Genomic DNA, 57,671 nt, shown 5'->3' with positions numbered 1-57,671 from the left:
GAGCCCGCCGAGACCCTTGCGGTTCAGCACGATCTGAGTGCTCGGAACGAACGAATCGAATCGCGCGTCACGGACGTACGCGGGATCGACCTCGAACGGGACCGCCACGTAGTCCGCGAGGCGCTGAGCCTCCCACGCTCGCGCCTGGGTCAGACTCTTGGCATTGCCGACCATCCGAGGTTCGGTCTGGTAGTTGCCGAAGTCGAGGCCCGAGGTATCCGGCGCCTCCCGCGTGGCCGAGCCGGACACCTGTCCGCCGCACCCGGCGACAGTGGCGGTGATGACGCCGGCGACTGCCACCTGAACTGCGAAACGGGTTATCGATGCGCCACGACAGAACCTCACGCCTCCCCCTCCAACTAACTCTTTCGATCCGATGTGAGCTCGATGGCCCACCTCGTCCCCGGTGATCTGGTTCGCGGGCATAGTAGCGCACCGACGGTTATGACTTCCTTGTCAGACGCTGGGCTCACTGGTACCCGGCAAGAAGCTTGTACTGAGCGGCGAGGCGCTGATGAGCGTCCTGTGGATTCGCTCCGACCGACCCGATAACGTATCGGCCCACTGTGGTCAGACAAGTCGGCGGCAGAGCAATGGCCATCGCTTTACCAGGTTTGGCTTTGTAACACCGCGCGCCGGGCATTTCGGCAGGTGCGTCCATCGGTTCGTACCTGGGGTCGATGTCGGCGGCCTCAGCCGCCAGGTACCGGACCGCTGCGGCCGCGTCACGTGTGCGATACACCGAGCCGCCTGCGGCCGCGGCGTAGTCGACGCCGGCGTCATCGAAGGCAGGCATCATTCTGTCGGGTCGATTTGCCAGGTGCAGCAGGGCCTGCCTGGGATATACGCGGCCGACTGCGAGTCCTTCGTCGGCGGGCAGGGTACGGGTCAGCAAACCGTCCACGTCCAAGGGGGCCTTGTCGATCTCGGCCACGGGAGTGGGGGAGTAGGACTCGAGCATGGCCAATTGCTTGTCGAAGAAGCGTTTGACGATGTCGGCGTTGGCTGCCGCGTCGAAGGGCACACTGACCGGGTCGCTCAGGGCAGCGTGGATGAGCAGATCGCCGCGAACCAGCCACGCGCGCATGTATTGCGTAGTGAACGAGTCCTTCGTGATCGCGACCCGTACCTGCGCATCCGGGTAACCGGGCACTTCTCCCGGGACACCGTTTGTGCGCTTGGCCAATTCCTCGTAGGCGAACCGTGCGTGGTTGTCGTCGGTGTACCGGATCACCATTGTGTCGATTTCGCGGCCGGTATAGATGTGGGCACGGCGGGCAGCGGCGGTCTGCCAGCCCGCTACCACGCCGGGGATGGCGTCGAGTGTTTCCTTGGCGTCCTTGAAGTCGGTCCCCGGGTACCACGGTGGTTTGCCTGTGGTGATTTCGCGGCTCACCCGCAGCCGGTTGTAGACGAATCGATGGTCGTAGTCGTATGGCATCGGCGACGCGGCACCGATCATGACGGATTCTCGAACAGCCCCTGAAAGTGGCCGTCTCGTCGCTTCGACATCGACCGGCGTCGTCGGATAGTTCCCGGAGTTCAGCTTGCTGATATCCACTTCGGGTGCGGTCGGAGCAGGGGGCTCCGATGAGCTTCCACAGGCGCTCGAGAGGATAATCAGGACCGAAAAGGCGGCGTAGGCGCGGAGCTTTCGCATATTCATCACTCACTCTTCGCCAGAATCGCGTACTGCGCGGCTGTGCGTTCCTGCAATGTCGGATCTGACGGCTGCGTGCTGTTCAACTGGGACGCCTGAGACATCACCACGGCGACATACCGTTCGTACACCAGGACGCAGAAACCGTTGTAGTTGCGATTCTTGTCCGGTTCGGCCAAGCGCACGCAGTGAGCATCGGCGATGCCAGGCGGCGGCTCGAGAACGGTGTCGTGCTTGCCGCGCCGAGCGAGCGCGGTTTGCAGCAAGAAGGCGGATTCGACATCCCTGGTTCGGTAGACCGTGCTGTAGCGGCGTCCGATGAGATCGACCCCCGCGTCTTCCAGCGCTTTGCGGGTTTCGCGAGGGTTGCGCTCGTAGTGCAGGATCCCGGACGGGAGGAATATGCCGAAATCCTCGTTGTGGAAGCCCATCTGAAAAGGGTCTCCCACCGGGGACTTGCTCATCGTGCGCCGAACCATGCCATCCTGGTCGAGTGGCAGATCGAGCAGGTCGTCCGCAGCGACGGCCTGGAACTTGTCCAGCGCCTCGATCTGCTTGTCGAGCACGTTCTTGATCATGTCGGCCGATGAGTTGCGGTCTGCTACCGGCTGCATCGCGGTGACGATCACGAATCGGCCGTGCGGCTGGAAAGCGTTGACGCTGCTGTCCGAAGCAGAGCCGTGCGCGCCCGGGTAGCTCGGAATCGCCACCGGCTGCCGAGAGTCCTCCTGCGTGAGTCCAACGGCGTACATCGCGGCGGCGGCCGCGACGGCGTTCTGCTCTGTGCCGAATTCCAGGATCCCGACGAACAGGGATTCGAAGTCACGGCTGCTGCCGTTCGTTCGTGTTGTGCAGACGCCGGCGACCAGATCATTGGTGGTGACAGCATCTTCGAACTTCTCTGGAAGTCCACCGGTCTTGGTCATCTCTTCGGCGTCGGCGAAGATCTTGGTGTAGCTCAACTCGGTCAGGGTCGGCACGAAGTCGGTCGGGTGGACCAGGACGTCGAGGAGCCGCCGCCCTTCGATCAGCCTGACCCGCTGTGCGGCGTGCGAGCTGAAGTTCAGTTCGAAGTCGGTCGGTTCGGTGACCATCGCGCCCGTTTGCAGGGCCGCGAGGTCGACCGGTGTCGTCCTCGGCGTGGCTTGGCCGGATACTGTTGCAGCGCAACCGGATCCGAGCACCAGGACCGCCGTCAACGCAGCGAATCGCTCGAGCCGCATGTTCCCCCTCCCACCGATCACCGCGTATCGCGGCGTTCAACCGATCGACAGGCTACCGCGTCTGCGACCGACGGCTACTTCACCCGGTTTTTCAGGATGGGGACGAGGCGGGAGAGGAGGGTTTGTTCGGAGGTGGTGGTCCAAGAGCGGATGGCGGTGACGGTGAGGGGGTCGTCGATGGGGATGACGGTGGCTCGGGAGCCGGTGAGTTGGTAGGGGAGGCCGAGGAGGCCGCCGCCGCCTGCTTTTTCGTCGCTGCGGACCGCGAGGATGTAGCTGTCGTCGGGGGTGTCGAAGCGGGTGGTGGTGCTGGTGACGGGGCGGGGGGAGGGTTCCTCTCCGGTTTTCGTGTAGTTGAAGTTGTAGACGAAGCCGAGGTCTTCGAAGAATTTCGTGGGGAGGGTGCCGCCGAGGTAGGTGGCGAGTTTGCCGTCGGCGGCCACGTCGACCATGAGGACGGTTTTGCCCGCGAAGGTGGGGTTGTCCTTGCGGGCCTGTTCCAGCGGGGTCAGGGCGGCGGTGGTGCTGGTCGAGGGGCCGGGTGGGGTGGAATCGCCGCTCGAGGCCCAGATGCCGATGCCCGCGGCGACCGCGACCACCGCCACTACGGCCGCACCCGCGAGGAGCAGCTTGTTCCTCGGCTTCTCGGGTGCCGGGGCGGCGGCTGCGGGAGGAGTGGGTGGTGACCACTGCTGCGGCACCTGGACGGGGTAGGTGGGGGCGGTGTGGTGGCCGGTGGGGTGGGAACCAGGCACGAGGGCGGCGGTCGCGGCGTCGGTGAATTCGCGGCAGGTGCCGAACCGCTCGTTCGGGTTCTTGGCCATGGCGCGGGCGATGACGTGGTCGATCGCGGGCGGCAGGCCGGGGCGCACCGCGGTCGGCCGGGGTGGCGGTTCGTGCAGGTGACCCATCATCACCATGGCCGGTTGCGTTGCGGGAAAAGGGTTTTGGTTGGTGAGAAGCTTGTAGAACGAGCAGGCGAGGCTGTAGATGTCGGCTCGGTGGTCGAGGTGGGCGCCGGAGAGTTGTTCCGGTGGGGCGTAGGCGATGGTGGCGAGGAAGTTGCCGGTCTGGGTGAGCTCGGTGGCGTCGTCGGTGGACTTCGCGACACCGAAATCGGTGAGCAGGACCCGTTCTTCGTCGCCGTAGCTGCTCGACAGCAAGAAGTTCGCCGGCTTCACGTCACGGTGGAGCAGGCCGCGCCGGTGCGCGAAGTCCAGGCCCTTGCCGACCTCGGTGGTGATGCGCAGGGCCCGCAGCGGTGTCATGGCCTGCGGGTCGCGGGCGAGTTCGGCGGCGGCGTCGGTGCCCTCGACGAACTGCATGGCGATCCACAGCTGGCCGTGTTCCTCGCCGCGGTTGAAGACCGAGACGATATTCGGATGATCCAGTCCGGCAGCCAGATTCGCCTCCCGCTCGAAGCGGGCACGGAACTCGGGATCGTTGCTGAGTTCGGCGCTGAGAATCTTCAACGCGTCGGTGCGGGGCAGGCTGGGGTGGGCCGCGAGATAGACCGAGCCCATCCCGCCCGCGCCGAGCTTCCGGATGATCCGGTACCCGCCGACGATGGTGCCGGGGCTCATCGCCATATCTCACGATCTCCTGACTCGGTGCATCCTGTCCCGTTCGGGCCGGAGCATAGCGAAACCGGCGTGGGCGGGGCGGTCATCGGGTATTGGCGAACAGCGCGTATTGCGCTGCCGCACGCTGGTGCGCGTCGAGCAACTGGTTGCCGCCGACGACACCCACGTACTGCTTGTACGCCACCACACAGCTGAAACGCTTGGCCCCGTCCAGGGTTCGGTTCTCGGTACAGGCGGCGTGGGGCAGATTGGGTGGTGGCGCCGCGTCGGCTTTGAGGTGGTGGGGAAGGAGTTTGTCGGTGACCGCGCGCAGGGCCGAGGCATGGTCGGCGGTGCGGATGGCCATCGAACCGTGCGAGAAGGCGACCTGTTCGGCATTCACCGCGGCGAATTGCTCGGCGAGTCGGTCGCGTTCGGGGGAGAGCGGGACACCGGAGGCGCCGGCGAAGTGGAGGGCGCCCGCCCTGGTGGTGACCGTGTGGGTGCCGTCGCCTTCGGGGAAGGTGAACTGGTCGGGGTTGAGGGTGCGGACCAGCAGGTGATCGGGGTCGAACGGGAGGGTGTAGACCTCTTCGTCGGTGAGGACGGGGACGTCGGCCAGCGCGCCGATCTGCTTGTCGTAGGCGGTGGCGGCCCGGGTGGTGAGGGCGTCGAGGTCGGGTTTGTCGACCGAGAGCAGGAACGCGAGCACGTAGGGGCCGTGGGGAAGCAGGGTGCGCAGGAACGGCGAGTCGGGGCGCCAGTGGGAGCGGGCGGCGGGGTAACCGGGGACGCTGACGGGCTGGTTGCGGCCCTCGTGGGAGGCGAGGTCGGCGTCGTGGAATTCCTGGGCCGCGGCGGTGGCACGGGCGGCGTCGGGGAATTGCAGCACCATGGTGGCGGCGGTGAATTCGTTCGTCGGTTCCTTGGACGGCCACCCGATCGAGCTCACGGTGGAGTCGGTCGAGGCGCCGGTGGACAGGAACCCGTAGAGCATCTTGTGCTTTTCGGCGATCGGTTCGGCGACATCGTCGTCGCCGAGTTCCCAGGGGGTTGTGCCGTCGGAGAAGGCGCGGGCGCCGGTGCCGTACTTCATCTGCGGATCGATGGCCGCGGCGTCGATGACGTGACCGGCGATACGCATACCGGCCACGTTGTACATCTCGTAGAAGTCGGGGACGGGATCGTCGTCGTGGGCGTTCACCGGTTCGGTGGGGAAGCTGCCGACATCCAAGGTGCGGATATCGATCTCGCCGGGCAGCGCGGTACCGGTGACCTCGGAACCACAGCCCGCGAGGACGGTGGCGAACAGGGCGAGTGCGAAACGGCGGATTCTCATGACGCGTTCACCAGCAGGGCGTACTGGGCGGCCGCGCGTTGCTGCACGTCGAGGAGTTGGTTGGACCACACGTACGCGGCGTAACGGTCGTAGGAGACAGCACAATAGAAGCGGATCGCGAAGCGCTGATTGCGCCCGATGTATTCCTTGCATTGGGCGCTCGGCAGATTCTTCGGTGGGTCGGCGGCGGTGAATTTGCGGGTGAGACCGCCCAATTCGTCGCGCACGGCCCGCGCGCCCGCGATATCGCGCGCCCGGTAGACGTCGGCGCCGTCACTGGCGTACAGGTCGACGCCGTTGTCGGCGATCATCGCCGTCGTGCTCACCGGGTCGGAGGTGAAATGGCGGGCGGTGCGGCCCGCGTAGACGCCGGGCGGGTTGAGCCAGGAATCCTCGCGCGGGCGGGGCGCGGTGCGGCCGAGCATGCCTTCGCGGTCACGCTGCAGAGTCATCAGATCGGCGGTGGGAGTGAATTCCGCGACCGAGGGCACGATGGTGTCGAGACTCTTGCGGGTCAGCTCGAGCAGGGCCTGCTTGTCGACCTTGCCGAGCCAGATCTTCAGATAGTCGAAGAACCAGGTGTAGATCACCAGATGCCCGGTGGCGAACCACGATCCGATCGACTGCTGGTCGGGCTGCCAATGTGCCTTCGCCGCAGGGTAACCCGGTATCTCGATGGGTTGGTTGTTGGGCGCGTAACCGAAATCGAGTTGCTCGAGCGCGGTCGCGGCGGCGGTGGCCTTCTGCGCGTCGGGAAAGATCATGACGGCGTTGACCATGTCGATGCCGCGGTTGTCGGGCGCGGTCTGGGCCGAACTCACGAATCCGCCGATGAAATCCGGGGCGATCTCGCCGAACCGGTCGATGGCCATGATCTTGCCGAGCGCGGCCTCGGGATCGATGAACACCGAGGCGATCGACGGGTTGGTGTGAACGAACCGGGGATCGATATCGGCGGGGGCGGGGACGTGATCGCCGAGGCGTTCGGCCTCGATGAACCGAGCTTGATCCATGCTGGCGACGGCACCGACCACCCGGGGTTGCGTCGGGTAGTTGCCCACATCGAGGGTGGCCAGGTCGACCGGCGGATCAGTGGCCGCCCCCGGTTCCTCCCCGGAACCGCACGCCAACAGGCCGGTGAGCAGGACGGTCGCCAGTGCGGCGCAGGCCGGTTTCCTCGACAGCACGGCGATCATTCCTCCCCGAAACGATGGTCGGCCGAATAGTAACCCGTTCTGCCGACCTACAAACTGTTGGCCAGCAGGGCGTATTGGGCGGCGACTTTCTGCCGGATCTCGGGTTCCTGCTCGGCACCGACAATAGCCAGGTAGCGCTTGTACGGAACGTAGCAGCGGTATTCGGAATCGATGTCTGAGTTGCCCTTCGAATTGAGTTCGAAGCATTTGGCGCCGGGCACATCGGTGGGCGCGGGCACGGAATCGTAGTGCTCGGCGGAATCGATGAAGCCCTGCATCAGCGCTTCGGCCCCCGCCTGATCGCGGACACGGGCGATGGCGCCACCTTCGACCAGGGCGTACCGGTCGGCGCCCGCGGCTTCGAGGAGGCGTTCGCGGGCGGTCTCGTCGTCGACCCGGCTCACGATGTGCTCGGGGCTGTACACGGCGAAAGTGCTCTGGTCGGGCTCGGTCTCGGTGGTGTCCTCGACCACGGCGCGGGCCAGCAGGCCGTCGGGATCGACGGGCAGGTCGGCGAGCTTGTCGTAGGGGGTCGGGGTGAACTTCGCGAGCTGGGCCAGGCTCGCTTCCAGCGACATATCGATCCAGGACACGAGGTCGTCGGCGTCGGCGCGCGGTCGCTGCACGAACAGCGAGATCACGAATTCCTTGTGCGCGTGGAAGGCGCCGACGGTGGGGATGCCGGGACGCCAATGCACATATGCCTCGGGGTATTTCGTCGAGGCGAGCTTGCGGTTGTCCGGGGAGACGCCGAGGTCGACGTCCTCGAGTTCGCGGGCGGCCAGCGTGGCCGAGGCGCTGTCGGGAAAACGCAGCACCGCGGTGGTGATGGCAGTGGCGTCGGGACCGGGACGCTTACTGCCGTCGGGATCGGCGCGGTCGGCGCCGAGCGTCACATAACCGGTGACGAACTTGCGGTTCTCCAGTACCGGACGCGACACATTGGCGATGAAATCGAGCGCGCGTTCCACCGACGGGATCACGGTCGACCCGCGCCCGTACGACATCGACGGATCGATCCGGACCGTCGGCGGCACGGCACCCGACATCCGCATGCCCTCCACGAGCGGACCTGCGCTACCGGCCTTTTCATCGTGCGAGCGCTTCTCGACGGCGAAGGCCCCCACTTCGAGTTCGCGCACATCGATCTCACCTGCGACGGGGGTGCCACTCACCGCGCAGCCCGTGAGGGCGATCGTGACTGCCGACAATGCGAACGCGACGCGGATCCTGATCATGGCTGCCCCTCGGTGTTCCTCCCGCTGTAGGTGTGAAGTTACCGGAACAAGCCCGCCCAGGGGGCCCTAAGTGTGGTGCTTTGCCATAGTCTGGATGTCATGTCGACGACCCTGCTGCGCGGTTCCGGTGGAGGCCGATACCTGTGAGGGATCGGCAGGTCGAAATCGTGCCGGGCGCGCATGCCGTGGCACATGTGGCGGGAGCGGTGATCGCGGTGGCGCACCGGGAGCCCGGACGCCTCACCCCGGAATCCACCGCCGCCATCGCCCTGGAATCGCTGGCCGAGCTCGTCCGCACCGCGGTGGAGGCGGAACCGGGCGGGCCGGGCGCCTCGGTCGCACGGGAGGCCACCCGGTGGCTGATGAAGCATGCCGAGCAGATCTCGCCAGGTGTGCCGATCGACTTCGGGGTGCTCTCGGCCGCCGACAACGGCGGTGTCGCGATCTTCCTGCACGGCGCGGTGACCGCCGTGCTCGCAGGCGATCGGGGGCCCGAGTACTACCGGGGTAGTGACGCGGCGTTCACCGTCGACCGGGTGGCCTCCGAACCAGCCAAGGGCGTGGCGCTGTTCGTCGACGACGCCAAGGGCCGCATCCCCGACCTGCCCGCCGAACGCGGCATCGGCTGGCTGGTCGAAGGCATCGCGCAGGCAGCCGGGGCCGTGGTGTGGGCCAACGATGTGCGAAGCCGCGTGCGCACCGCCGACCCGGACGCCCGCCGCCTGCCGCCGCCCACTGCCCGCATCGACCGGGAACCACGCCAGCCGCAACAGGATTCGCGCCCGGCCGAGGCGCCTGCCACGGGGATGCAGCCCGCGACCTCGATGCTGGACGCGGTGACCGGAACCAACCACGACCTCGTCGACCCGCACAACGCCGAAACCCGCACCGCCGGAACCAATCCCGCCCCCGAACCCGACCCCGACCTGCAGCGCAGGCTCGAGGCGACGGCCCGTTCGACGGTGCTGACGGTGAAGGTGATGGGATTCAAGTGCGCGCGTGCGCATCCCAGCGATCCGCGCTCGGCGTTCTGCACGGTGTGCGGCATGCCGGTCGACCAGACCCAGGCACTGGCCGAAGTGGTCCGCCCGCCGCTGGGCATGCTCGTCCTCGACGACGGCATGACCTACCTGCTGGCAGCCGACGCGGTGATCGGGCGCGACCCGGAGAATTCCGAAGCGGCACAACGCGGCCTGATCCCGTTGCGCATCGACGACACCTCCGGCGGCATGTCACGCGCGCATGCCGAAGTGCACCTGGTGAATTGGGACGTGCAACTGCTGGATCGCGGTTCCACCAACGGAACTCGCAGCCGGCTGCCCGGCTATCGCGACTGGATCCGGCTCACCCCGAACCAGCCGCTGGTACTCGTGCCCGGCACCGAGATCATGATCGGCAACCGGGTCCTGCGCTACGAACCAGCCGCGCCGCCCCCGTTCGGCTGAGTCAGCTGTAGCGGGATTCGCAGGTCGTCGCGCCGTTGAGGACGCCCGCGCGGAAGGCGTCGACGCGGGAGAAGCCGCTGGGGACGGTGTTGCCTTCGGCGTCGCTGGCGGCGAGGCCGTCGGTGAGCAGGCCGGAGACCGCTTCGTCCAGGTCGCCCGCGGAGAGCTGGATGTCGCCCTGGCTGACCGGACGGCCGGGCTCGGCGAGTTTGCCGGTGACCACACCGGACAGGCAGGCCGCGCGTAGGCCGGTTTTCGCGCCGGTGAGCGCTTGGCCGTTGCTGCGCTGCACGGCGAGGGTGTAGCGGGAGATGAACAGGACGTAGCCGTTGTAGTCGCCGCTCACCTTCACCGGGAGCGGGCCGTCGTCGCTGTCGTCGGCGGAACCGCGTTCGGCCAGACCGGGCACATCGGTGGCGATCACGTTCTTGGTGGGGCAGTAGGTGACCGGGTCGGTGACGGCGCCGTCGTCGCACTCCACCTGCGATCCCGAGTAGTCGTAGGAGGGTGACTGCCGCACCGGCAGGATCGCCTGCAGGGCCTTGCTCAACTCGACCAGATTGCTCTGAGTGATCGGGTACTCGCCGCGTCCCTGGTCGCCGGAGAAACTCTGCGGCAGATTGCCACGGCGCGATTCGATCTCGTCCTCGTCGATGCCCTTGCAGCCGCGCGCACCGTCGGTGAAACCGATCTGCACCGCCGTGACCCGCTCGAACGCCGAACCGTGCACGCTCTCCGGATCGTCGGGGTCGGAATCGCGAATCGAAACCGTGGCGGCCAGCACGGAATTGAGGCCGTCGGAGGTGTTGATGGTGAAGTGCTTCGACTTGCCCTCGGCGACATGACGCATGAACGCACCCGCGAAACAGTCGGCCTGCTGTTCCTTCACCAGTACCGGGGTCTTCTTGGTGACCATCTTGGCCATCGTCTGGATGGCGTGCCCGTATTCGTGGGCGAGCACCATCACCACCGACATCGGGCCGAAGGTCTCGCTCATCGTGGGCAGCAGCATCGCGCGGTCCCAGCCGATGGAGTTGTCGCTGCGGCAGTAGGCGGCGTTCACCAGGTGGTAGGTGGTTTCCTTGCAGAACTCGACCGCCGAGTTGCGTGGGGCGCGCGCGTCCCAGGAGATGAGGGTGGTGACCGGGTCGAACGTCTCACCACGGAACTCGGCGCCGAACACCGACTCCCAGTAGGTCTGGATGTCCTCGATGGCGTTGAGGGCGAGGGCGTCGACCTCGCCACCGTCACCGTTGGACGCGGTGAGCGAGGAATCCGCGACGCCGGGTCGTGGGCCGTTCGGGCCGCCGGTGGTCGGCAGACCGGCCACCCGGAAGGGGTCGTCGTAGATCGAGACCGCGCGGCCGTCGACCGCCCGTGTGCAGCCCACACTCAGCAGTGCGCATAGCACGGCGGTGATGGCAACGAGCACTTGGCCTTTCGGCATCGGTCCCCCTGGTCGGCCGGATACACGTGCAGGTCGGTCGCCGGATCGGGTGTGAAGCCGTCTCGGGGGCACCGCCGATGTCCGGGCGATGGCATAGTATCCGCTCCATGTCTTCACCGGGGGCGCAGACCATCACCGTGCGCCATGATGGAACCGAACGAGTCTTCGAAGCGAGCCAGCAGATCACCATGGGCCGCGCGCCCGAGGTCACCCTGTTCGTGGACAGTCCGCTGGTCTCGCGCGTGCACGCCACTCTGCGCTTCAGCAACGGCGCCTGGATACTCGCCGACAACGGCAGTACCAACGGCGTTTTCGTCGACGCCCGCAGGCTGAGTCAGCCGGTCTCGATCGACCGGCCGACCCAGGTGCGCCTGGGTGACGCGATCAGCGGGCCGCTGCTGCACCTCGTGCCCGCGGCGCCGGGGGCGGGATCGCGGCACGCGGCGACCATGGTCGCGCCGCCTTCGCAGCCGCAACCACAGCACCGTCCGCCACAGCGCCCGTCCTTCCAGCCACCGTCACATCCGACGCCTCAACAGCAGCAGCCACCTGCCCGGCCGCAGTACGTGCCGACCTCGCAGCTGCCGTCGCAGCCGGTCGCGCCGCAGGACAACATCAATATGACCCGCCGCGCCGACTCCTCGATGCTGCCGCCGGTGCGCAAGGCGGCCTCGACCGAACCGGTGGCGCGCGGTGACCGGATCCCGCCCGGCGGCCTGAGCATCGGCCGCACCTCCGACAACCAGATCGTGGTGAACGACCCGCTGGCCTCGCGCAAGCACGCGCGGCTGGTTTCCTCGCCGGAGGGGCTGGTCGTCGAGGACCTCGGGTCGGCCAACGGCACCTTCGTCAACGGTCACCGCCAGCAGCGCACGGTGCTGCGCGAGCGGGACATCGTCACCATCGGCAACATCGACTTCGTCGTCGCGCAGGGCGCGCTGGTGCACCGGCAGAAGCCGGTCGCCGAACTGGGTCTCACGGTGCACGGGGTCGGGTTCACCGTCGAGGGCAACAAGCAGTTGCTCGTGGATGTGAACATGCAGGCCGGGCGTGGCACGCTGACCGCGCTGATCGGCCCCTCGGGTGCGGGCAAGTCGACGCTGTCGAAGCTGATCGCGGGCAACACCCAGCCCTCGGGCGGTGTGGTCACCTTCGAGGGCCGCAACCTGCACGCCGAATACGAGGCGCTGCGTTCGCGTATCGGCATGGTCCCGCAGGACGATGTGCTGCACCGTCAGCTCACCGTCCGCCAGGCCCTCGGTTTCGCCGCCGAGTTGCGGCTGCCGCCCGATACCACCAAGGCCGACCGTCAGCAGGTGATCGACGGTGTGCTGCAAGAGCTTTCGCTCACCCAGCACGCCGACACCCGGGTCGACCGGCTCTCCGGCGGTCAGCGCAAGCGCGCGTCGGTGGCGATGGAGCTGCTCACCGGTCCGTCGCTGCTGATCCTCGACGAGCCGACCTCGGGCCTCGATCCGGCGCTGGACCGGCAGGTCATGCAGATGCTGCGCGAACTGGCCGACGCCGGTCGCGTGGTCATCGTGGTCACCCACTCCGTGGCCTGCCTGGACATGTGTGACCAGGTGGTGCTGCTCGCGCCCGGCGGCAAGACCGCGTTCGCCGGCCACCCCGGTGGCGTCGGAGCGGCGATGGGTACCAGCGACTGGGCCGAGATCTTCGCCAATGTCGCGGCCAACCCGGACCAGGCCTTCGCGGCATATCGGTCCAGGCAGGCCTATGTGCCGCCGCCACCGCCGCCGCAGCCGTTGCAGCGCGGCAATGCCGGTGCGCCGCCGCAGTCCAGTGGCATGCGGCAGTTCAGCACGTTGGCGCGCAGGCAGTTGCGGTTGATCTTCGCCGATCGCGGTTATCTGGTGTTCCTGGTGGTGTTGCCGTTCATCCTCGGTGCGTTGTCGCTGGTGGTGCCCGGTGAGAACGGATTCGCCGCAGGGCCGCTGGTCGCCCAGCCCGACGGGTCGTTCGCCAAGTCCGGTGGTAGCGAGACCCAGCAGCTGCTGGTGGTGCTCATCCTCGGCGCGTGCTTCATGGGTGCGACGCTGAGCGTGCGCGACCTGGTCGGTGAGCGGACGATCTTCCACCGCGAACGGGCGGTCGGGCTGTTGCCGTCGGCGTACTTGCTGGCCAAGATCGCGGTGTTCAGCGTGGTCGCGTTCCTGCAGTCCGCGGTGCTGATCGGCATCACCCTGCTCGGTAAGAACCCGCCCGGTGCCGGATCGCTGATTCCGAACGGCAGCATCGAGCTCTACATCGACATCGCCATGACGGCGGTCTGCTGTGTGGTGTTCGGTCTGCTGATGTCGAGCCTGGCCAAGTCCAACGAGCAGGTCATGCCGATGCTCGTGGTGATGATCATGGTGCAGCTCGTGATGGCCGGTGGTCTGATCCCGGTGACCGACCGCGTCGGCCTCGAGCAGGTGTCGTACCTGTTCCCGGCCCGCTGGGGTTACGCCTCGGGCGCGTCGACCGTCGATCTGAAGAATCTGTTCTGGGGTGCGCAGGACGATTCGCTGTGGACGCATTCGGTCGGCATCTGGATCCTCGACATCGCCATGGTGCTCGTGATCACCGCCGCCTTGGCGTTCCTCACCTGGACCCGCCTGCGGTTGAAGCGGTCGCAGGCATGATGATCGGGCAGGTCAACGCCGTTTCGGCGGACACACTGCGCGTGTCGAGCGCCGACCGGGCACACTTGAGCCTGTGACCGTTCGAGTTGGCGCCCTGCATCTGGGGTGGGATGTGGTGTCTGTCGCCGCGGGTGGCGGTGAGACCCCCATCCGCCCGGTCCAGGTGGAGGGCACCTACACCCCGCCCGCCTACCTGCTCGCCGACGCCGCGGGCAGGTTGCACACCGCCGGTGTCGACCGGCAGCGACCCGATCTGGGGATGGCGATCGCCGACGTGCGCGACATCCTCGGGCACCCGCAGATCGTGATCGCCGGCGCCACCTGGCCCGCCGAACTGGTGTTCCGGGCCAGGCTCTACAACCCGCTGGCCGCCGTCGGCAAGTATCTGCGCGGAAAGCCGCAGCTGGTGGCGTTGCCGTATCCCGACAGCTGGCCGGAGGAGAAGGTCGAGGTCTACGCGGGGCTGGTCGAACAGCTCGACGTGGTCGTCGAACCGCTACCGGAGAGCGTCGCGCTGTCGGGATACCTGCGCGCGCTCGGCCTGGTCTCTCCGCCGAGCGAGCGGCACCACACCGGTATCGGCGCCACCGGCATCTACTCCGACGGCCGCACGCTGCTGGTCGTCGCGGTGCACGGCGACGACGAGCAGCCGACCGAATCGGTGGAGGTCTCGGTGAACCCGGAGGCGCTGCGCGACGCGCGCACCGCCGACAACGTGGTGATCGAGGCGATGGCCGCGGCCCGTTCCATCGGCGCCGACACCTCGACGGTGCTGCTCGCGGGCAACGTGTGCTTCAACGACGCGCTACGCCTGGCCTTCCAGAACCATCTCGGACAGCGGCTGCAGGTGGCCGATCACCCGATGCACGCGCTGGTGCTCGGCGCCGCGCATCTGCTGGTCACCGAGCCGTTCGACGAGGACGACTACCCCGAACCGCAGCATCCCGGGCAGGCTTATGCCGCCCAGGTCGGCTGGGGTGCGCCGCCTGCCGCGCCGCGCGCCGCCCAGCCGCCCGGGCCCGCCGGTTTCGTGGCCGGACCGCCCGCCCAGTCCGGTGGGCGGCACGCGCTCGACGACGAAGCCGACCAGCGCGGAAAGCTCCTCGGCAAGGTCAAGAAGGGGTTCTTCGGCGCACCCGCCGTGCTCGGCGCGCTGGCGCTCGCCGCCACCGGCTGGCAGACCGACACCACCCTCACGGCCGACGCCTCGGACTGCGCGTTCACCCCGTACGTCAACACCACGCCCCCCGACGGCATCGCGACCGCGGACGGCAGCGTCGTCGACGGATGCGCCACCCCCGGCATCGACAACCTGCGCTACCTGATCCCCGGCCCGGCGCGCACCACCGACCCGGGCCCACCGGTGGTCATCTAGTCCGATTGTGGGGGCGTCATACCCGGCTGGTATCGTTGGCCGCTGGCGTGTGGAACGTCGACCCGTTCGCGGTTCGGTGTCTCCGCGATGTCCCGGGTCTCCACCGGCCGCCGGGACAAATCTCGACTCCGGGATCCATAACAGTTGGCCGGCAACACCGACGACAGACAGGGAACGACTGTGCCTACGTACAGCCCCAAGGCAGGTGACGTCACCCGCAAGTGGTACGTCATCGACGCCACTGACGTAGTCCTCGGCCGTCTCGCCGTGCAGGCCGCTGGCCTGCTGCGCGGCAAGGGCAAGCCGACCTACGCACCCCACGTCGATGGTGGCGACTTCGTCATCATCATCAACGCGGACAAGGTTGCCATCTCCGGCAACAAGAAGCAGGACAAGCTGATCCACCACCACAGCGGACACCCGGGCGGCCTCAAGTCGCGCACTGTCGGCGAGGTGTTGGCGACCCGTCCCGATCGTCTCGTGGAGAAGGCCGTCAAGGGCATGATCCCGAAGAACAAGCTGGGCAACGCGATCGCGGGCAAGCTGAAGGTCTACGCAGGCCCGAACCACCCCCACGCCGCGCAGCAGCCGGTTCCGTTCGAGATCAAGCAGGTGGCCCAGTGACCGCTCCTGAAGAGTTCACCCCCGAAGAGTTCGACGCGGTCGACGAGACCGTGGTCGAGGTCGTCGAAGACGGCGAAGGCTACGACGAGGGCGAGGCCGTCTACGAGGCGTCCTACGAGCCGATCGTCATCGATCGTCCCGTGCAGACCGTCGGCCGCCGTAAGGAAGCCGTCGTCCGCGTGCGACTGGTTCCGGGCTCCGGCAACTTCACCCTCAACGGCCGCACCATCGAGGATTACTTCCCGAACAAGGTGCACCAGCAGCTGGTGAAGTCCCCGCTGGTGACCGTCGAGCGGACCGAGTCCTTCGACATCGTCGCCCTGCTGCACGGCGGCGGCCCCTCGGGTCAGGCAGGCGCCCTGCGTCTGGCCATCGCCCGCGCGCTGATCGAGGTCACCCCCGAGGATCGCCCCGCGCTCAAGCGTGCCGGCTTCCTGACTCGTGACCCGCGTGCCACCGAGCGCAAGAAGTACGGCCTCAAGAAGGCCCGTAAGGCGCCTCAGTACTCGAAGCGCTGATTTCGGCACTGCCGACCACCGTCTTCGCCTACCTTGGCTGAGGCGGTACGGTCTGCGGAGCACGTGTGCGAGAGCAGGCTTCCAGCACGGCTGGTCGCCTGCTCTCGTGCTGTATAGGGACCACCTACAAGGGGCAGGTATGGGACGGCTTTTCGGTACGGACGGCGTTCGTGGGCTCGCCAACGAGTCTTTGAGCCCGGAGCTGGCGATGCGGGTGGCCGGTGCGGCGGCGCAGGTACTCAGCCGGGGCAAGAAGCGTCCGGTCGCGGTTCTCGGCCGTGATCCGCGCGCCAGCGGCGAGATGCTCGAGGCCGCGGTGACCGCGGGCCTGACCGCCACCGGAGTCGACGTGCTGTCCGTCGGTGTGCTGCCCACCCCGGCCGTGGCCTACCTCACCGGCCTCTACGACGCGTGCTTCGGCGTGATGATCTCCGCCTCGCACAACCCCATGCCCGACAACGGCATCAAGATCTTCGCGGCGGGCGGGCACAAGCTCGACGACGCCGTGGAACAGCGGATCGAAGCCCTGATCACCGACGGCACCACCGTGCGCCCGACCGGCGCGGGCATCGGCCGCGTGCGCGGCGACTACACCGTCGAGGGCACCCACGAACGCTATGTCGAGCATCTGCTCGAATCGACCGGGGAGAACCTGTCCGGGCTCACCGTCGTGGTCGACTGCGCGCACGGCGCGGCCGCCGAGGTGGCGCCGCAGGTGTACCGGGAGGCGGGCGCGACGGTGATCGCGATCAACGCCGAACCCAACGGTCTCAACATCAACGACGGCTGCGGTTCCACCCACTTGGACGCGGTCCGCGCCGCGGTGCTCGCCAACGGCGCCGATCTCGGTGTCGCGCTCGACGGCGACGCCGACCGGTGCCTCGCGGTCGACGCCGCGGGCGAGGTGGTCGACGGCGACAAGATCATGGCGGTACTCGCGCTGGCCATGCGGGAGTCGGGTGAGCTGGTCGGGGACACCCTGGTGGCCACGGTGATGAGCAACCTCGGTCTGCATATCGCCATGCGCGAGGCCGGTATTCGCGTGCTCACCGCCGCTGTCGGTGACCGCTACGTGCTCGAGGAACTGCGTCGCGGCGGGTTCAGTCTCGGCGGCGAACAGTCGGGTCACGTGGTTTTCCCGCGCTACGGCACCACCGGCGACGGTGTGCTCACCGGGCTGCGGTTGATGGCGCGGATGGCGCAGACCGGTCGCGGGCTCGGGGACCTGGCGTCGGTGATGAGCACCGTGCCGCAGGTGCTGGTGAACGTGAAGGTGTCGGACAAGGCCGCGGTCGCGGCTGCCCCCGAGGTGCGCGACGCGGTGGCCGAGGCGGAGCGCATGCTCGGCGAGTCGGGCCGGGTGTTGTTGCGGCCCAGCGGTACCGAGCAGCTGGTTCGGGTGATGGTCGAGGCCACCGATCCGGCGCAGGCGCGTCAGCTGGCCGACGACCTGGCCAAGCAGGTCGCCGCCGTCTGATCCGCTGGCGTGCCGTCGCCGCTGCATCTACTATCGGCGTACGCCGTAAGGACCTGTGTGCCCGTGGCGCGTGTGCTCGCTCGGCGCACCGGAAAGTTAGGCGCGCAGCATGATTCGAAGGGGGCCGATCATGGCGCCGCTGCCTGCCCGCAACTACCAGGATCAGTACTACGAGTACGGCGAGCCACACCGCTGCGGTGGGGCGTGTGGACGGCCGGGCTGTCGTGAAGTGCCGCAGGGGTATTCGCCGACGGTGCCGATCCGCGACGAAGGATACGGTCAGCGCATCGAGGCCGAGTCGTCGCGCAGCGGCGCGGTGGCGGTGCCACGGCCCTCGCCGCGCTCACGGTCGCTGATCGTGGTTGTCGCGATCCTGCTCGCCACGCTCGTCGCCGGGTTGGTCGGGATCAAGTTCGGGTCCGATATCGACCTGTTCGGTGCGGCGGAAACCGCTGTGGTCCAACCGATCTGATCAGAACTGACCGGCAATGAAACCGGTGAACAGCACGAGGAAGCCACCGACCTCACCCACGATCAGCCCGTACATCGACAGTTTCAGCGCGCCGGAGATCTCGCCGGCGAACTGGTCGGTGGTGTCGCGGCGCAGGCCGTGCATCACGTAGCTGGCGATCGCCCCGGCGAAGAACGCGAGTACCACCAGGTCGGCGGCCAGATTCACGGGCGTGGGCCAGGCGCTGAGCTCGGTGAACACGGCAAGCACCAGGCCCGCGAAGGAATACATCAGGGCCGCGCGGTGCGCGATGTCGACGTAGATGTGCGCGGCGCCGTCGACCCGGATGCCGCGATACTTCCAGATCCCGAGCAGCAGGGCGCTCAGGAAGATCAGACCGGTGACGAGCAGCGTGACGCGGGTGTCGATGCCTAATGCCATGGGTGTCTCATTTCTCGGTGAGCAGCCCGGCGGCCATGTGCCAACGGCGGGTCGCTCGCACAGAATCCAGCATGCGGCGGTCGTGTGTCACCAGAATCAGGGTGCCCGTGAAGGATTCGACCGCCTGCTCGAGCTGTTCGATGGCGGGCAGGTCGAGGTGGTTGGTCGGTTCGTCCAGGACCAGCAGGTTCACCCCGCGCGCCTGGAGCAGGGCGAGGGCCGCGCGAGTGCGTTCGCCCGGTGAGAGCGTGTCGCAGGCCCGGATCACATGCGGACCGCGCAGCCCGAACTTGGCCAGCAGCGTGCGGACATCGGCGTCGGGCCAGTCCGGCATGGCCGCGCCGAAGGTGTCGACCAGCCGGTCGGTGCCGCGGAACAGGCCACGCGCCTGGTCGACCTCGCCGATGGCGACACCGGAACCCAAAGCGGCAGAACCGGAACCGGGGGCGATCTTGCCGAGCAGCAGCCCGAGCAGGGTGGACTTGCCCGAGCCGTTGGCGCCGGTGAGCACGATCCGGTCGGCCCAGTCGATCTGGGTGGTGATCGGTCCGAGCGTGAACTCGCCACGGGTGACCGTCGCATTGTTGGCGGTGGCGACCACCGCACCACTGCGCGGGGCGGTGGCGATCTCCATCCGCAGCTCCCACTCCTTGCGCGGTTCCTCGACCACCTCGAGCCGTTCGATGCGGCGCTGCGTCTGCCGAGCCTTCGCCGCCTGCTTCTCGGTGGACTCGGCGCGCGTTTTGCGGCCCATCTTGTCCGAGTCGTTCTTGCCTTTGCGCCGGGCATTGCGCACGCCGTGCTCGAGCCAGTTGCGCTGCATCTGGGCGCGTGCCTCCAAACCCGCTTTGGTGTCGGCGAATTCGTCGAACTGCTCGCGGGCGTGTTTGCGGGCGATCTCGCGCTCGGTCAGATACGCCTCGTAGCCACCGTCGTACATGCCGTACTGCTGCTGGGCCAGGTCCAGTTCCAGCACACGATTCACGGTGCGCGCCAGGAACTCCCGGTCGTGGCTGATCACCATCAGCGGCACCCGCACGCCGGTGACGAAACGTTCCAGCCGTTCCAGGCCGTCGAGGTCGAGATCGTTGGTCGGTTCGTCGAGCAGCAGAATGTCGAAGCGCGACAACAACACCGACGCCAGCCCGGCACGCGCCGCCTGGCCACCCGACAGGCCCGTCATCGGGGTGTCGAGACCGCCGGCCAGACCATCGATGAGGCCGAGTTCGGCCGCCACCTCCTCGGCCCGCTGCTCGAGGTCGGCGCCACCGAGGGCCAGCCAGTGTTCCAGCGCGGGGGAGTAGTCGTCGTCTCCGCCCTCGCCGAGGCGCTCGGCCGCAGCGTCCATCACCCGCTGCGCGTGCGCCACGCCCGTTCGGCGGGAGAGGAATTCGAGCACAGTCTCGCCTTCGATGCGCTCGGGTTCCTGCGCCAGGTAGCCGACGGTGGCATCCGGGGGGCTCAGTGTGATCGTCCCGTCGCCCGCGTCGCGCTCGGCCAGCATCCGCAGCAGCGTCGACTTGCCCGCGCCGTTCACGCCGACCAGCCCGATCACATCGCCCGGAGCGAGGGTGAAATCGAGGTCGGCGAACAGGGTCCGTTCGGCGTGTCCCGCGGAAAGGCCGCTGGCGTGCAATGTCGTGCTCACCGCTCGAGTCTGCCCGATCTCAGGGTGTGACCCTGAGATGGGGTGGCCCGAAATCAGGGTGCGGATGGGTCCGTCGACCGATGCCGGGGAGTGGCACCCGACGGCACTGTGGAGTCATCACCGCTCGACCAGGAAGGCACACCATCATGACTGCCCCCACCCGCCGCTTCACCCGCTCGACCAGCGACAAATGGATCGCAGGCGTCTGCGGCGGCATCGCCGACTACTTCGGGTGGAGCCCGAGCGTCGTCCGCCTCGCCTTCGTCGCCTCCTGCCTGCTGCCGGGACCCCAGTTCCTGCTCTACCTGATCCTGTGGCTGATCATGCCCAAGAAATAACACCCGACGTGGCCGTGAGCCGCTCGCGGATGACAGGATGGTGGAGTTCCGCCGCGCCGTCATCCGCGAGTTTCCCGTTTGAGGAGGAGCCATGGTCACCTCGGGCGACATCCCCGGCTTCGGCCTACCCGACATCGACGCGCACACACCCCTCGACAGCCTCGGCCCCGTCGAACTCAACTCCCCCTCCCAGGACCTCGACACCGACGGCGTAGCCGACTCCCTCACCCACACCGACCCCAACTCCACCACTATCTGGTCCGACTACGACGAGGACGGCCTCGCCGACCACGTGACGGTGATCGAGGAGGACGGGGACTATGCGGCGTGGGAGTACCACCGGCATCCGGATGGGACTTCGGAGTGGAGGAAGACTGATCAGGGGAATCTGGGAAAGTAGGGTATTCGTGGGAACCGGTGGAGGGGTTCGCGCGTCGAAGTAGGTAGGCGTCATCCGGGCGCCGTGTGTTCTGCGGAGGTGGGGGAGATGGGTACGCAGGTTTCCGGCGGTGTCGTCGTCGACAAGACGGCGATGGACAAATCGGTCAGCAGCCTGCGGGCAACTGTGACCGAAGTGCGCACGGCGGCAAAAAATGTGGCGAACAACGACTGGGGCGACGGCACCGAGGCGGGTCGTGCCTACGCCGCTCAGGGCGTTCGGATCTCACAAGGTCTGGACCGGGCCGTCACCTGGCTCAGGGTGTGGACGACTTCGGTCGAAGCCACCGCCGACGCTATCGGCAAGGCCACGGTGGAATACGCAGAGGTGGACAAGAACACTGCGCGCGCCCTCGATCAGGCAGCAGCGAAGTGAGCACTGACGTGCGGCGGGAGGTTCTGCGATGACCAAGACCGTTGATCAGATTCTCGATGACGGCGCGAAGGGGCTCCTCTATTTCGAGCAGCTGTTGCCGCTGTACCAGGAGGCGTTCGGCACAGACCTCGGTTGGCCGCTGCTGAAGATTCAGGCGACCTATGACCAGGAGCGCGAGATGAATCTCGCCAAGATGCAGGCGTCTGCCGATGCTCTGAAAGCGATGATCACTGTTGCCGACACACAACGAGGTGTGCAGCAGACCACGGCGAACAGCTTGGGGGCGAGCTGGCAGGGGGCGGCCGCAGAGGCCGGCATCGGGCGGCTGCGTGAGGTCGTCGGGTTCGCGGAACAAGATCGCAACCCGGTGCAGACCCTTGCGAACGCGATGTCGGATGCCGTACCAACCCTTCGGCAGATCGTGGAGCAGAAGGCGACGACTGTTCTACAGATCGCGGCCGGATACCGTGAACGAGGCGGGCAGACGGTGATCACGGTCAAAGAAATGCCCGCAGACGACATCCGGCGGATCATCGACGCCAGCAAAACCGGCGACATCACGGATATGTTGCTGAATACGTTGACCGACCTCGACGGCATCGAAAATCGGACCGAAGATGTCAAGCGACATTCCGATGAGTGGAAGCAGGCAGTCAAGGAGACCTGCAAGGAGTGGCTGGACGAGGTCTTCAAGCAGGCCTACAGCGACAAGCTCGATGTTTTCAGAGCCCAGTGCAACGTTGCGCAAACCGGCATCGAGGGCAAATTCAACTACCTCCAGGCGCTTGCCGACGCGATCCAAGAGCGTGCGTATCCGTCGGTCGCGGGGGTTGCTGCGGCACCGGTCGAGGAGCCCTCCAAGGGCGACCAGTCCGGAGCCAAAGGAAACCAGAACTCGGACGGTAGTTCCCCCGGTGCCGCCGAAGGCAGCCAGAACTCGGACGACCAAACCAGTGCCGCGGGCACGCAAAAGGGCGACACCTCGTCACCAGTCAAGACCACGACGCAGGACACCGACGACGACTCCGACGACGACAGTTCCGATACCAGCACCGCGCTGAGTACTCTCGCCACGACGCTCAGCGAGCTCGGGACGACGGTGTCGAGCGCACTGACCGGGGATCTCGGGAGTTCGTTGACTTCTGCGGTCGAATCGGTCGGCACCTCCGTCAGTGAGGGCATCGAACAGATGACGGAGCAGGCGAGCAGTCTGCTCTCGGGAGAGCACGAGGCGTCGTTCCAGTTGGGCGATACGAAGGTGACGATCCAGGCGGGTGCGGAAGGCCTGTCGTTGACGACGACAGGCGCCGACGGCCAGACAAACGAGTATCGGCTGACCTTGGACGAGAACGGAGTTCCCGTGGTCACCACGGAGTCCGGTTCGGAAGGCTCGACCGGCGATCAGGGCGAGACGGGTGTACTCGGCACGGGGGCACCGGAATCCGGGACAGGACAGGGCACGGCGGGCCTCGAAGACGCTGGGTCGGGAGCGGGGGGTGGCGCGGATGCCACGACGTCTGAAACTCCCGACCTGACGAATGCGCCGGTGACCAGCGAAGTCGGTGCGGGTGACCCCTCCTCGGGTTCGGTGGCCGGCGGCGTTCCGGTCGGTCCGCGGTCGCAGCAACAGGAGACCGACGGTGAACACACCTCGAGCGTCGAGGACCACCAGGCAAGCAATCCGGGTGACAGTGGTGCGGTCCTGGCCGAGGCGGGTCCACTGTGAGCACGGACAGAGCTGGCGGATCGCGCCGGACGCCGGGAGAATGATCCATCGTGGACTACGCGGCGGAGTTCGAGCAGATCGCGGCCGAGACCCTTCGGCGCTCGGTCATGCTGCGAGAGGAACTCGATGACATCGACCGGCAGACGGTAATTCGCGCCCAGCAGGTAGCTGCCAATGCGGCCCGACGCTTCGATGAAGTGGTGGAACTGCTCGCACAGGAGGCGGCCGAAGCCGAAATCGCCGAGCCACAGCCTGATTCACATGAGGTGCAGGAGGAGCGCATCCAGTCCATTGCCCGCGCTGTGGCCCCACCGCCGCCTCCGGTCTTCCCCGCAGAACCCGACCCGACCCTCACTCCTGAGCAGCAGCGCCAGGCCGAGATCCGCGCCGCCGTGGCGCGAGCGCGGGCAGCGAGGGAAGCGCGCTCGGTCGTTGCCCCCTCCGATGGTGACTACGACTCCGAATCGGAGTACTACCGGCGTTCGACCTGGCTGGACTGATCCTGCATATTGTGATGATTCGCCTCGGTATGGCCGGTGCGAGGGTGCGGGACGGTGCCGACTGTGGACCGCTGACGAGGGGAACGACTTGATAGGCGCCGGGTCTGTCGCAGGATACGAGTTAGAGCGCCTGCTCGGGCGCGGTGGGATGGGCGCTGTCTAGTTGGCGCGGCACCCGAGGTTGCCGCGCTCGGTCGCCGTCAAGGTGCTCGACGAGCAGATGTTCGGTGATGCGGAGGCGCGGGCACGGTTCGAGCGCGAAGCGGATCTTGCTGCGCGCCTGGATCATCCGAATATCGTCACCGTCTATGACCGGGGCGTCGACGGAAATCGGCCCTGGATCGCGATGCAATACGTGCCGGGGACCGATGCAGCAACAGTGGGAGTTCTCGAGCCTCTACGTGCTGTACGGATCGTGTCCGAGGTCGCCGAGGCGTTGGACTTCGCGCACAGTCGAGGTGTGCTGCACCGGGATGTCAAACCCGCCAATGTGCTGCTCGGGGCGACGGAGCAAGGTCGGCCGGAGCGTGTATTGCTGGCCGATTTCGGCATCGCCCGTTTGCATTTCGATCAGAACCCGCTCACGCAAACCGGAACATTCACCGCCACATTGGCTTACGCGTCGCCGGAACAGCTGGCCGGATCGGCTGTCGGTCCACAGTGCGACCAGTATTCGCTCGCCTGCACTCTGTTCGTGCTGCTCACCGGCGCTCCTCCGTTCGCGGCAAACAACCCGGTTGCGGTGATCCAGTCCCACATGTCAGCTGATCCGCCGGCGATCACATTGCAGCGACCGGACCTACCTGTCGGGCTCGACCATATGCTTCGCTGCGCGATGGCAAGCGCCCTGAGGATCGGTTCGGGTCGTGTGGTGAATTCGCCGGGGCAGTGCGGTCGGCGTTCCAGCCGGTCGGGGCCGCAGCCGGTTTCGGAACGTCGACTGCAGCGCGACGGATAGCCGTCACCATGGTCAGCCCTGCACCGGCACCCACGTCCGAGCCGGACCCGGGAAACGCGCCGCCCAGACCGCCGAGCATTCAGCGGCACCGCACCGAATCCCGCCCATCGAGTCGGCAGGTGCGACAACGAGCCGAGAACGTGGGCGTTGTCCTGGCCTTGGCCTGGATCATTGCACTGATATTGCTCGTCGTCCTGACGTGATCGGCAGCGCGGCGGGCCGTCGAATCAACCCGAGGTGCGTGAGGTTTCGGTCAGCCGCGAATGAGTTTGGCGATCGTGCCGACGGACAGTTTCGGCGCTTCCACTTCCACCTCGGCGTGGGGGTCGACGACCGTGGTGTGGGGGATGGCGGCTTCGGGGTCGGCGAAGGGTTTGTATTTCTTCTCGCCCTGGAGGGTGGTGAGGAGGTAGCCGGTGAGGAGGGCTCGGGTGGCCTTGTCGGTTTTGTATTCGTAGCGGCCCGCGCCGAGGGCGGCGAAGAGGCGCCGGCCTTCGATGATGCCGTTGTGGGTGGCGCCGTCGAGGCGGCGCAGGAGGCAGGGGCCCGACCAGGCGGTGGCGAGGGGGCGGGCGTTGGAGTTGATGGAGTCGAGGTCGTCGCCTGCCAGGATCAGGGCGGGGGTGTCGAGGTCGGTGGCGATGTTCTCCGCGGCGGGGGAAGTGGGCGCGGGGAAGAGGGCGGCGACGGTGGCGACGGGACGCTGGGCGGCGGCGATCACGGCGGCGCCAGCGCCCATGCCGTGACCGGCCAGGGCGAGCCGGTCGGGGTGGACGCTGATGGTGCCGTCGCCGAGGCGGACCTTGCTCACGATGTCGAGGGTGGTGAGCAGATCGGTGGCGAGGTCGAGGTGTGACGGGATCGGTCCGCGTTCGGTGTCGGGGGCGGCGACCACGAAACCCCACGACGCGATGTGCTCGAGCAGGCCCTTGTAGTTCTCGGCGCTGGTCAGCCAGCTGTGCGCGAACGCGACGGCGGGCAGGTTCAGCCCGGACTCCGGGGTATAGACCACGCCGGGTTGACCGGCGATGCCAAGGTTGCCACGCAGCACCCGGTGAGGACCGCGCATGGACAGGGTGCTCAGGAGCGATTTCACGGAGTCCGACACGGCGTGAAGAGTATCCGATCATTGACATCCTCCCCGGCCCGAGGCCCGGGATTCCTACCATCACCCTTGACGGGCGCCTTCGGTGGGTTCCTGTTTCACAGAGGCTTGCTTCCCGCTAGGCAGGAAGGCCGACAGCCCCTCCGCAGGCGTTTAACCTCTCGGCCTGCCCGGCCGCGAGGATATTGACCGCCGCGTTGAGGTCGCGGTCGTGCGTGACACCACAAGTGCACGTCCAGTTTCGAATGTGCAAGGGCATGTTGCCGCCCAGGGCACCGCACGCCGAGCACAATCGGGTTGACGGGAACCAGCGATCCACCTTGCCGAAGGTTCGGCCGTATCGGGCCGCCTTCTCTTCCAACAGGCGGGTGAACATGCCCCACCCGGCGTCGTGAACCGACTTCGCCAGCGGGGTGCGGGCTATACCCCTGACGCACAAGTCCTCGACGAACACCGCTTGGTTGTCGCGGATGATCGACGTGGAATACTTGTGCGCCCAATCTCGGCGCTTGTCAGCTACCTTCGCATGGGCTCTCGCGAGTTTCACCCGCGCCTTCGCCCTGTTCGCGGAGCACTTTTTCCTGCGCGACAACGTCTTCTGGGCCTTGCGGAGCTTGCGTTCGGCGTGGCGGAAAAATCGCGGCGAGGCGATCGTCTGTCCGTTCGACATCACAGCGAACGTCGCCAACCCCAAGTCGATACCGACCTCGGAATCCGATGGCGGCAGCCGCTGATCGCCGACCTGGACGACGAACGACGCGAAGTATCGACCCGCCGCGTCCCTGATGATCGTCACACTCGACGGCTCTGAAGGCAGGTCCCGCGACCAGCGAACCGTGACGTCGCCGATCTTCGGAAGACGCAACCTCGCGCCCGCAGTGATCGCGAAGGAGGCGTTGCGGGTGAACCGAACCGACTGACGAGGGTCCTTCCGGGACCGCCACCTCGGCGGCGCAACCCTCGGACCCTGGTGCTTGCCGTAGAGCGAAGCGAAGAAATTGCGGTACGCGGTGTTCAGGTCTGCCAACGCTTGCTGCAACACCACCGCCGATACCTCACCCAGCCAGGCCCGTTGCGGGGTCTTCTTCGCCGCGGTCAGCCGCTTCGACAGCTCCGCGTCGGAGATGCGTGGCAGTCCCTGCTCGAACGCTGCTTTACGGGCGGCCAACCCGTCGTTGTACACCACGCGTGCGCACCCGAATGCCCGAGCCAACGCGATCTGCTGGCCGGGCGAGGGGTCGATACGAAAGTTGTATCGGAGCTGCACGGTTGCCACGATATAGCCCCCGCAATGTCGGCGACTACTATTTGTGGTTGTGCCGGCTTCAGCTACCGCACCGAACGACACGCCAGCACACCTTCAGTAGGGTGGTGGACCATGTGCGGAATCGTTGGCTACGTCGGATACCGGGATGCGCTCGGCGTTGTCGTCGACGCGCTGCGTCGCATGGAGTACCGGGGCTACGACTCCGCGGGGGTGGCGATTCTCGACGGGAACGGGGGAATCGCGGTCGAACGCAAGGCGGGGCGGCTGGCGAATCTGGAAGCCGAACTCGACGTCGCCGACGGCGCGAAATTCGCCGGGACCAGCGGAATGGGCCACACCAGGTGGGCCACGCACGGCGCGCCGACCGACCGCAACGCCCACCCGCACCGTGACCCCTCCGGCAAGCTGGCCGTGGTCCACAACGGCATCATCGAGAACTTCGCACCGCTGCGTCGCGAACTCGAGGACGCCGGGATCGAGCTACTCAGCGACACCGACACCGAGGTCGCGGTGCATCTGGTGGCCCGCGCGTATGCCGAGGGGCCTACCGCAGGTGACTTCACCGCGAGCGTGCTCGCCGTGCTTCGCCGCCTCGACGGCGCGTTCACGCTGGTGTTCACCCATGCCGATCATCCGGGCACGATCGTCGCGGCGCGGCAGTCGACGCCGCTGGTCGTCGGGGTCGGGCAGGGTGAGATGTTCATCGCCTCCGATGTCACCGCGTTCATCGAGCACACCCGCGAAGCCGTGGAGCTCGGCCAGAACCAGGCCGTCGTGATCACCGCCGACAGCTACACCGTCACCGACTTCGACGGCAATTCCGACGTGACGAGCAGGCCCTTCACGATCGACTGGGACCTGGCCGCCGCCGAGAAGGGCGGCCACGACTACTTCATGCTCAAGGAGATCGAGGAGCAGCCGACCGCTGTCGCCGACACCCTGATCGGGCATTTCGTCGTCGACGAGAACGGCGGGCGGATCGTGCTCGACGAGCAGCGCCTCGCCGACCAGGAACTGCGCGAATTCGACAAGGTGTTCGTGGTGGCGTGCGGCAGCTCCTACCACGCGGGTCTGCTGGCCAAGTACGCCATCGAGCACTGGACGCGGGTGCCGGTGGAAGTGGAGCTGGCCAGCGAATTCCGTTACCGCGACCCGGTGCTCGACCGGTCGACGCTGGTGGTCGCGATCTCGCAGTCGGGCGAGACCGCCGACACGCTGGAAGCGGTACGCCACGCCAAGGAGCAGAAGGCGCGCGTGCTCGCGATCTGCAACACCAACGGCGCGCAGATCCCGCGCGAGTCCGACGCGGTGATCTACACCCGCACCGGGCCCGAGATCGGCGTGGCCTCGACCAAGGCGTTCCTGGCGCAGGTTGCCGCCAACTATCTGGTCGGCCTGGCGCTGGCGCAGGCGCGCGGCACCAAGTACCCCGACGAGGTGGCCCGCGAGTTCGCCGAACTCGAGTCGATGCCGAAGCTGATCGCGCGGGTGCTCGACACCGCGCCGCAGGTGCGTGCCATCGCCCGCGAGCTGGCGCACGTGCCGACGGTGCTGTTCCTCGGCCGCCACGTGGGTTACCCGGTGGCGCTCGAGGGTGCGCTCAAGCTCAAGGAACTGGCCTACATGCATGCCGAGGGTTTCGCGGCGGGCGAGCTCAAGCACGGGCCGATCGCGCTGATCGAAGACGGTCTGCCGGTGATCGTGGTGATGCCGTCGCCGAAGGGTCGCGCGGTGCTGCATTCGAAGCTGCTCAGCAACATTCGCGAGATCCAGGCCCGTGGCGCGCGCACGATCGTGATCGCGGAGGAAGGCGACGACACGGTTCGCCCGTTCGCCGACGACCTCATCGAGATCCCGGTCGCCCCGACCCTCTTCCAGCCGTTGCTGTCGACGGTTCCGCTGCAGATCTTCGCCGCCGAGGTGGCGCAGGCACGCGGCTACGACGTCGACAAGCCGCGCAACCTGGCGAAGTCCGTCACCGTCGAATAGGACTTATTCGACGGTGATCTGGCCGCGCATCTCGGGGTGCAGGGAGCACAGGTAGCGGTAGGTGCCGGGCTGGGTGAAGGTGTAGGACCATTCGCCCTTGTCGATGATGGGACTGTTGATGCCCATCGCCTTGTCGCCGATGCCCTGCACGTTGTGTGGGGCCTTGTCGGAGAACTTCCAGGTGACGGTTTGGCCGACCTTGACGGTCGCCTGGGCCGGGCTGTACTTCATGTCGCTGACCTCGACCGTGAGGGCGGCGTCAACCTCGACGCTCGGCGTGGTCGTGGTGCTGACCGGGCGGGGTTTGCGGGTTGTGGTGGTGGCGTTGTCCGAATCGCCGGAGCAACCGGCGGCGAGCAGGGCGGCGACCACGGTGAATCCGGCGGCAACCCGTGCGGCGCGGTGACGAACCATCGACATGGTTGTGCAGCGTAGTCTGCGAACGATCGCGGGACGGTCGTGGCCCGCGCGGGCGCAGGTGGGAGGCGAACGATGGTTGCTCGGCGTGACTATTTCACCGTCGATCAGGTGCGGGCGGCCGAGGCGGAACTGTTCACCCGGGTACCCGACGGTGTGCCGATGCGGCGCGCGGCGTTCGGGTTGGCGCGGGTGGTCGCCGATGAAGTGCGTTCGCGCACAGGGGGAGTGGTCGGACGTTCCGTTGGTCTGCTGGTCGGATCCGGTGACAACGGCGGTGACGGGCTGTGGGCCGGTGCGATGCTGCGGCGACGAGGGGTGGCGGTGCAGGCGGTGCTGCTGAACCCCGAGCGCGCGCATGCGCACGGGCTCAGCGCCTTTCGGCAGGCCGGTGGTCGAGTAGTCGATCGGCTGGGCGAGGTCGACGTGGTGGTCGACGCCATCGTCGGCATCTCCGGCAAGGGACCGTTGCGACCTGCTGCTGCGGAAGTGGTTGCCGCCATTGATGTCCCGATCATTTCCGCCGACCTGCCCAGTGGTGTCGACCCCGACACCGGGGCCATCGACGGGCCCGCCGTGCGCGCGGACGTTACGGTGACGTTCGGGTCTTACAAGCCCGTACATGCCCTGGCGCCTGCGAGTTGCGGCCGAATCATTCTGGTGCCCATAGGGTTACAGCTTCCATCTCCCACGCTGTCGCAACTCGATCCCGCCGAGGTCGGAGCCGAGTGGCCGGTACCCGGGCCGTTCGACGACAAGTACACCCAGGGCGTGACGGGCGTGTGCGCGGGCAGCGTCGAATACCCGGGCGCCGGCGTGCTGTGTACCGGTGCGGCCGTGGCGGCGACCTCTGGAATGGTGCGGTACGCCGGCAGTGACATCGAGGTGGTGAAGCGACTCCCGGAAGTCGTTGCCGCACCGAGTATCGAGCAAACAGGCCGGGTACAGGCCTGGGTCTTCGGGCCTGGTGTCGGCACAGACAAGCGCGACGATCTCGCCCGGGTGCTCGCCACGGATCTCCCGGTGATCATCGACGCCGACGGCCTCACCATCCTCTCCCACGAACCCGACCTGGTACGCGGCAGACAGGCCCCGACCGTCCTCACACCGCACGCGGGCGAGTTCGCCCGGCTCACCGGTGCGAGCCCCGACCCGGACCGGGTGGCAGCGGTGCGCGCCCTGTCCGAGCGATGGGGCGTGACAGTGCTACTGAAGGGCCGCGCCACCATCATCGCCACCCCCGGCGAACCAACCCTGGTGAACGACGCGGGCGGCTCCTGGGCCGCCACCGCAGGCTCCGGCGACGTCCTCGCCGGCATCATCGGTGCCCTCCTCGCGGCAGGCAAACCCCCCACCTGGGCAGCCGCAGCGGCAGCCCGAACCCACGCCCTGGCCGCCAACCTCGCCGCCCACGCAGGCGAAACCGCAGGCGCCCCCATCTCGGCCACCCCCCTCCACACCCACATCCGACCCGCCATCCGCCTCCTACGAGAACTGACCTCAACAGCCACCAACTGATCAAGCAAGAACATGGGTAACTCTGCGGGTACGGGCTACCGCGACCCGATGCTCGGTCTGGCCGCCGACGCACCTCCCCACGCACCTAAGTCTGGCCCGAGTTCCGGGGAGGCGGACCAGCCAGGCAGGATCGGGAGGGTGAATGCGCAAGTGGAGACGGTCATCGACCTCGACGCCATTGCTCACAACGTCCGCGTGCTGCGTGGCTTCGCGCAGGGTGCCGCAGTGATGGTCGTGGTCAAGGCCGACGGGTACAACCACGGTGCCGTGCAGGTCGCGCGTGCCGCGCTGGGGGCGGGCGCGCGGGAGCTCGGTGTCACCACGGTCGCCGAGGCACTGGAATTGCGGGCGGCGGGTATCGACGCCCCGATTCTGTGCTGGCTCAACACCATCGACGCCGACTACGGTGCGGCGATCCTGGCCGACGTGGAGATCGGGGTGTCCTCGCTGGAGCAGGTGCGGGTGGTCGAGCAGGCCGCGCGTAAGACCGGCCGGACCGCCACGATCTCGCTCAAGGTCGATACCGGACTGAACCGCAACGGCGTCTCGGTGACCGAGTATCCGCAGGTCCTGGCCGCCGTGCGCGCCCTCGTCGACGACCGCGTGCTGCGTTTGCGCGGGATCTTCTCTCACCTCGCGCATGCCGACGAACCGGGCAATCCCGCCATCGACCGGCAGCGGGAACGGTTCCTCGAGGCCGTCGCGCTGGCCAAGGAACACGGCCTGCAGCCGGAGCTGATCCACCTGTCGAATTCGGCGGCCACCCTCACCCGCCCCGACCTGCACTTCGACCTGGTCCGGCCGGGTATCGCGGTCTACGGGCTCTCACCGATCCCCGAGCTCGGCGACTTCGGATTGCGGCCCGCGATGACGTTGCAGGCCGAGGTCACCCTGGTCAAACGGGTGGCTGCCGGGGAAGGTGTGTCCTACGGGCACCGGTGGATCGCGCCACGCGACACCACCGTCGCCCTGGTACCCGCTGGATACGCCGACGGTGTGTTCCGTTCGCTCAGTGGGCGTTTCGAGGTGTGGCTCGGCGGCGCGCTGCGCCGTAATGTCGGAAGGGTGTGCATGGACCAGTTCATGGTCGACCTGGGCGACAACGTCGGCAATGTGCGCGCGGGCGACCGGGCGGTGCTGTTCGGTGGCGGCGCGGGACATCCGCACGCCCTGGACTGGGCGCGGCTGCTCGACACCATCGACTACGAGATCGTGTGCTCGCCACGCGGTCGCGCGGTCCGCCGTTACGTGGGGACCGGTCGATGAGGCGCCGTCAGGTGGTGCGCGGCGGGTTCGCCACCGCAGGCGTGCTCGGGGCGCTCGCCCTCGCCCACACGCTGCGCCGCATCGGCGCGCGGGTGCGCTGGCCCGCCGAACGCGACGAGTACCGCGACGAGAATTTCGCCCTGATCGATGAGGACGAGCCGGGTGAGGTCCGCGCCGACGACGGTGTGTCGCTGGCCACCCGCACCTACGGCGACGACACCGCCGAGGTGACGCTCGTCTTCGTCCACGGCTTCTGCAACAGCATGGACTCGTTCCATTTCCAGCGCCGCGACCTGGCCCAGCAGTGGGGTCCGCGGATCCGGATGGTGTTCTTCGACCAGCGCGGCCACGGCCGCTCCGGCACGCCGAGCACCGACAGCTGCACCATCGCCCAGCTCGGCCGCGACGTGGCGACCGTGATCCGCACCTGCGTGCCGAAGGGTCCGGTGGTGCTCGTCGGACATTCGCTCGGCGGGATGGCGGTGCTCGCGGCGGCCGCGCAGTTCCCCGAACTGTTCGCCACCAGGGTGGTCGGGGTCGCCCTGCTCAACACCGCCGCTGCCGAGGTCACCTCCACCGGCGTGCTGCAGCTGCTGCGGCATCCGGCGCTTGGCGTCTTCGGGCTGGCCGTGCGGTCGGCGCCCGCGCTGGTGCAGTTCGGGCGCTCGGCGAGCAAGCACGTGGTGACGCCGATCCTGCACGTCAGCTCGTTCCACGGGCCGGTGAGTCCCACGCTGTCGCGATTCACCACCATGATGATCGATCGCACACCCGTCGCCACCGTCGAGAAGTTCCTGAAAACGATTGAGTTGCACGATGAATCGGCCGCGCTGCCGACACTGAACAAGCTGCCCGTGCTCGTCCTCGGCGGCGCGCACGACATGGTGATCCCGTTCGAGAACTCGCGCCTGCTCGCCGAGGCACTGCCCAACTGCGAGCTGGTGAAGATCGGTGAGGGAGCGCACATGCCGCACCTGCAGTTCCCCCAGGTGACCCTCGACGCACTCGACCGGCTGCTCGCCCGCGCGGGCGCCGAGAGCTTCGGCGGGGAGGCCGTCGGTGGCTGACCCACGCACCCGCGTCCTGCCGTCCGTCGACGACACCGAGGCGCTCGGCCGCGAACTCGCGCAGACACTTCGCCCCGGCGATCTGGTGGTGCTCGACGGCCCACTCGGCGCCGGTAAGACCGCCTTGACCAGGGGCATCGCCGCCGGTCTCGGTGTGCAGGGGCGGGTGAGCTCGCCGACGTTCATCATCGCGCGCGCCCACCGCGCCGGGCAGCGACCCGACGGCTCGCCCGGGGTGCCGATGGTTCACGTCGACGCCTACCGGCTCGCCGGCGACCTCGACGAGCTCGATTCCCTCGACCTCGACACCGACCTGCACCACGCGGTCGTCGTCGTGGAGTGGGGCAAGGGCGTGGTCGAACACCTCGCCGACCGGCACTTGCGAGTGCAATTGGTGAGGGAACCGGAATCCGATGTGCGCACGGCTGTCTGGGAATGGATCGGCTGACGCGCGCGGACCCGATCCACCAGTGCGCGCCGGTCGCGGATACCACCCGGTATTGTTGAGACAATCATGCTCGTACTAGCAGTCGACACCGCGACACCTGCCGTTACAGCGGGATTGGTGCATCTGTCACCGGCCGACGACGCGGACTCCCGACCCGCCGTGGCCACCCTCGCCACCCGGGTGAAGGTCGACGCACGCGCCCACGCCGAGGTCCTCACCCCGCAGATCCTCGAATGCCTCGCCGAAGCCGGGGTGGCCCGCGCCGACCTCGACGCCGTCGTCGTCGGGATCGGGCCGGGCCCGTTCACCGGCCTGCGCGTGGGCATGGCCACCGCCGCCGCCTTCGGTGACGCGCTCGGCCTGCCCGTGCACGGCGTGTGCAGCCTCGACGCCATCGCCGCCGACAGCGCGGGCGAACAACGCGAGGCCGGCGAACTGCTGGTGGTCACCGACGCGCGCAGGCGCGAGGTGTACTGGGCGCGCTACCTCGACGGTGCGCGCGTGGCCGGGCCCGAGGTGTGCAAACCCGCCGACGTACCGATGGGCGACGCCGTCGCCATCGCGGGGTCGGCCGCCCACGTCGACGACTTCGACCTGCCGGTCCTGCCGAACGAGACGCCGTCGCCCGCGGGCCTGGTCGCCGTCGCCGCACCCGCCCTGCTTGCCGGTGCGGTGCCCGAGGCACTCGTGCCCCTGTACCTGCGTCGGCCCGACGCCGTGCAGAACAGCTTCCGCACCCTGGCGGGCGCCTCGTGACCTACCGCATCGCCCCGATGACCGTGCACGACATCGACCGCTGCGTCGAACTCGAACACCTGCTGTTCCCGGAGGACGATCCCTGGCAGGCGGTGTCGTTCCGGTCCGAACTGGCCGGCGCGCACAACCGCTACATCACCGCCCGCGACGAGAACGACACCATGGTCGGCTACGCGGGCATCGCGCTGCTCGGCGACAACGCCCATCCCGAGGCCGAGGTGCACACCATCGGGGTCGATCCGGAGTGTCATCGCGGTGGGATCGGGACCCTGCTGCTCGAGGCCCTGCTGGCGACGGCGGCCGAGCGCGGCGGCCCGGTGTTCCTCGAGGTCCGCACCGACAACGCGCCCGCGATCGCGCTCTACGCCAAGCACGGCTTCCACATCATCGGGTTGCGCAAGAATTATTACCACCCGAGTGGGGCGGACGCGTACACGATGCGGCGCCCGGAACTCACCGCCGCGGCCGACGAGTGGGCCGCGCGCGGTCGCCAGGACGAGGTGCTGTCGTGAACGGCGCGCGCTGTGCTGCCGTATTCGCCTACCGGATCGGATCGACTGTGAGCGGGGTCGCGGCGTGATCGTCATGGGGATCGAGAGTTCGTGCGACGAAACGGGAGTCGGCATCGTGCGCCGTCACCCCGACGGGTCGGTCGAACTGCTCGCCGACGAGGTGGCCTCGAGCGTCGACCAGCACGCCCGTTTCGGCGGTGTGGTGCCCGAGATCGCCTCGCGCGCGCACCTCGAGGCGATCGTGCCCGCCATGCGCCGCGCGCTGGCCGCCGCCGGGATCAGCAAGCCGGACGCGCTCGCGGTCACCATCGGGCCCGGTCTCGCCGGTGCGCTGCTGGTCGGTGTCGCGGCCGCCAAGGCGTACGCGGCGGCCTGGGACGTGCCGTTCTACGCGCTCAACCACCTCGGCGGGCACGTCGCGGTCGACACCCTCGAACACGGTCCGCTGCCGCCCGCGGTGGCGCTGCTCGTGTCGGGTGGGCACACGCATCTGCTGCAGGTGAGCGATCTCGGCTCGCCCATCACCGAAATGGGCAGCACGGTCGACGACGCCGCGGGCGAGGCCTTCGACAAGGTCGCCAGGCTGCTGGGTCTGGGCTACCCCGGTGGCCCCGCGCTGGACGCCATGGCACAGGACGGTGACCCGCGCGCCATCGCCTTCCCGCGTGGCATGACCGGCCCGCGCGACGCCCGCTACGACTTCTCCTTCTCCGGCCTCAAAACCGCCGTCGCCCGATACGTGGAAGCCGCGCAGCGCCAGGGCATCACGCCCGAACAGCTGCCGATCCCGGATATCGCCGCGTCGTTCCAGGAGGCCGTGGCCGATGTGCTGACGATGAAGGCGGTGCGCGCGGCGACCGATGTCGGTGTCGACACGATCGTGCTCGGCGGCGGTGCCACGGCGAACTCGCGGATCCGCTCGCTGGCCGAGGAGCGCTGCGCCGCAGCCGGATTGACCCTGCGGGTGCCCAAGCCGCGTCTGTGCACGGACAACGGTGTGATGATCGCGGCCCTCGGCGCGCATGTGATCGCGGCGGGCGCCGAACCCGCGGAGCTGACGGTGGCGACGGACCCCGGGCTCCCGGTGTCGGTGAGCGCGCTGCGCTAGATCTCCGGTGCTAGTCGACCGGGACGAGCGGGGTTACGCCTGTTGTCGGCGGAACCACGAGGCTGCCGCTGGCCGGTGCCTGGGTGGGTGAGGTGTTCGGGGTCGACGGACGCTGCTGGCCGCGACCGGATCCGCTGTTGATGCCGCCCGGTGATTCGGGGTAGGGGATCTGCGGGAGGTTCGGGTCGGGGCGCAGGGTCGGTGCCGTGGTCGTGGTCGACGGGGACGGCGCGGGGGTGGTCGACGGTGTGGACGTCGGCGGTGTCGTGGTGGTCGGCGCCTGGGTGGGAGCGGGCGACTCGACGGCCGGCGGGGCCACGGTGGCCCCGGTGCGGTCGGTGCTCTCTCGATAGGTGGGTGTCGGTGCCTGCGGCACCACGGGTAACGGCGGCTGGCGCACGGTGCTGCTGGTGCCTGCGGGCGTCACGTCGGGGGCATCCGGCGAGATGGTCCGCACGCCGTAACCGATCACCAGCCCGACCACGACCACCGCGCCCGCCAGCGTGCCGATCACCTTGGCGAAGGTGCCGCTCGGCGCGTCACCGAGGGTGGCCACCTGTAGACCCGAGGGTGCCGCCGCGTCGGCGAGCAGGGCAGCGCCCTTGGCGATCACGGCCTCGGGATCCGGCACCGTGACCACGGGGACGTCCAGGCGCGCGTCGAGGGTGTCGACGACGCTGGGGATGTTCGCGCAGCCGCCGATCACCGCGACCGCCTCGGGGTACTTCGGTGCTCTGGTGAACACCGAGGCCGAGAACACCGCGATATTGCGCAGCAGCCCGCCGATGAGCTCTTCGAAATCGGAGCGCGTGAGTTTCAGCGGCTGCCCGGCCACGTGGTCGATGGTGACGGCGGGCGCGACGGTGAGGTGTTCCTTGGCGGCGCGGCCGCGATTGGTGAGGGTCTGGCGGTTGGGCCTGGTCCCGCGCCGGGCGTAGTGCAGATCGACGAGGTGGTGGTAGATCAGCTCGTCGATGGCGTTGCCGCTGAGGGTCGGGGTGCGTTCGGTGTGCAGGACCGTGCCGTCGGCCTGGTCGGCCACGGTGACGGTGAGGCCGGTGGCGCCGAGGTCGACCACGGCCACGGTCGAATACCGGTCGAGCAGACCGGTATTGCGCAGATAGGCGAGTGCGGCGGTGCCTTCGGGGACCAGGCGCAGATCGCGGTGGTGCGAACACGCGGCCCGGATGGCCTGGGCCTGCTCGCGGTTGCGGTAGGCGACGGCCACACTGGTCGGTGGGCGCGAGCGCGTGGCGACGGCACGGCGGTGCGCGCCGGTGGAGTAGCGTCCGAGCGGTTCGCCATCCAGCTCCACGTGTTGCTGGGACACGGGTAACTGGTTGGTCATCAGTTCGATCGACGACGACACGAGGTCGCCGAGGTCGGAGTGGGCGGCGTCGGCGGAGACGACGCGGTAGTCGAAGTTCTGTTCGCCGGATGGAGCGGTGGCGACCAGAGCCGAGCACACCACCTCGTTCCCGGCGGAAATGCCGAGGGATGTTCGCATGTTCACCTCCCTTCGAGCGGATGGTTCCAACGGAGGCCGACCATCTCGAATGGAACGATATGCATACTCTGTCACAGCCTGTTATGCGAACGTTACAGATTCAGTCGGTCGATGTGAAGATCACCATTACGCGCGGGCGTGTCGATAATGCGACATTGGCAGAACCCGACCTTGAGCGCTGGCACTCTCGCGTATAGAGTGCTAGTCGGCACTGTGTAGCTGTGCTTGTGCCATCGACGACTACTGGGCTCGGAGTCCCGGCACCCGCGACGACGGGGCCTGCGCGCAGGGTCGCATGCTGAACCGAACCCGGTCCGGGGCAACAGTTCCGGACAACCGAATTCCCCTGAAAGTGGAGGGCTCAACGTGGCGAGCGTGAACATCAAGCCGCTCGAGGACAAGATCCTCGTCCAGGCCAACGAGGCCGAGACGACGACGGCCTCCGGCCTGGTCATCCCGGACACGGCCAAGGAGAAGCCGCAGGAGGGCACCGTCATCGCCGTCGGCGAGGGCCGGATCACCGAAAAGGGTGACCGCATCCCCGTCGATGTCAAGGAAGGCGACGTCGTCATCTACAGCAAGTACGGCGGCACCGAGATCAAGTACCAGGGCGAGGAATACCTCATCCTCTCGGCGCGCGACATCCTGGCCGTCGTCACCAAGTAAGGCCGACGCCGCACCAGCGTTCCGCCCCGGCGTCTTCGTGACCCCGGGGCGGAATGCGTTAATACACAGGAGCTTTTAGATGCCCAAGCAGATCCGGTTCGACGAGCAGGCTCGTCGGGCACTGGAACGCGGTGTGGACAAGCTGGCCGACGCCGTCAAGGTCACCCTCGGCCCGCGCGGCCGCCACGTGGTCCTGGCCAAGGCGTTCGGTGGCCCCACCGTGACCAACGACGGTGTCACCATCGCGCGTGACATCGACCTCGAGGACCCCTTCGAGAACCTCGGCGCCCAGCTCGTCAAGAGCGTCGCCACCAAGACCAACGACGTCGCGGGCGACGGCACCACCACCGCCACCGTGCTGGCCCAGGCCTTCGTGCGCGCCGGCCTGAAGAACGTCGCCGCGGGCGCCAACCCCATCACGCTCGGCCAGGGCATCGCGCTCGCCGCCGAGAAGGTGTCCGAGGTGCTGCTCGCCGCGGCCACCCCGGTCGAGGGTGCCCAGGCCATCGCCCAGGTCGCCACCGTCTCCTCGCGTGACGAGGAGATCGGCGAGATGGTCGGCAAGGCGCTCACCACCGTCGGCAAGGACGGCGTGGTCACCGTCGAGGAGTCCTCGACCACGCAGACCGAACTCGTCGTCACCGAGGGTGTGCAGTTCGACAAGGGCTACCTCTCGCCCTACTTCCAGACCGACCCCGAGACCCAGCAGGCCGTGCTGGAGGACACCTACGTCCTGCTGCACCGCGACAAGATCAGCTCGCTGCCCGACCTGCTTCCGGTGCTCGAGAAGATCGCCGAGTCCGGCAAGGGCGTGCTGATCGTGGCCGAGGACGTCGACGGCGAAGCGCTGTCGACCCTGGTGGTCAACTCGATCCGCAAGACCATCAAGGCCGTCGCGGTGAAGGCGCCGTTCTTCGGTGACCGCCGCAAGGCGTTCCTCGACGACCTCGCCGTCGTCACCGGTGGCACCGTGATCAACCCCGATCTCGGCGTCACCCTGCGCGAGGCCACCCTCGAGCAGCTCGGCCAGGCGCGTCGCGTCGTCGTCACCAAGGACGAGACCGTCCTCATCGACGGTGCGGGCACCGAGGCCGACATCGCGGCCCGCAGCGCGCAGCTGCGCCGCGAGATCGAGGCCACCGACTCCGACTGGGACCGCGAGAAGCTCGAAGAGCGCCTCGCCAAGCTGGCCGGTGGCGTCGCGGTGATCAAGGTCGGCGCGGCCACCGAGACCGCGCTCAAGGAGCGCAAGTACCGCGTCGACGACGCGGTCGCCGCCGCCAAGGCCGCGGTCGAGGAGGGCATCGTCCCCGGTGGTGGTTCGGCGCTGGTCCAGGCCGCCGCCGCGCTGGTGGAGCTGCGTGACTCGCTGACCGGCGACAAGGCCGTCGGCGTCGAGGTGGTCCGCAAGGGCCTCGAGGCGCCGCTGTTCTGGATCGCCACCAACGCGGGCCTCGACGGCGCCGTGGTGGTCAGCAAGGTGGCCGAGGGCAAGGAAGGCTTCAACGCCGCCACCCTCACCTACGGCGACCTGCTCACCGACGGTGTCGTCGACCCGGTCAAGGTCACCCGTTCGGCCGTGGTGAACGCCGCGTCCGTCGCCCGGATGATCCTGACCACCGAGAGCGCCATCGTGGAGAAGCCTGCCGAAGAGGCCGACGACCACGAGCACGGTCACGGTCACGCGCACTGACCTGACATGACGAAGGCCCCCTGACCGTTGCGGTCCGGGGGCCTTTCGTTGTGCGCCTAGCTGGCTACGGGTGGTTCTTCGGCCTCGATCGCGGCCAGTAGCCGAGCGCGCAGAGACGGGGGTGGTGGGGTGGCGGTGAGTTCCGAGAGTTCGGTGAGAGCCGCGCGGGTGGCGCGGATCTCGTGCAGAAACTCGGTACACAGGGTGGGGTCTTCGGTATCGATGATGGTCTGGATCGCGTGATGGTCTTCGTCGTCGATCAATCCGAGCGCGACGGTGTGCGCGAGATCGATCTGAGCGTCGTTCATCTCACGTCACCCCCAAACTTTTCTTCAGTCGTGTCAATCCGTCCCGAATACGGGACTTAACGGTCGGTAATCCGATGCCGAGGTGCTGAGCTACCTCCGCATACGTCCGCCCGCCGTAGTAGGCGAGCGAGATCGCCTCGCGCTGGGTCTCGGTCAAAGTCGAGAGCCCGCGCCGGACGGCCTGCTGTTCGAGTCTGCGTTCCACCTCCTCCGTGACCTCGTCGAATTCGTGACCGAGTACCCGGATCCCGTACGCGACCTCGCGCTGGGTGTGGGCTTGCTCGGCACGAACCCGGTCGACCGCGCGGCGGTGGGCCAGCGTCATCAGCCAGGTCACCGCCGACCCCTTGGCGGGGTCGAAACTCGTTGCGGTGCGCCAGATCTGAAGGTAGACCTCCTGCGTCGTCTCCTCGGCGTACCCGGGGTCGTGGAGCACCCGCAGGATCAGGCCGAAGACGCGGGCGCAGGTCCGGTCGTACAGTTCGGCAAAGGCTTGCTGGTCGGCAAGGCCGCATCGTTCCAACAGTGCAGCTAGCTCGACTCCTTCGGCCGCGCGTGCGGTAACCGCAGAATCCACGCTCGGTGGGAAGGCTTCGCTTCGGAACCCATTCTGTGTCATCGGTCACGAATGTAGCCCGAGGCTATGACACCCCTGCGAGCGGGGTGCCTCGAATCGGGTGCCAGCTGTTTGCTAGGAATTCGGCGCCCCACGCAGGATGGATGGGAACGGATTTGCGGAGGGTTCCGCGCAGGGTTCTAGACCGCCATGCGCCGCCGGTTGCGGCGGGCGTGCATCTCGCGTTCGGTCTCGGACATGCCACCCCAGATGCCGTAGGGCTCGCTGACCTTGAGGGCGTGGGTGCGGCACTGCATGAGCACGGGGCAGGCCCGGCAGATCTCCTTGGCGCGCATTTCGCGCGCGGTGCGGGCGCGGCCACGTTCGCCGTCGGGGTGGAAGAAGACGGCCGAGTCCTGGCCGCGGCACGAGCCACGCATCTGCCAATCCCAGACGTCGGCGTTCGGACCGGGGAGGTGGGTGGGCATGGGCATGGTGAACTCCTTGTGGTGCGAGCTCGTCAGCGTTGTCGAGCGAGTGGTGCGGCAGGTCAACGCGGCCACTCGGTTGAGTGGCCGGCTCGACGGTGCCTGACGGTGCCGAGTGGATGGTCGCTGCAATTTCGCGCGGCGCCGTCCCCGGCGATGAGCTACGTTAGGGCTCGGCGGGAAATTCCGTCAATAGTTCAGCGCATTGGTTCAGCAAATCATCAACGCTGAAATTTAACCTGCGAACTGTTTACATTTCACTCCTCGTCCGTCCATACTGTTCGGTTGGCTATGGATGGGTCGAGTGGGTCTGTGTAAGCGCACGGCTATTTTCCCTGGTGACAGCCTTTTCGATGCATTTCGAGGGCCCCGATGCCCCGCTCAGCGCGGTGTGCCGGGTCACAGTGGCTCCCGCGACCGTAACCTCGGACATGGCGCAAAGAGGACCCTCAGGTTAATTGCGAGAAACGCATGTGAATTCGAGACTTTGCACCGGGGGCATCCGGGAGCGGAGATTTACCTGATGGCAACATCGGCCACGGAAAGAAAAGCTGAACGGTTGCTGCCCGGCCGCGGTCGTGACATATCACGAGAAACGACGAGGACCATCGGGAGCTAGAGTCACCGCGTGCATACTGCGGCCTCATCGGCGGATATCGGTTCCGAAATCCTCGCTTCGACAGCATTCGGTCCCACCCCCGGCCGGGCCGCTGCGCAGTTGCCGGAGCCTGCCGACCCGCGCTCGCGCTGGCACCGGGCGGTCGCCCTCGGTGGCCAGGGCCACTACGCCGCCGCCCGCGCCGACCTGCGGGTACTCGCCCGCACCCGCCTCGATCCGGGCTTGGCCTCGTTGGTCGAGAGCACCACGGGCTCGCTGCTGCGTCAGCTCGGCTGGCACGGTGCCGCCGCCGCCAACGACGGGCGCGCGGCCCGCCTCGCCTGCGCCGCGACCGGAGCCGCCCGCGCCGAGGCCCTGGCCGACGCCTACACCGGTCTGGCCGCCGACGCGCTCGGCACCGGCCGCCTCGCCCTCGCCACCCGGCTGCTCGGCCGGGTGGAACCGCTGCTCGACGAGGCGCCTGCGCGGGCGCGGGTGCGCTGGCACTGGGTCCGCGCCGAAACCGCGCTGGCCCGCGGCGAATTCGCGCTGGACGACGCCACTCGTGCCGCCGCGCTGGCCGAGGACCTTCCGTCGGTGCGGCACCGGGTGAAATCGGCACTGCTCGTCGCGGCCGCCACCGCCGCCGCGGGAGAGCTCGCGGCGGCCGCGCGACTGGCCGAGAAAATCGACTCTGAGTGCCGTGACAACGCCCTGCTGCCCCTGCGCTGGGCGTGCGCGATGCTGCGCGCCGGAGTGGCCGCGGAGCCACCCGCCGCGGCGGCCGCCGCGAACGAAGCCGCAGATCACGCCGTACGTATCCGTTCCCTCGGGGGAGACTTCCGTTCGCCCCATCGATGAGGCCGCCCGGCGATCTTCCTGAGAGCACCCTCAGAACAACCCGGGGCCGCTGGCGGGTGATCATCGGGTCGCTATTGTTAGTTCCGTTCCGCCACATCGGTGGAAGCTCGGTCACATGTGACCGCGCCACTCGTAACGCCAGGAAAATCTCTGACGATGACGCATATGGGCGAAGAGTTGGACCTCGCCGTCGCTGCGGCTGCGCAGGGCGACAGGACCGCTTTAGCTCAGGTACTGGAACTGGTCCGTCCCTTGGTGGTTCGCTACTGCAGGGCTCGGATCGGTGCCGCGGAGCGCGGGCAGCTCTCCGCGGACGATGTTGCGCAAGAGGTCTGTTTGGCTGTGATGACCGCCCTGCCCCGCTATCAGGATCAGGGTCGGCCCTTCATGGCCTTCGTGTACGGGATCGCCTCGCACAAGGTCGCCGACGCCCACCGCAATGCCGCCCGTAACAAGGCGGAGGCGATGGCCGAAGTACCAGATGTCATATCCACCGACCACGGACCGGAACAGCGAGCTCTCGACTCGGAGACGAGCAGGCAGATGAACACTCTGCTCGCCACGCTCCCCGAGAAACATCGGGAAATCCTGATCTTGCGACTGGTGATGGGTCTGTCAGCAGAGGAAACCGCAGTCGCCGTGGGCAGCACGGCGGGGGCGATACGGGTGGCCCAGCACAGGGCACTCGCAAAACTGAAGTCACAAGTGGCGAGGGCAGGTGAAATGTATGGCTAGGGATGGCGAGCGCGGTCGAGGCGACCGGAAGGTTTGGCGTGGGTCGCACGACAGCGGTCCCTACGCCGCCGAGGGTGCCGGCGATTCCGGTCCGGTCGACATTGCGGCGGTGCGCAGCGACGATGCGCTGATCGACGCGATCGCGAGCGACGGACCGGTGCATACCGACAGCACCGAGGAGTTCCAGCTGGCGTCACTGCTCGCGGATTGGCGGGCCGATCTGTTGGCCGAGCCGATGCCGGCGGGCCCCGATCTCGACACCGTCTTCGCGGCGGTCGATCAGGAGATCGGTGCCAGGCAGGTTCGAACCGGAGCCTCCTCGCGCGGACGTCTGCGTCTGGTCCGGCCCCTGCTGGGGTCCGCCGCGGCACTCGCCGTGGTGTTCGGCGGTATCACGGCGTTCTCCTACAGTGCGGCACCCGGTGATCCGCTGTGGCGGGTCAAGGAAGTCGTGTTCAGCGAACAGGCACAGACCACCGTCGTGGCTCGCGCCGACGACGACCTGGCCGCCGCGCAGAACATGATCGCCGCGGGCAATCCGGAACAGGCTCGCGCCAAGCTGGAGCAGGCCTCGGCGACCGCCGATCAGGTCAGCGACCCGAAGAAGCGCGAGGACCTGCTGGCTCGCTGGAACCTGCTGCGCGATCAGTTGGTGAAGCAGGCACCCGAACTCGGGTCGCTGCTGCCGCCCGCGCCGCTGCCGGGTACCACCGCGCCGTCCTCGTCGCCGTCCGCGCCTTCTCCGTCCCCGGCCAAGCCGGGGACCACCGACCCCGCGGCGCCGATCGACCCGGGTAACTCGGGTACGACCGATCCGACCGTGCCGCCGGAGATCATGCTGACGCCTGCTCCGGAGACCGTTGATCCCCGCCCGACCGAGCCGTCGCCACCGCCGGTGACCACGGTGCCACCGACTCCGCCGCCGGTCACCGTCGAACCGACCCAACCCCCGACGACCATCGCAGAACCGCCGCCGACCGCTCCGACGGCGGTTCCGCCGACGCCGCAGGTCCCGACGGTCGTTCCGACCATGACGATTCTGCCGCTGCCCGGTACCCCCTGATCGACACGAAAGAGGCCCCGAACCACTGTGGTTCGGGGCCTCTTTCGTGTTGTCTGTATCGGTAGCCGTCCGGCGCGTGCGCGACTCACGCGGGACCGCACGTGCTCGGTCCGCCGATCAGTGAGCGCTCAGTTGTCGAACCCGTCGAACCCGTCGCCGTGGAAGGCTTCGTTCATCGAGGCGTCCGCGTAGCCGCGGCAGTAGTCCCAGGTGACGTACGCCTCGGGCGTCGGGTCGTAGGCGGGCTCGTGCGGCCGGACAGTGCCGTCGACGAGTAGCTGCAGCAGGTTCGCCCGCAGCATGTCCCAGTCGTGGTAGTGATCTTGCCGACAGTCCTCGCAGCTGACGACGAGCCCGCGGATGCCACGATGGGCGAGCAGGGCTTCGTAGACCGCGAGGTCGGCGAGATCTTCCTCGACCGCGAGGCGCTCATGTGGATCCAGCGGCTCACCGGGCTCGATGGCATCGAGCGCGGCAGACGGGTCGGAGGGGTCTCCGGCGAAGGGATCCGGCGGCAGGCCAGGTGGTAGATGGTCACGCACAACCCCACGGTACGCAGTGGTGGCCGGTCTGCGCCAGCGATGCACCTGGCAAGTTTTGCGCGAGGGCTCACTGCACAGCGTGTCACGGCCGACCGATACCATGGAATGCAGGCGTCGGCGAGCTTGTTCTCACCGACCATCAAGCTTTCCGCTCAGCACCGACGCGCGTCATCTCCTGCGTCGGTACTCCGACGACCAGGAGGGGTCGATCCGAATGAGTAATCCCGTGTCGGGCGAACGAATCGCGGTGCGCCCTCCTACGGGTGGCGACGATCCGAACAAGATCGCCATGCTCGGCCTCACGTTCGACGACGTGCTGTTGCTGCCTGCCGCCTCGGATCTCATCCCCAGCTCCGTCGAGACCTCCAGCAGGCTCACGCGTGACATCACGCTGCGCACCCCGCTGGTGAGTTCGGCCATGGACACCGTCACCGAGGCGCGCATGGCGATCGCCATGGCGCGTGCGGGCGGCATGGGTGTGCTGCACCGCAACCTGTCGGCCGCCGATCAGGCCGCCCAGGTGGAGACCGTGAAGCGGTCCGAGGCGGGCATGGTGACCGACCCGGTCACCTGTCGTCCCAACGACACCCTCGCCGACGTGGACGCCATGTGCGCCCGTTTCCGCATCTCGGGCCTGCCCGTGGTGGACGAGACCGGTTCGCTCGTCGGCATCATCACCAACCGCGACATGCGCTTCGAGGTCGATCAGGACCGCCGCGTCGACGAGGTGATGACCAAGGCGCCGCTGATCACCGCTCAGGAGGGTGTCACCGCCGAGGCCGCGCTCGGTCTGCTGCGCCGCCACAAGATCGAGAAGCTGCCCATCGTCGACGGCAACGGCCGCCTGCGCGGGCTCATCACGGTCAAGGACTTCGTCAAGACCGATCAGTACCCCAACGCCACCAAGGACCGCGACGGCCGCCTGCTCGTCGGTGCGGCGATCGGTGTGGGTGAGGACTCCTGGTCGCGCGCGATGACCCTGGCCGACGCGGGCGTCGACGTGCTGATCGTCGACACCGCGCACGGGCACCAGTCGCAGGTGCTGCAGATGGTCGCCAAGGTGAAGGCCGAGGTGGGCGACCGCATCCAGGTCGTCGGCGGCAATGTCGCCACCCGGGCCGGTGCCGCCGCGCTCGTCGAGGCGGGCGTCGACGCTGTCAAGGTGGGTGTCGGTCCCGGCTCCATCTGCACCACCCGCGTGGTGGCCGGTGTCGGTGCGCCGCAGATCACCGCGATCCTCGAGGCCGTCGCCGCGTGCAAGCCCGCCGGTGTCCCGGTGATCGCCGACGGTGGCGTGCAGTACTCCGGCGATGTGGCCAAGGCCATCGCCGCCGGTGCGTCGACGGTGATGCTCGGTTCGCTGCTCGCGGGCACCGCCGAGTCGCCCGGCGATCTGATCCTGGTGAACGGCAAGCAGTTCAAGAGCTACCGCGGCATGGGTTCGCTCGGCGCGATGCAGGGACGCGGCCAGGCCAAGTCCTACTCCAAGGACCGCTACTTCCAGGACGACGTGCTCGCCGAGGACAAGCTGGTCCCCGAGGGCATCGAGGGCCGCGTCCCGTTCCGTGGCCCGGTGAACCAGGTGATCCACCAGCTCGTCGGCGGCCTGCGCGCCGCGATGGGCTACACCGGTTCGCAGAACATCGAGCACCTCCAGGGCGCCCAGTTCGTGCAGATCACCGCCGCGGGCCTCAAGGAGAGCCACCCGCACGACATCACCATGACCGTCGAGGCCCCGAACTACACCGGCCGCGGCTGAGTACAATAGATGCGTTTGTGCGCCGGGGGGTACGCTCCCGGCGCACAGCCATGCAAGCCGTCAGGTTTGTGAAAACGCGCGCACACGCGCGCCCGGACACAGGGAGCAACTGTGCGTGACATGGTCGAGATCGGGATGGGTCGGGTCGCTCGGCGGACCTACGAGCTGGACGACGTCGATATCGTTCCCTCGCGACGGACGCGGTCGTCGAAGCAGGTCTCGCTGGCCTGGCAGCTCGACGCCTACCGCTTCGAGATCCCCGTGCTCGCGCACCCCACCGACGCACTGGTCTCGCCGGAGTTCGCGATCGAGCTCGGGCGTCGTGGTGGCCTCGGTGTGATCAACGGTGAGGGTCTGTGGGCTCGGCACGCCGATGTGCAGGCCAAGATCGATCAGCTGATCGATCTGGTCGACAAGGGGGGTTACGAACGCGCGATCTCGTTACTCCAGGAACTGCACGCCGCCCCGATGCAGCCCGACCTGCTCGCCGCCGCTGTGGCCCAGGTGCGCGCCGCCGGGGTGACCACCGCCGTGCGGGTGAGCCCGCAGAACGCCCGCGCGCTCACCCCCGCACTGGTGCAGGCCGGTGTCGAGCTGCTGGTCGTGCAGGGCACCATCATCTCCGCCGAGCACGTCGGTGACGGCGAACCGCTCAACCTCAAGACCTTCATCGCCGAACTCGACGTGCCGGTCGTGGCCGGTGGCGTGAGCGATCACCGCACCGCCCTGCACCTGATGCGCACGGGTGCGGCGGGCGTCATCGTCGGGTACGGCTCCTTCCCGGGTGCGACCACCACCGGCGAAGTGCTCGGTATCGGTGTGCCGATGGCCACGGCCATCGCCGACGCCGCCGCCGCGCGTCGCGACTACCTCGACGAGACCGGCGGCCGCTACGTGCACGTGATCGCCGACGGTGATGTGGCCACCTCCGGCCAGCTGGCCAAGGCCATCGCCTGCGGCGCCGACGCCGTGATGCTCGGTGTGCCGCTGTCGGTGTCGGCCGAGGCGCCGGGTCACGGCTGGTACTGGCCCTCGGCCACCGCGCACCCCTCGGTGCCGCGCGGTTCGTTCCTGCCGGTCGACGAGTCGTGGCTCGACGGACCCGACGGCGCCACCGACCGCCCGAGCCTCGAGCGCGTCCTCTACGGCCCCTCCGACGACCCGTTCGGTTCGCTGAACCTGGTCGGTGGTCTGCGCCGCTCGATGGCCAAGGCCGGTTACTCCGACCTCAAGGAATTCCAGAAGGTCGGGCTCAGCGTCCGCTAACGGACGTGGGCCAGTGACACCCGTTCGCGCAGGAACCGGCCGATGGCGGCATTGACCGGTTCCGCGTGGGTCATCGTGACACCGAGGCGGGCGCCGTCGATCTCCACGTAGGTGGAGGCGGTGAGGCCGTCGGCGAGCATGCGGGCCCTCTTTCCGGCGATGCCGCTGTGGGTGGCGTGGATGACCAGCGCCGGGCAGGTGATCTCGGGCAGCCGTTCGAGCACCGAGTCGCGCCCGAGCAGGCACCCGACGGCGGCGTCGAGCCCGTTGTGCGCGTCGCCGACCCAGCGGCGGGTCCAGATCTCGCGGTAGTGGTTGTCGTCGCCGATGAGCCAGTCGGCGAGCTGGGTCGCGGCTTCCTCGCGGGAACCCCGGTCGTGCCATTCGTCGAGGAAACGCTGTGTGGCGGTGGACTGTTCACGCGTCGGCCCGTGGGCTTCGGTGCTGATGAGGATGAGCGCGGCCACCCGTTCGGGGGCGACGAGCGCGGTGCGTAGCGCGGTGAACCCGCCCTGGGCGGTGCCGCCGACGATCGCGCGTTCGACGCCGAGCGCGTCGAGCACGGTCAGCGCGTCGCGGGCGGCGGTCCAGTAGGTGAACGGTAGCCGCTGGTCCCTGGTGCGGCCGTGGCCGCGCGCGTCCCACGCGACGACCCGGAATTCGGGGGCGAGTGCCGTCTGCTGCGCCTCGAACATCGTGCGGTCCATGAAGAATTCGTGGGCGAGCAACACCACCGGACCCGTGCCACCGCTGTCCTCGTAGTAGATGTCGGCATCGATCGCGCGGGCGAATGGCACGAGCACGAGGATAGCCAGCACCACCCCGACCCGCGCAAGGAATCACGGTGCGTCGTGGTCTGTCACAGCGTGGCGCGACACGGGCATCGATGCCCCGTGCTCGGCCGTCTGTCACCCTCACTAAACTGGGCAGGTGGCAGAAACTCAGAGACCGGTCCTCGTCGTCGACTTCGGCGCACAGTACGCACAGCTGATCGCCCGCCGGGTGCGTGAGGCCAGGGTGTTCTCCGAGGTCATTCCGCACACCATGACGGTCGAGGAGATCGCCGAGAAGCAGCCGCTCGCGGTGATCCTGTCCGGCGGCCCGTCCAGCGTGTACGCCGAGGGCGCCCCGCAGCTCGACGCGCGGCTGTTCGACCTCGACGTGCCCGTGTTCGGCATCTGCTACGGCTTCCAGGCCATGGCCCAGGCCCTCGGCGGCACCGTCGCGCACACCGGCACCCGTGAATACGGCCGCACCGAACTCAATATCGACGGTGGTGTGCTGCACGGCGGTCTGCCGACGATCCAGCCGGTGTGGATGAGCCACGGCGACGCGGTCACCGATGCACCCGAAGGGTTCGAGGTCACCGGCACCACCGCGGGTGCGCCGGTCGCCGCGTTCGAGGACCGCGCCCGTCGGCTGGCCGGTGTGCAGTACCACCCCGAGGTGCTGCATTCCCCGCACGGCCAGCAGGTGCTGAGCCGCTTCCTGCACGAGCTGGCGGGCATTCCCGCGGCGTGGACCCCGGCCAATATCGCCGAGGCTTTGATTGAGGACGTGCGCGCCCAGATCGGTGACGGTCACGCCATCTGTGGGCTGTCCGGCGGTGTCGACTCCGCCGTCGCCGCCGCGCTGGTGCAGCGTGCCATCGGTGACCGGCTCACCTGTGTGTTCGTCGACCACGGTCTGCTGCGCGCGGGCGAGCGCGAGCAGGTGCAGCACGATTTCGTCGCCGCGACCGGGGCCAAGCTGGTCACCGTCGACGCGGTCGACAAGTTCCTCGGTGAGCTGAAGGGCGTCTCCGACCCGGAGGAGAAGCGCAAGATCATCGGCCGCGAGTTCATCCGGTCCTTCGAGGACGCGGTGGCCGGCATCGTCGCCGAACAGGGTGGCGACGGGACGGCACCGAAGGTCGAGTTCCTGGTGCAGGGCACGCTGTACCCGGATGTGGTCGAGTCCGGTGGCGGCACCGGCACCGCCAACATCAAGAGCCACCACAATGTCGGCGGCCTGCCCGACGATCTCGAGTTCGAGCTGGTCGAGCCGCTGCGGTTGCTGTTCAAGGACGAGGTCCGTGCGGTGGGTCGCGAACTCGGCCTGCCCGAGGAAATCGTCGCGCGCCAGCCCTTCCCCGGCCCCGGCCTGGCCATCCGCATCGTCGGCGAGGTGACCGCCGACCGGCTCGACCTGCTGCGTCAGGCCGACGCCATCGCCCGCGAGGAGCTCACCGCCGCCGGCCTGGACAAGCAGATCTGGCAGTGCCCGGTCGTGCTGCTCGCGGACGTCCGCTCGGTGGGTGTGCAGGGTGACGGCCGCACCTACGGTCATCCGATCGTGTTGCGCCCGGTGTCGAGCGAGGACGCGATGACCGCGGACTGGACCCGCCTGCCCTACGACGTGCTCGAACGCATCTCCACCCGCATCACCAACGAGGTGGCCGAGGTGAACCGCGTAGTGCTCGACGTGACGAGCAAGCCGCCGGGCACCATCGAGTGGGAGTGAGTCAGGGGTTGCCCCTGCAACAGAGATGGCCCGTCTGATGACGGGCCATCTCTCGTTCTGATGTCGTTGTTCTCGTCAGTGCCGTTTGCGGCGGGGGGAGAGGACGAGCAGCAGGCCGACGACGCTGGCCACGATCACCACGCCCCAGCCCATCGGTACGATGCCGCCGCCGTCGGGGGTCGGTGCGCCGAGCAGGGCCCACACGCTCACCGCCAGGGCGAGGAGCCCGGTGACGAGCAGGGAAAAGGCCGGGCGGCGTTCGGTTTTCGTCGAGTCAGCCACGGGTCACCTCCACGTCGCCGAGGTGCATCGTGATGTGCAGGTCGAGGACCGGTGCGCCGGGGGCGTTCGGTCCGCTCAGGCCCTCGTCGCACGGGTTGTCGGCGACGCGGATGTCGCAGGTGGTGTTCACCGTCATCCCTTCCGGCAGCTTGATTTTCGTATCGCCGATGTTCACCGCGACTTCGACGCTTCGTGATTCGGTGAGCGTGAGGCCGCGCAGATCCAATGTGCCCGAACCGATGTCGAGGGCGTAGCGGGGCCGCAGTTCTTGCACGGAGGTCGGCGCCCACACGCGGTCGCCCACATTGCCGCTGTTCTCGAAGTCGATCGGCCCGATGAGCGAGGCCAGCAGGACGAAGCCGGCCAGCGGTGCGGTGAGGACGAGCAGTCCGTAGCCGCGCCGCAGGAACGCGCCTGCGACGAGGCCGAGGCCGACGACGGCCAGGGCGAAGGCGGCGATACGGGCGGGGGTCATCCATTCGACGCCCGACGCGGCGGCCGCACCCGCTGCCGCGGCGGCGAGGATGGCCAGGCCGATGGTGATCGGCGTCAGCCGGGAGCGCGGGCGTTTCGGTGGTTGCGGGGCGACCGGGGCGAAGGTGGGGACGGCTTCGGGGAGCTCCCAGGCCAGCGGGGCCACGGCCAGGGGGTCCCAGCCGGGTGGCACCTGGGCGCGCAGGTGGGGGCTGCCCGGGGTCTTGGGAAGGATCGCGGTGTCGCCGATCGTCGACAGGCCGGTCGGTTCAGCGTGTGCGGCCGGCTCGGGTTTCGCGAGATCGATGATGGATCGGTCGTCGCCGGACTCGTGCCCTGCGGTCGGTGTTGTGTCCGCCGTCGGCGCCCGTCGGAGTTGGGCGTCTGCTGCCGATGCCTCTCGGTTGTCCACGACCGCTCCCGAGGCCTCCTGGATGCCGGCGTCTGTTGTCGGCGTCGCCCCGAACTCGTCAGGTTTCGGTGCGTCCGCGAGTTCTGCGTCGATGGGCGCGGAAGGGCGAGCATCGGTGTGCTCGGAAGGCGGGGTGCTGCCGGTAGATTCGGCATCTTCCGGGGTGGTCACGGATTCGCCGACGGTGGTCGACGACTGTGGTGGCACGGCGTCGGTGTGCTTGTGCAGTACTACCGTCTCGGCCTCGTCGACCCGCAGCAACGGCATGGGTTCCGCTGTCGCAGCGCGGTTTTCCGTGCGGGGGAGCACGGTCGTCGCCGGATCGGGGACGTAGGCGTCGGGGAGTTTGGTGTACGGCGTGTACATGCCCTCGCCGGTGTACGGGTACATCGCATTCGGGTAGCCCGCGCCGGGATAACCGGTGGTGCCGAGCGGGGCGGGACGGCTGTCGAAACCGGCGGGCAGCTCGGGATGACGCAGATAGAGCATCCACCACCCGGCCAGCATCAAGCCCATGCTGATGACGCCGCCACCGCCCAGGCCCAACCCCATCGGGCCCATGGTCGACACCGCGATGGCCAGCGCCACGATCAACACGATCGTCTTCGTCTGCGAATGCGACCCACGCCCGCTGAGCGACTCGGCCGCCGACGCCTCGTTGCCCGCGGAGCCGAGCACCAGCCACGCCAGCAGATACAGGATGATCCCCGCCCCACCGAAAATGGTCGACACCACGAACGCCACCCGCAACAGCACCGGATCCACGCCGTAGCGCAACCCGAACCCGGCGGCCACACCGGCGATCGGCCCCTGCCGGGGCAGCCGGACGGGCCGCGTGTGCCACATCTGCTGAACCTGATCGCCGAAGCTCGTTCTGCTCATGGGTTCCATGGTGTGCTGCGCGACCCCTCGACCGCATCGGGGGGAACCCTGAAAATTGCCCCGGTTCAGGAGCAGGGTGCGCGGTAGGGGCCGTTGGCGACGTGCGTGCGCCAGACCGCCTCGGTGAGCATGCCTGTGCTCGCGCAGATGCGGGTGGCGACGGCTTCGGGGTCGAGGTCCCAGACGCCGAGCTGTCCGTCGTCGGTGACGAGCACCAGTTCTTCGCCGCGCGGGTGCAGAACTACCTTTCGCTTACGGCCGTCGGCGGGCCCGATCGGGCCTGTGCGGTGGCGTGGTGTCGATGGGTCGGTGATGTCCCACAGGCTGGTGGTGCCGTGCTCGTTCGACACCGCCAGATCGGTGCTGTCAGCGCTGCCCGAGACCCACGTGATCGGCGCGATCTCGGTACGCACCGCGTCGACGAGGGGGATGAACGCGTCCTGGTCGTCGGGACGCCAGAGGCCGAAATGGTCACCTCTGGTGACGGCGACGGTCCTGTTGTCGGGCAGGAATTGTGTCGGCCGTAGCGAGTCCTTCAGATCGACCTCGGTGTCGCTGACGAGACGCGGTTGTGCCGGATCGTTCAGATTCCAGATCTGACGGACGATGCGCCATTGTCTGCTGTCCCGGCCGTCGCCGTCGTGGAGCATCACCTCGATCCGATTGCCGTCGGTGCTGAAACGGCCTTCGGAGATCTGTCCCACCCGTGCGGTGATCGGTGGGCAGAGGGGCACGGGTGCCGCGCGGTCGGTGACATCCCACATCTGGACCGCCTCGCGATCGGTGACCAGCATTCGGTTGCCCTCGACCGTCGAGAAGCGGCCTTCGCCCAGCGGCCAAGCGGGCAACATTCGCGGATGACGCGGGTTTTCGAGATCGAAGACGACGCGCCGCCTGCCCGGCTGGTCATGCGCGGTCAGGGTGCGACCGTCCGGGCTCAGCGCCGGTTCGGTCAGCCCTGGCATGGCGGGAATCGTCGCCGTTCTGACCGGGCGGCGAATGTCGGTGGTATCCCAGACGGATATCTCGCCGGCCAGATTCAGCACGGCCATCCGGTTGCCCGCACCGTCGAAGACCGTGCCGTATATCGCCTTCGTCAGCACGTCGATGGTCGAGCGGGGCGATGACCAGATGCGCAGCAGTCCATCCTCGCCACCCCCGATCAATGCCGGCTCGCCGGGGAGAAATAGCACGGCTCGCGGTCCACCGCCGCAGAGCGAGAGCCAGGCTTGCGGACAGGCGGCCGGACTCACCGAGAGTGCTGGCCCGGTTTGGGTAGGTTGGGCCGGGTCGGCGATATTCCAGAGGTGCCCGACCTTCTCGGAGCCGGTGGCGAGGAGGTTTCCGCCCGGATGGAAGGCGATCGACACCAGCCCGTCGTCGTCCAGCCTGGTCGACGGCCCGTAGGCACGTGGGTGGTATCTGTCGGCGATGTCGAAGAGCTGCAACTGGCTCGAGGGCACGCCGCTCGTGCCTCCCGATTTGCGTGTGACGACAGCCAGGCGGGCGCCGTCCGGGCTGAGTGCGAAGGTTCGCAGATAGTCCCAGCCCGCCGTGGATATCGGTTCGCCGAAGGGCCGCGCAGTCGCGGTGTCCCACATCTGCACCGAATCGGGGGCGGCGATGTCCACGGTGACGGTGCCTACCGCCAGGAATGTACCGCCGGGACCGAATTCGACGGTGTGCCGTTCTCCGGGTAGGTTGGCGGCCGCTGTGCGCACCGGGTGTGACCGGTCGCGGATGTCCCACAGGGTCAGGGTCGAGGCGTTGATCAGCGCGAAACTGGTTCCGGTCGGGTCGGCGGCGATGTCTTCCGCGTGGCCGGTGTCGAGTGTATGGACCAGGCGCGGGGATTCCGGTCGGGCGAGATCCCAGAGCTGTGTACCGGAGCTTCCCAGGGTGATCGCATCTTTGCTGCCGGGAATGAAGACGACCTTGCCGATCATCGTGCCGAGCGAAGTGGCAAGGCGTCGAGGACGCGCGGGATCGGTCAGGTCCCAGAAGGCCGCATTGCCTGCGTGATCGATCGAGGCCGACAGGGCGTCGGCCGGACGTAGGGCGAGTGTGGAGATTCCCCGCTCATGCGCGGGCACGGCGACAGCGAGCGGCGAGTCCTGAGTGTTCAGCAACAGATTGCGGGTCGCATCGTCGGGCCGGAGCCGGTACGCGGCAAGAAGGAACTGAGCCGAGACGGACGGATCGATGGTTCTGGTGCGCTGGGCGGCGGCCACCAACTCGGCATAGTCGCGGTCGAGCGCCCGCTGATCGGCGAGCCGGGTGCGGTCGAAGGCGATCACACCGGTAGCGAGCAGAGCGAACACCACCATGATCGCCACGATCCGCCGTCGGTTGCCATTGCGCGCCGCCCGCCGTGAGGCCTGTAGAAAGGCTCGCACCTGCGGGTTGTCGGGCGTGCGCCCGACGTGTTCGCGCGCCCGGTCGAGCCTGGTACCCCGATACAGCAGCGCCGGATCCTGTCCGGCGACTGTCCATTCGATCGCGTCGCGCTCGAGCCGTTGGCGGACCGCGTGCCCGACTCGGTCGGCATCGATCCAGCCGCGCAATCGTGGCCAGGCCGTGAGCACGATCTCGTGGGTGAGCTGCACGGAGCTGGCGTCGACGGTGACGATTCGGCTGGCGGCGAGCACGTCGACCGCTTGCGCCGCCGCCTCGGAATTCCCACTGCGGCCGAGCAATTCGACGCGGTCGACGGTGCGGCGGGTGTCGCGGGTGTCCTGCCCGACGGTGACCAGCGCCCCGAGCAGCTCCTGGGCGGCGATCTGCTGCGCCCCGGTGAGCTCGCTCCACGCGAGTTCGGCGGTCTCCGCGACCGACCCCGCGACACCGCCGGCCTTGCGATATCCGGCCACGGTGAGCTTGCGCCCCTCCCGCTGCTGCCAGGTCGCGGCCATCACGTGTGACAGCAGCGGCAGCGTGCCCGGGTCGTAACCGTCGAGATGCTCACCGAGACCGCGTAATTCGGCGAGAACCAGCTCGGCGAGCCCGGGTTCGAGGGTGAGTCCGGCGGCAGCGGCGGGGCCGGTGATCGCGCGGGATACTTCGTCCATCGACATGGCGCCGAGCAGATAGCTGTTGTGCTGCAGGCTGTTCCGTAGCACGGGGTAGTGCAGACACGGTTCGTAGAAGTCGGCGCGCAGGGCCAGGACCACTGTGCGTGGATCGGTGTCGCGGGTGGTGAGTTCGGTGAGCGAGGTCAGGAACGCCGAACGTTCGGCCTCGTCCTGACACAGTGTGAACAGCTCCTCGAACTGGTCGACGATCAGCACCGCCGGATCGTCGCCGAGTGCAGCGTCGAGTGTGGTGGCCGGTGTCGCGCCCGGCGTGATGGTGGCTGCGGTCAGGTCGATGGCCGGGCGCAGACCCGCGGCGAGCAGCGAGGACTTTCCCGCCCCCGATGCCCCGATCAGCACGACGATGCCCGTGGTGTCGCGGACCAGCGCGGCGAAATCGGCGGTGGCCTGCTCGCGTCCGAAGAACAAGGTGTGCTCCTCGGGTCGGTAGGCGCGCAGGCCGGGGTACGGGCAGGTGTGGTCGTCGCCCGCCGTCGCCGTCCAGGTGACCGATTCCTGCCACAGCCGTCGCCATTCATGCGGGTCGGCCAGCGTTCTCGGCAGGTCGCGCTGGGCCTTCTCGGTCATCTCGACGAGCGTGAGGACCACGGGCAGCAGGGATTCGAAGCGTGCGGGAACATTGCGGCCGGCTTTCCAGTCGCTGATCCGCTGCGCCGACGGCGTGCCCGACTGGGCGCCGCGCATGCGCCGCTCGGTGGCCGCGGCGACCCGGCGCAGGGTCGGGTTGCCCGCCGTGGCGTAGAGCTCGCCGAATCGCTGGGCGAAAAGCGCACGTGGCGAATGGATCTCGCTGTCGACGACAGTCAACGAACCCCCCGTTCGATGAAAAGATGACCACCGCAATGATATTCGCCCCGCCCGGGAACCCGGCGTGGGTGTCGGGTTCCCGGTTCGGCTACAGGAACATGGTGTCGCCGAAGACCGAATTCGTGGCCTCGACCTGACCGGTGCCCGCGGTGACCGTCGCCCATGAGTAGACATTGAGCGGACCGCCGCAGTTGCCGACCATCAGGTGGAAGTCGCGGTTCACCAGGTAGGTGGTGCCCGAGCTCAACGGCATCGATCCCATGTCGATCTTCTTGATCTCGCCGGGGGCGAGCGACAAACTCAGGTCAAGACCCGCCGAGATCGACGGACCGATATCGACCGAACCGTCGGGACCCGACGAGCCGAATCCGACGCTCGCCCCCGCATCCACCGAGATCCCGCCGTCGAGGCCGACCGACAATTCCAGGTCGACGGCACAGGCCACGAGGTAGCCGGAGCTGAGGTCACCGGTCGCGCCGGGCGGTGCGGTGACGTAGGCGGTGTTGTTCAGGAACACCTCGCGGTTGGTCGGCATGGCGTTGAGCGGGGGGACCAGCCGGTAGGACTGGTCGGTGTGGCCGATGGTGAGCTGGAAGCCCTCGGGGCCGTGGTAGGTCGATTCGTGCGGTGCCATCGGCGTGGCCGAGGCGATCGGTGTCATCCCGAGAGTGCTCAGTCCGATGGTCGCGGCACCCAGCACGGTGGTGATGATGTTCACGTGTTCCTCCCCTGAAGCGGCGGCCGTGGTTCCGGCCTGCCATCAACGTAGGAAGATCATCTGTAACCGGGCTTTCGAAATACCGGTGCGATCGCTGAAAGCCCTGCTGGGGGCGGCACTTTCGGTTTTCCGGTCCGGCATCCGCCGCCGGTTCTGCCCGGCCGCACCGGTTCGCGGATAGCCGCAGGTCATCGCTGATTTTTGTCCGGACCGGACAGGGTGCGCCGCAGGTCGGCACGGAATCGGGGACATCGGGGCACAGATCAGGGTCTTTCCTGATGTCGGCTGCCGCTCGCGCGTGCCAGTATCGAAGTATGGATCCGTCTGTTCCCACCCGCACTGCCGCCCAGGGGCTACCCGGGCCCGGCTTCGCCCCCGGGAT

52 protein-coding genes (1 of these 52 cut by a window edge) are annotated in these 57,671 nt (G+C 68.0%); 29 read left to right on the top strand and 23 right to left on the bottom strand.

Annotation, left to right across the window (positions count from 1 at the left end; translation table 11 throughout):
• From NI2_RS14330 to NI2_RS14300, 7 genes are all read right to left on the bottom strand, one after another.
• Positions 1–300, bottom strand: partial view of a DUF7373 family lipoprotein gene (locus NI2_RS14330; RefSeq protein WP_067490950.1) — the 5' portion only. 891 nt of this gene lie to the left of the window's left edge; the window shows 300 of its 1,191 coding nt (coding positions 1–300); its start codon is at positions 298–300; the stop codon falls past the left edge of the window.
• Between the two features lie 169 nt (positions 301–469).
• The gene (locus tag NI2_RS14325; RefSeq protein WP_443093642.1) at positions 470–1,660 is read right to left on the bottom strand and encodes a DUF7373 family lipoprotein; all 1,191 of its coding nucleotides are present in this window, start codon (positions 1,658–1,660) and stop codon (positions 470–472) included.
• 5 nt (positions 1,661–1,665) lie between these two features.
• A complete protein-coding gene (locus NI2_RS14320; protein WP_067490946.1) occupies positions 1,666–2,754 on the bottom strand; it encodes a DUF7373 family lipoprotein in 1,089 nt (362 codons plus the stop codon).
• A gap of 203 nt (positions 2,755–2,957) precedes the next feature.
• A complete protein-coding gene (locus tag NI2_RS14315; protein WP_067490944.1) occupies positions 2,958–4,472 on the bottom strand; it encodes a serine/threonine-protein kinase in 1,515 nt (504 codons plus the stop codon).
• A gap of 76 nt (positions 4,473–4,548) precedes the next feature.
• Positions 4,549–5,784 carry a DUF7373 family lipoprotein gene (locus NI2_RS14310; RefSeq protein WP_067490942.1) on the bottom strand — a complete coding sequence of 412 codons (1,236 nt, stop codon included), beginning with the start codon at positions 5,782–5,784 and terminating at the stop codon, positions 4,549–4,551.
• A complete protein-coding gene (locus NI2_RS14305) occupies positions 5,781–6,971 on the bottom strand; it encodes a DUF7373 family lipoprotein (protein ID WP_243749853.1) in 1,191 nt (396 codons plus the stop codon). Before NI2_RS14305 ends, NI2_RS14310 begins: the two co-directional genes overlap by 4 nt.
• Before the next feature lie 56 nt (positions 6,972–7,027).
• Positions 7,028–8,218, bottom strand: a complete 1,191-nt coding sequence (locus NI2_RS14300) for a DUF7373 family lipoprotein (protein ID WP_067490938.1) — start codon at positions 8,216–8,218, stop codon at positions 7,028–7,030.
• Positions 8,219–8,361: 143 nt separating this feature from the next.
• On the opposite strand from NI2_RS14300, the gene NI2_RS14295 reads away from it, so the two are divergent.
• Complete coding sequence (locus tag NI2_RS14295) at positions 8,362–9,663, top strand: FHA domain-containing protein (RefSeq protein WP_067490936.1); 1,302 nt, start codon at positions 8,362–8,364, stop codon at positions 9,661–9,663.
• 1 nt (position 9,664) lies between these two features.
• On the opposite strand, the gene NI2_RS14290 is transcribed toward NI2_RS14295, so the two are convergent.
• The gene (locus tag NI2_RS14290) at positions 9,665–11,110 is read right to left on the bottom strand and encodes a neutral zinc metallopeptidase (RefSeq protein ID WP_067490934.1); all 1,446 of its coding nucleotides are present in this window, start codon (positions 11,108–11,110) and stop codon (positions 9,665–9,667) included.
• Positions 11,111–11,217: 107 nt separating this feature from the next.
• Between NI2_RS14290 and NI2_RS14285 the strand changes: the two genes are divergently transcribed.
• The 6 genes from NI2_RS14285 (at position 11,218) to NI2_RS14260 (ending at position 18,221) form a co-directional block, all read left to right on the top strand.
• Complete coding sequence (locus NI2_RS14285; RefSeq protein ID WP_067490932.1) at positions 11,218–13,755, top strand: FHA domain-containing protein; 2,538 nt, start codon at positions 11,218–11,220, stop codon at positions 13,753–13,755.
• 73 nt (positions 13,756–13,828) lie between these two features.
• Positions 13,829–15,130, top strand: coding sequence for a hypothetical protein (locus tag NI2_RS14280; RefSeq protein WP_243749854.1), 1,302 nt, complete (start codon positions 13,829–13,831; stop codon positions 15,128–15,130).
• A 180-nt stretch (positions 15,131–15,310) separates the two neighbouring features.
• Positions 15,311–15,754 carry a 50S ribosomal protein L13 gene (gene rplM, locus NI2_RS14275; protein ID WP_022567307.1) on the top strand — a complete coding sequence of 148 codons (444 nt, stop codon included), beginning with the start codon at positions 15,311–15,313 and terminating at the stop codon, positions 15,752–15,754.
• Positions 15,751–16,272, top strand: a complete 522-nt coding sequence (gene rpsI / locus NI2_RS14270) for a 30S ribosomal protein S9 (protein WP_084457283.1) — start codon at positions 15,751–15,753, stop codon at positions 16,270–16,272. The genes rplM and rpsI overlap by 4 nt, the downstream gene beginning before the upstream one ends.
• Before the next feature lie 139 nt (positions 16,273–16,411).
• Positions 16,412–17,749: a phosphoglucosamine mutase gene (gene glmM / locus NI2_RS14265; RefSeq protein WP_067490928.1), complete on the top strand. Its 1,338-nt coding sequence runs from the start codon at positions 16,412–16,414 to the stop codon at positions 17,747–17,749.
• Between the two features lie 130 nt (positions 17,750–17,879).
• The gene (locus NI2_RS14260) at positions 17,880–18,221 is read left to right on the top strand and encodes a hypothetical protein (protein ID WP_067490926.1); all 342 of its coding nucleotides are present in this window, start codon (positions 17,880–17,882) and stop codon (positions 18,219–18,221) included.
• Here NI2_RS14260 and NI2_RS14255 read toward each other — a convergent pair whose 3' ends face one another.
• Together NI2_RS14255 and NI2_RS14250 are read right to left on the bottom strand one after the other, a co-directional pair.
• Complete coding sequence (locus NI2_RS14255; RefSeq protein WP_067490924.1) at positions 18,222–18,641, bottom strand: hypothetical protein; 420 nt, start codon at positions 18,639–18,641, stop codon at positions 18,222–18,224.
• A gap of 7 nt (positions 18,642–18,648) precedes the next feature.
• A complete protein-coding gene (locus NI2_RS14250) occupies positions 18,649–20,235 on the bottom strand; it encodes an ABC-F family ATP-binding cassette domain-containing protein (RefSeq protein ID WP_424991829.1) in 1,587 nt (528 codons plus the stop codon).
• Between the two features lie 200 nt (positions 20,236–20,435).
• Between NI2_RS14250 and NI2_RS14245 the strand changes: the two genes are divergently transcribed.
• The 6 genes from NI2_RS14245 to NI2_RS14220 all read left to right on the top strand — a co-directional run bounded on the left by NI2_RS14245 (position 20,436) and on the right by NI2_RS14220 (position 24,625).
• The gene (locus tag NI2_RS14245; protein ID WP_067490919.1) at positions 20,436–20,627 is read left to right on the top strand and encodes a PspC domain-containing protein; all 192 of its coding nucleotides are present in this window, start codon (positions 20,436–20,438) and stop codon (positions 20,625–20,627) included.
• Positions 20,628–20,718: 91 nt separating this feature from the next.
• The gene (locus NI2_RS14240) at positions 20,719–21,027 is read left to right on the top strand and encodes a DUF6802 family protein (protein ID WP_067490917.1); all 309 of its coding nucleotides are present in this window, start codon (positions 20,719–20,721) and stop codon (positions 21,025–21,027) included.
• Between the two features lie 87 nt (positions 21,028–21,114).
• On the top strand, positions 21,115–21,441 hold the full coding sequence (locus NI2_RS14235) for a hypothetical protein (protein WP_067490915.1): 327 nt from the start codon (positions 21,115–21,117) through the stop codon (positions 21,439–21,441).
• 28 nt (positions 21,442–21,469) lie between these two features.
• Positions 21,470–23,167, top strand: a complete 1,698-nt coding sequence (locus NI2_RS14230; RefSeq protein WP_067490913.1) for a hypothetical protein — start codon at positions 21,470–21,472, stop codon at positions 23,165–23,167.
• A 50-nt stretch (positions 23,168–23,217) separates the two neighbouring features.
• A complete protein-coding gene (locus NI2_RS14225; RefSeq protein ID WP_067490911.1) occupies positions 23,218–23,667 on the top strand; it encodes a hypothetical protein in 450 nt (149 codons plus the stop codon).
• Between the two features lie 181 nt (positions 23,668–23,848).
• Complete coding sequence (locus NI2_RS14220) at positions 23,849–24,625, top strand: serine/threonine-protein kinase (RefSeq protein WP_067490909.1); 777 nt, start codon at positions 23,849–23,851, stop codon at positions 24,623–24,625.
• Between the two features lie 253 nt (positions 24,626–24,878).
• On the opposite strand, the gene NI2_RS14215 is transcribed toward NI2_RS14220, so the two are convergent.
• Both NI2_RS14215 and NI2_RS14210 read right to left on the bottom strand, forming a co-directional pair.
• Positions 24,879–25,733, bottom strand: a complete 855-nt coding sequence (locus NI2_RS14215) for an alpha/beta hydrolase (RefSeq protein ID WP_067490907.1) — start codon at positions 25,731–25,733, stop codon at positions 24,879–24,881.
• 115 nt (positions 25,734–25,848) lie between these two features.
• Positions 25,849–27,006, bottom strand: coding sequence for an RNA-guided endonuclease InsQ/TnpB family protein (locus NI2_RS14210; protein ID WP_243749855.1), 1,158 nt, complete (start codon positions 27,004–27,006; stop codon positions 25,849–25,851).
• A 102-nt stretch (positions 27,007–27,108) separates the two neighbouring features.
• On the opposite strand from NI2_RS14210, the gene glmS reads away from it, so the two are divergent.
• Positions 27,109–28,986: a glutamine--fructose-6-phosphate transaminase (isomerizing) gene (gene glmS / locus NI2_RS14205; RefSeq protein ID WP_067490905.1), complete on the top strand. Its 1,878-nt coding sequence runs from the start codon at positions 27,109–27,111 to the stop codon at positions 28,984–28,986.
• A gap of 3 nt (positions 28,987–28,989) precedes the next feature.
• Here glmS and NI2_RS14200 read toward each other — a convergent pair whose 3' ends face one another.
• Positions 28,990–29,406, bottom strand: a complete 417-nt coding sequence (locus NI2_RS14200) for a cupredoxin domain-containing protein (protein ID WP_067490903.1) — start codon at positions 29,404–29,406, stop codon at positions 28,990–28,992.
• Positions 29,407–29,478: 72 nt separating this feature from the next.
• Here NI2_RS14200 and NI2_RS14195 point away from each other — a divergent pair, with 72 nt between their 5' ends.
• The 7 genes from NI2_RS14195 to tsaD all read left to right on the top strand — a co-directional run bounded on the left by NI2_RS14195 (position 29,479) and on the right by tsaD (position 36,078).
• Complete coding sequence (locus NI2_RS14195; RefSeq protein WP_067490901.1) at positions 29,479–30,921, top strand: bifunctional ADP-dependent NAD(P)H-hydrate dehydratase/NAD(P)H-hydrate epimerase; 1,443 nt, start codon at positions 29,479–29,481, stop codon at positions 30,919–30,921.
• 48 nt (positions 30,922–30,969) lie between these two features.
• Entirely contained in the window at positions 30,970–32,187 is a 1,218-nt protein-coding gene (gene alr / locus NI2_RS14190) for an alanine racemase (protein WP_084476427.1), read from the top strand.
• A complete protein-coding gene (locus tag NI2_RS14185) occupies positions 32,184–33,254 on the top strand; it encodes an alpha/beta fold hydrolase (RefSeq protein ID WP_067491198.1) in 1,071 nt (356 codons plus the stop codon). The genes alr and NI2_RS14185 overlap by 4 nt, the downstream gene beginning before the upstream one ends.
• On the top strand, positions 33,247–33,702 hold the full coding sequence (tsaE, locus tag NI2_RS14180; protein ID WP_067490899.1) for a tRNA (adenosine(37)-N6)-threonylcarbamoyltransferase complex ATPase subunit type 1 TsaE: 456 nt from the start codon (positions 33,247–33,249) through the stop codon (positions 33,700–33,702). The genes NI2_RS14185 and tsaE overlap by 8 nt, the downstream gene beginning before the upstream one ends.
• Positions 33,703–33,768: 66 nt before the next feature.
• Positions 33,769–34,458, top strand: coding sequence for a tRNA (adenosine(37)-N6)-threonylcarbamoyltransferase complex dimerization subunit type 1 TsaB (tsaB, locus tag NI2_RS14175; protein WP_067490897.1), 690 nt, complete (start codon positions 33,769–33,771; stop codon positions 34,456–34,458).
• Positions 34,455–34,970, top strand: a complete 516-nt coding sequence (gene rimI, locus NI2_RS14170) for a ribosomal protein S18-alanine N-acetyltransferase (protein ID WP_067490895.1) — start codon at positions 34,455–34,457, stop codon at positions 34,968–34,970. Before tsaB ends, rimI begins: the two co-directional genes overlap by 4 nt.
• A gap of 64 nt (positions 34,971–35,034) precedes the next feature.
• The gene (gene tsaD / locus NI2_RS14165) at positions 35,035–36,078 is read left to right on the top strand and encodes a tRNA (adenosine(37)-N6)-threonylcarbamoyltransferase complex transferase subunit TsaD (RefSeq protein WP_067490893.1); all 1,044 of its coding nucleotides are present in this window, start codon (positions 35,035–35,037) and stop codon (positions 36,076–36,078) included.
• A 10-nt stretch (positions 36,079–36,088) separates the two neighbouring features.
• Here tsaD and NI2_RS14160 read toward each other — a convergent pair whose 3' ends face one another.
• Positions 36,089–37,585, bottom strand: a complete 1,497-nt coding sequence (locus NI2_RS14160; protein WP_067491194.1) for a DUF7159 family protein — start codon at positions 37,583–37,585, stop codon at positions 36,089–36,091.
• A 366-nt stretch (positions 37,586–37,951) separates the two neighbouring features.
• Between NI2_RS14160 and groES the strand changes: the two genes are divergently transcribed.
• Both groES and groL read left to right on the top strand, forming a co-directional pair.
• A complete protein-coding gene (gene groES / locus NI2_RS14155) occupies positions 37,952–38,251 on the top strand; it encodes a co-chaperone GroES (RefSeq protein ID WP_067490891.1) in 300 nt (99 codons plus the stop codon).
• A gap of 79 nt (positions 38,252–38,330) precedes the next feature.
• On the top strand, positions 38,331–39,944 hold the full coding sequence (gene groL / locus NI2_RS14150) for a chaperonin GroEL (protein WP_067490889.1): 1,614 nt from the start codon (positions 38,331–38,333) through the stop codon (positions 39,942–39,944).
• A gap of 56 nt (positions 39,945–40,000) precedes the next feature.
• Here the strand turns inward: groL and NI2_RS14145 are convergent, their stop codons facing one another.
• The 3 genes from NI2_RS14145 to NI2_RS14135 form a co-directional block, all read right to left on the bottom strand.
• A complete protein-coding gene (locus tag NI2_RS14145) occupies positions 40,001–40,252 on the bottom strand; it encodes an RskA family anti-sigma factor (protein WP_067490887.1) in 252 nt (83 codons plus the stop codon).
• A gap of 1 nt (position 40,253) precedes the next feature.
• Positions 40,254–40,829, bottom strand: a complete 576-nt coding sequence (locus tag NI2_RS14140) for a sigma-70 family RNA polymerase sigma factor (RefSeq protein ID WP_067490885.1) — start codon at positions 40,827–40,829, stop codon at positions 40,254–40,256.
• A 179-nt stretch (positions 40,830–41,008) separates the two neighbouring features.
• Complete coding sequence (locus tag NI2_RS14135) at positions 41,009–41,302, bottom strand: WhiB family transcriptional regulator (RefSeq protein WP_022567299.1); 294 nt, start codon at positions 41,300–41,302, stop codon at positions 41,009–41,011.
• 622 nt (positions 41,303–41,924) lie between these two features.
• On the opposite strand from NI2_RS14135, the gene NI2_RS14130 reads away from it, so the two are divergent.
• The 3 genes from NI2_RS14130 to NI2_RS14120 all read left to right on the top strand — a co-directional run bounded on the left by NI2_RS14130 (position 41,925) and on the right by NI2_RS14120 (position 44,553).
• Entirely contained in the window at positions 41,925–42,755 is an 831-nt protein-coding gene (locus NI2_RS14130) for a hypothetical protein (protein WP_067490883.1), read from the top strand.
• A 156-nt stretch (positions 42,756–42,911) separates the two neighbouring features.
• Positions 42,912–43,490 carry a sigma-70 family RNA polymerase sigma factor gene (locus tag NI2_RS14125; RefSeq protein WP_067490881.1) on the top strand — a complete coding sequence of 193 codons (579 nt, stop codon included), beginning with the start codon at positions 42,912–42,914 and terminating at the stop codon, positions 43,488–43,490.
• Positions 43,491–43,599: 109 nt separating this feature from the next.
• Entirely contained in the window at positions 43,600–44,553 is a 954-nt protein-coding gene (locus NI2_RS14120) for an anti-sigma-D factor RsdA (RefSeq protein WP_084476425.1), read from the top strand.
• 128 nt (positions 44,554–44,681) lie between these two features.
• Here NI2_RS14120 and NI2_RS14115 read toward each other — a convergent pair whose 3' ends face one another.
• A complete protein-coding gene (locus NI2_RS14115; RefSeq protein ID WP_022567296.1) occupies positions 44,682–45,095 on the bottom strand; it encodes a DUF5319 domain-containing protein in 414 nt (137 codons plus the stop codon).
• Positions 45,096–45,309: 214 nt separating this feature from the next.
• Between NI2_RS14115 and guaB the strand changes: the two genes are divergently transcribed.
• Together guaB and NI2_RS14105 are read left to right on the top strand one after the other, a co-directional pair.
• On the top strand, positions 45,310–46,854 hold the full coding sequence (gene guaB / locus NI2_RS14110; protein ID WP_067490877.1) for an IMP dehydrogenase: 1,545 nt from the start codon (positions 45,310–45,312) through the stop codon (positions 46,852–46,854).
• Between the two features lie 111 nt (positions 46,855–46,965).
• The gene (locus tag NI2_RS14105) at positions 46,966–48,120 is read left to right on the top strand and encodes a GuaB3 family IMP dehydrogenase-related protein (protein WP_067490875.1); all 1,155 of its coding nucleotides are present in this window, start codon (positions 46,966–46,968) and stop codon (positions 48,118–48,120) included.
• Here NI2_RS14105 and NI2_RS14100 read toward each other — a convergent pair.
• Entirely contained in the window at positions 48,117–48,917 is an 801-nt protein-coding gene (locus NI2_RS14100) for an alpha/beta fold hydrolase (protein ID WP_067491192.1), read from the bottom strand. The genes NI2_RS14105 and NI2_RS14100 overlap by 4 nt on opposite strands.
• Positions 48,918–49,050: 133 nt before the next feature.
• Here NI2_RS14100 and guaA point away from each other — a divergent pair, with 133 nt between their 5' ends.
• Complete coding sequence (gene guaA / locus NI2_RS14095; RefSeq protein WP_067490873.1) at positions 49,051–50,622, top strand: glutamine-hydrolyzing GMP synthase; 1,572 nt, start codon at positions 49,051–49,053, stop codon at positions 50,620–50,622.
• A gap of 75 nt (positions 50,623–50,697) precedes the next feature.
• Here guaA and NI2_RS14090 read toward each other — a convergent pair whose 3' ends face one another.
• The 4 genes from NI2_RS14090 to NI2_RS14075 form a co-directional block, all read right to left on the bottom strand.
• Positions 50,698–50,904 (bottom strand): hypothetical protein, encoded by a 207-nt coding sequence (locus NI2_RS14090; protein ID WP_067490871.1) that lies wholly within the window; start codon positions 50,902–50,904, stop codon positions 50,698–50,700.
• Positions 50,897–52,672, bottom strand: a complete 1,776-nt coding sequence (locus NI2_RS14085) for a PspC domain-containing protein (protein WP_243749856.1) — start codon at positions 52,670–52,672, stop codon at positions 50,897–50,899. The genes NI2_RS14090 and NI2_RS14085 overlap by 8 nt, the downstream gene beginning before the upstream one ends.
• A 65-nt stretch (positions 52,673–52,737) precedes the next feature.
• Positions 52,738–56,571, bottom strand: coding sequence for an nSTAND1 domain-containing NTPase (locus tag NI2_RS14080; RefSeq protein WP_067490866.1), 3,834 nt, complete (start codon positions 56,569–56,571; stop codon positions 52,738–52,740).
• An 88-nt stretch (positions 56,572–56,659) separates the two neighbouring features.
• Positions 56,660–57,289, bottom strand: coding sequence for an MspA family porin (locus tag NI2_RS14075; protein WP_067490864.1), 630 nt, complete (start codon positions 57,287–57,289; stop codon positions 56,660–56,662).
• Between the last annotated feature and the right edge of the window lie 382 nt (positions 57,290–57,671).

It is taken from the genome of Nocardia ignorata NBRC 108230, from assembly GCF_001612905.1.
GTDB lineage: Bacteria > Actinomycetota > Actinomycetes > Mycobacteriales > Mycobacteriaceae > Nocardia > Nocardia ignorata.
This window is presented reverse-complemented; position numbering and strand designations above follow the sequence as displayed.

Coding starts and splice junctions, on each gene's coding strand:
- NI2_RS14300 (WP_067490938.1), bottom strand. CDS start 8,218: ATGATCAGGATCCGCGTCGCGTTCGCATTGTCGGCAGTCACGATCGCC.
- alr (WP_084476427.1), top strand. CDS start 30,970: ATGCTCGGTCTGGCCGCCGACGCACCTCCCCACGCACCTAAGTCTGGC.
- NI2_RS14195 (WP_067490901.1), top strand. CDS start 29,479: ATGGTTGCTCGGCGTGACTATTTCACCGTCGATCAGGTGCGGGCGGCC.
- NI2_RS14200 (WP_067490903.1), bottom strand. CDS start 29,406: ATGTCGATGGTTCGTCACCGCGCCGCACGGGTTGCCGCCGGATTCACC.
- NI2_RS14260 (WP_067490926.1), top strand. CDS start 17,880: ATGGCGCCGCTGCCTGCCCGCAACTACCAGGATCAGTACTACGAGTAC.
- glmS (WP_067490905.1), top strand. CDS start 27,109: ATGTGCGGAATCGTTGGCTACGTCGGATACCGGGATGCGCTCGGCGTT.
- NI2_RS14325 (WP_443093642.1), bottom strand. CDS start 1,660: ATGCGAAAGCTCCGCGCCTACGCCGCCTTTTCGGTCCTGATTATCCTC.
- NI2_RS14255 (WP_067490924.1), bottom strand. CDS start 18,641: ATGGCATTAGGCATCGACACCCGCGTCACGCTGCTCGTCACCGGTCTG.
- NI2_RS14125 (WP_067490881.1), top strand. CDS start 42,912: ATGACGCATATGGGCGAAGAGTTGGACCTCGCCGTCGCTGCGGCTGCG.
- NI2_RS14240 (WP_067490917.1), top strand. CDS start 20,719: ATGGTCACCTCGGGCGACATCCCCGGCTTCGGCCTACCCGACATCGAC.
- NI2_RS14235 (WP_067490915.1), top strand. CDS start 21,115: ATGGGTACGCAGGTTTCCGGCGGTGTCGTCGTCGACAAGACGGCGATG.
- NI2_RS14320 (WP_067490946.1), bottom strand. CDS start 2,754: ATGGTCACCGAACCGACCGACTTCGAACTGAACTTCAGCTCGCACGCC.
- NI2_RS14315 (WP_067490944.1), bottom strand. CDS start 4,472: ATGGCGATGAGCCCCGGCACCATCGTCGGCGGGTACCGGATCATCCGG.
- glmM (WP_067490928.1), top strand. CDS start 16,412: ATGGGACGGCTTTTCGGTACGGACGGCGTTCGTGGGCTCGCCAACGAG.
- NI2_RS14290 (WP_067490934.1), bottom strand. CDS start 11,110: ATGCCGAAAGGCCAAGTGCTCGTTGCCATCACCGCCGTGCTATGCGCA.
- groL (WP_067490889.1), top strand. CDS start 38,331: ATGCCCAAGCAGATCCGGTTCGACGAGCAGGCTCGTCGGGCACTGGAA.
- NI2_RS14310 (WP_067490942.1), bottom strand. CDS start 5,784: ATGAGAATCCGCCGTTTCGCACTCGCCCTGTTCGCCACCGTCCTCGCG.
- NI2_RS14185 (WP_067491198.1), top strand. CDS start 32,184: ATGAGGCGCCGTCAGGTGGTGCGCGGCGGGTTCGCCACCGCAGGCGTG.
- NI2_RS14285 (WP_067490932.1), top strand. CDS start 11,218: ATGTCTTCACCGGGGGCGCAGACCATCACCGTGCGCCATGATGGAACC.
- NI2_RS14160 (WP_067491194.1), bottom strand. CDS start 37,585: ATGCGAACATCCCTCGGCATTTCCGCCGGGAACGAGGTGGTGTGCTCG.
- NI2_RS14145 (WP_067490887.1), bottom strand. CDS start 40,252: ATGAACGACGCTCAGATCGATCTCGCGCACACCGTCGCGCTCGGATTG.
- tsaB (WP_067490897.1), top strand. CDS start 33,769: ATGCTCGTACTAGCAGTCGACACCGCGACACCTGCCGTTACAGCGGGA.
- guaB (WP_067490877.1), top strand. CDS start 45,310: ATGAGTAATCCCGTGTCGGGCGAACGAATCGCGGTGCGCCCTCCTACG.
- NI2_RS14135 (WP_022567299.1), bottom strand. CDS start 41,302: ATGCCCATGCCCACCCACCTCCCCGGTCCGAACGCCGACGTCTGGGAT.
- NI2_RS14085 (WP_243749856.1), bottom strand. CDS start 52,672: ATGAGCAGAACGAGCTTCGGCGATCAGGTTCAGCAGATGTGGCACACG.
- NI2_RS14230 (WP_067490913.1), top strand. CDS start 21,470: ATGACCAAGACCGTTGATCAGATTCTCGATGACGGCGCGAAGGGGCTC.
- NI2_RS14245 (WP_067490919.1), top strand. CDS start 20,436: ATGACTGCCCCCACCCGCCGCTTCACCCGCTCGACCAGCGACAAATGG.